At 41.9% G+C, this 57,671-nt stretch carries 46 protein-coding genes (2 of these 46 cut by a window edge); 29 read left to right on the top strand and 17 right to left on the bottom strand.

Annotated elements, in window-relative coordinates:
- Positions 1-1,255, top strand: the 3' portion of a protein-coding gene (gene aceK / locus ID165_RS06100) for a bifunctional isocitrate dehydrogenase kinase/phosphatase (protein WP_192349481.1). 473 nt of this gene lie to the left of the window's left edge; the window shows 1,255 of its 1,728 coding nt (coding positions 474-1,728); the start codon falls outside the window, past its left edge; it ends in the stop codon at positions 1,253-1,255.
- A gap of 10 nt (positions 1,256-1,265) precedes the next feature.
- Here aceK and ID165_RS06095 read toward each other — a convergent pair whose 3' ends face one another.
- The 3 genes from ID165_RS06095 to ID165_RS06085 form a co-directional block, all read right to left on the bottom strand.
- On the bottom strand, positions 1,266-2,033 hold the full coding sequence (locus ID165_RS06095) for a TIGR02757 family protein (RefSeq protein WP_192349480.1): 768 nt from the start codon (positions 2,031-2,033) through the stop codon (positions 1,266-1,268).
- A complete protein-coding gene (locus tag ID165_RS06090; RefSeq protein WP_192349479.1) occupies positions 2,033-2,587 on the bottom strand; it encodes a hypothetical protein in 555 nt (184 codons plus the stop codon). The genes ID165_RS06095 and ID165_RS06090 overlap by 1 nt, the downstream gene beginning before the upstream one ends.
- Before the next feature lie 135 nt (positions 2,588-2,722).
- Positions 2,723-3,892 carry a LysM peptidoglycan-binding domain-containing protein gene (locus tag ID165_RS06085; protein ID WP_192349478.1) on the bottom strand — a complete coding sequence of 390 codons (1,170 nt, stop codon included), beginning with the start codon at positions 3,890-3,892 and terminating at the stop codon, positions 2,723-2,725.
- A gap of 250 nt (positions 3,893-4,142) precedes the next feature.
- Between ID165_RS06085 and ID165_RS06080 the strand changes: the two genes are divergently transcribed.
- The 8 genes from ID165_RS06080 (at position 4,143) to ID165_RS06045 (ending at position 12,337) form a co-directional block, all read left to right on the top strand.
- Positions 4,143-5,498, top strand: coding sequence for a nodulation protein NfeD (locus tag ID165_RS06080; protein ID WP_192349477.1), 1,356 nt, complete (start codon positions 4,143-4,145; stop codon positions 5,496-5,498).
- 22 nt (positions 5,499-5,520) lie between these two features.
- Complete coding sequence (locus ID165_RS06075; protein ID WP_192349476.1) at positions 5,521-5,895, top strand: cyanoglobin; 375 nt, start codon at positions 5,521-5,523, stop codon at positions 5,893-5,895.
- Complete coding sequence (locus tag ID165_RS06070) at positions 5,888-6,619, top strand: 1-acyl-sn-glycerol-3-phosphate acyltransferase (protein ID WP_192349475.1); 732 nt, start codon at positions 5,888-5,890, stop codon at positions 6,617-6,619. Before ID165_RS06075 ends, ID165_RS06070 begins: the two co-directional genes overlap by 8 nt.
- A gap of 130 nt (positions 6,620-6,749) precedes the next feature.
- Complete coding sequence (gene gatC / locus ID165_RS06065) at positions 6,750-7,037, top strand: Asp-tRNA(Asn)/Glu-tRNA(Gln) amidotransferase subunit GatC (RefSeq protein WP_192349474.1); 288 nt, start codon at positions 6,750-6,752, stop codon at positions 7,035-7,037.
- A 17-nt stretch (positions 7,038-7,054) separates the two neighbouring features.
- Positions 7,055-9,826 carry a M48 family metallopeptidase gene (locus tag ID165_RS06060; RefSeq protein ID WP_192349473.1) on the top strand — a complete coding sequence of 924 codons (2,772 nt, stop codon included), beginning with the start codon at positions 7,055-7,057 and terminating at the stop codon, positions 9,824-9,826.
- 76 nt (positions 9,827-9,902) lie between these two features.
- Positions 9,903-10,619: an ABC transporter ATP-binding protein gene (locus ID165_RS06055; protein ID WP_304503154.1), complete on the top strand. Its 717-nt coding sequence runs from the start codon at positions 9,903-9,905 to the stop codon at positions 10,617-10,619.
- 61 nt (positions 10,620-10,680) lie between these two features.
- A complete protein-coding gene (locus ID165_RS06050; protein ID WP_192351334.1) occupies positions 10,681-11,229 on the top strand; it encodes a cob(I)yrinic acid a,c-diamide adenosyltransferase in 549 nt (182 codons plus the stop codon).
- A gap of 40 nt (positions 11,230-11,269) precedes the next feature.
- Positions 11,270-12,337, top strand: coding sequence for a branched-chain amino acid aminotransferase (locus tag ID165_RS06045; protein ID WP_192349472.1), 1,068 nt, complete (start codon positions 11,270-11,272; stop codon positions 12,335-12,337).
- 60 nt (positions 12,338-12,397) lie between these two features.
- Here the strand turns inward: ID165_RS06045 and ID165_RS06040 are convergent, their stop codons facing one another.
- Positions 12,398-12,784, bottom strand: coding sequence for a GreA/GreB family elongation factor (locus tag ID165_RS06040; protein ID WP_192349471.1), 387 nt, complete (start codon positions 12,782-12,784; stop codon positions 12,398-12,400).
- Positions 12,785-13,340: 556 nt separating this feature from the next.
- Here ID165_RS06040 and ID165_RS06035 point away from each other — a divergent pair.
- Positions 13,341-13,847, top strand: a complete 507-nt coding sequence (locus tag ID165_RS06035) for a hypothetical protein (protein ID WP_192349470.1) — start codon at positions 13,341-13,343, stop codon at positions 13,845-13,847.
- Positions 13,848-13,913: 66 nt separating this feature from the next.
- A protein-coding gene (prfB, locus tag ID165_RS06030) for a peptide chain release factor 2 (protein WP_192349469.1) occupies positions 13,914-15,015 on the top strand; the annotation gives its coding sequence in 2 pieces (ribosomal slippage) (positions 13,914-13,973 and positions 13,975-15,015; 1,101 coding nt in all).
- 643 nt (positions 15,016-15,658) lie between these two features.
- On the opposite strand, the gene ID165_RS06025 is transcribed toward prfB, so the two are convergent.
- The 5 genes from ID165_RS06025 to ID165_RS06005 all read right to left on the bottom strand — a co-directional run bounded on the left by ID165_RS06025 (position 15,659) and on the right by ID165_RS06005 (position 20,922).
- A complete protein-coding gene (locus ID165_RS06025) occupies positions 15,659-17,011 on the bottom strand; it encodes a M24 family metallopeptidase (RefSeq protein ID WP_192349468.1) in 1,353 nt (450 codons plus the stop codon).
- Between the two features lie 71 nt (positions 17,012-17,082).
- A complete protein-coding gene (locus tag ID165_RS06020) occupies positions 17,083-18,438 on the bottom strand; it encodes an MATE family efflux transporter (protein WP_192349467.1) in 1,356 nt (451 codons plus the stop codon).
- Position 18,439: 1 nt separating this feature from the next.
- Complete coding sequence (locus ID165_RS06015; RefSeq protein WP_192349466.1) at positions 18,440-18,982, bottom strand: NUDIX hydrolase; 543 nt, start codon at positions 18,980-18,982, stop codon at positions 18,440-18,442.
- A gap of 54 nt (positions 18,983-19,036) precedes the next feature.
- Entirely contained in the window at positions 19,037-19,519 is a 483-nt protein-coding gene (locus ID165_RS06010; protein WP_057936775.1) for an Lrp/AsnC family transcriptional regulator, read from the bottom strand.
- Positions 19,520-19,728: 209 nt separating this feature from the next.
- On the bottom strand, positions 19,729-20,922 hold the full coding sequence (locus ID165_RS06005; protein WP_192349465.1) for a tol-pal system protein YbgF: 1,194 nt from the start codon (positions 20,920-20,922) through the stop codon (positions 19,729-19,731).
- Positions 20,923-21,001: 79 nt separating this feature from the next.
- Here ID165_RS06005 and ID165_RS06000 point away from each other — a divergent pair, with 79 nt between their 5' ends.
- Positions 21,002-21,652: a sulfate ABC transporter permease gene (locus ID165_RS06000; RefSeq protein ID WP_192349464.1), complete on the top strand. Its 651-nt coding sequence runs from the start codon at positions 21,002-21,004 to the stop codon at positions 21,650-21,652.
- Positions 21,653-21,719: 67 nt separating this feature from the next.
- Here ID165_RS06000 and ID165_RS05995 read toward each other — a convergent pair whose 3' ends face one another.
- Entirely contained in the window at positions 21,720-23,243 is a 1,524-nt protein-coding gene (locus ID165_RS05995; protein ID WP_192349463.1) for a DUF4394 domain-containing protein, read from the bottom strand.
- 265 nt (positions 23,244-23,508) lie between these two features.
- Positions 23,509-24,315 (bottom strand): sulfite exporter TauE/SafE family protein, encoded by an 807-nt coding sequence (locus ID165_RS05990; protein WP_192349462.1) that lies wholly within the window; start codon positions 24,313-24,315, stop codon positions 23,509-23,511.
- A 214-nt stretch (positions 24,316-24,529) separates the two neighbouring features.
- On the opposite strand from ID165_RS05990, the gene ID165_RS05985 reads away from it, so the two are divergent.
- Positions 24,530-25,333 carry a universal stress protein gene (locus ID165_RS05985; protein ID WP_192349461.1) on the top strand — a complete coding sequence of 268 codons (804 nt, stop codon included), beginning with the start codon at positions 24,530-24,532 and terminating at the stop codon, positions 25,331-25,333.
- Here ID165_RS05985 and ID165_RS05980 read toward each other — a convergent pair whose 3' ends face one another.
- The 3 genes from ID165_RS05980 to ID165_RS05970 all read right to left on the bottom strand — a co-directional run bounded on the left by ID165_RS05980 (position 25,334) and on the right by ID165_RS05970 (position 35,907).
- Positions 25,334-25,990 (bottom strand): Crp/Fnr family transcriptional regulator, encoded by a 657-nt coding sequence (locus ID165_RS05980; RefSeq protein ID WP_192349460.1) that lies wholly within the window; start codon positions 25,988-25,990, stop codon positions 25,334-25,336.
- Between the two features lie 387 nt (positions 25,991-26,377).
- Complete coding sequence (locus tag ID165_RS05975) at positions 26,378-30,502, bottom strand: hypothetical protein (RefSeq protein WP_192349459.1); 4,125 nt, start codon at positions 30,500-30,502, stop codon at positions 26,378-26,380.
- A gap of 23 nt (positions 30,503-30,525) precedes the next feature.
- The gene (locus ID165_RS05970) at positions 30,526-35,907 is read right to left on the bottom strand and encodes a hypothetical protein (protein WP_192349458.1); all 5,382 of its coding nucleotides are present in this window, start codon (positions 35,905-35,907) and stop codon (positions 30,526-30,528) included.
- A gap of 260 nt (positions 35,908-36,167) precedes the next feature.
- Here ID165_RS05970 and ID165_RS05965 point away from each other — a divergent pair, with 260 nt between their 5' ends.
- The 8 genes from ID165_RS05965 to ID165_RS05925 all read left to right on the top strand — a co-directional run bounded on the left by ID165_RS05965 (position 36,168) and on the right by ID165_RS05925 (position 44,028).
- Positions 36,168-36,800, top strand: coding sequence for a hypothetical protein (locus ID165_RS05965; RefSeq protein WP_192349457.1), 633 nt, complete (start codon positions 36,168-36,170; stop codon positions 36,798-36,800).
- Positions 36,801-36,901: 101 nt separating this feature from the next.
- Complete coding sequence (locus tag ID165_RS05960) at positions 36,902-37,129, top strand: FeoA family protein (RefSeq protein WP_192349456.1); 228 nt, start codon at positions 36,902-36,904, stop codon at positions 37,127-37,129.
- A 4-nt stretch (positions 37,130-37,133) separates the two neighbouring features.
- Positions 37,134-39,263: a ferrous iron transport protein B gene (feoB, locus tag ID165_RS05955; protein ID WP_192349455.1), complete on the top strand. Its 2,130-nt coding sequence runs from the start codon at positions 37,134-37,136 to the stop codon at positions 39,261-39,263.
- A gap of 168 nt (positions 39,264-39,431) precedes the next feature.
- Complete coding sequence (locus ID165_RS05945) at positions 39,432-40,904, top strand: lipopolysaccharide biosynthesis protein (RefSeq protein WP_192349453.1); 1,473 nt, start codon at positions 39,432-39,434, stop codon at positions 40,902-40,904.
- Between the two features lie 580 nt (positions 40,905-41,484).
- On the top strand, positions 41,485-42,405 hold the full coding sequence (locus tag ID165_RS05940) for a universal stress protein (RefSeq protein WP_192349452.1): 921 nt from the start codon (positions 41,485-41,487) through the stop codon (positions 42,403-42,405).
- 103 nt (positions 42,406-42,508) lie between these two features.
- Positions 42,509-43,057 carry an RNA polymerase sigma factor gene (locus tag ID165_RS05935; protein ID WP_192349451.1) on the top strand — a complete coding sequence of 183 codons (549 nt, stop codon included), beginning with the start codon at positions 42,509-42,511 and terminating at the stop codon, positions 43,055-43,057.
- 34 nt (positions 43,058-43,091) lie between these two features.
- Entirely contained in the window at positions 43,092-43,451 is a 360-nt protein-coding gene (locus ID165_RS05930; protein WP_192349450.1) for a hypothetical protein, read from the top strand.
- A gap of 133 nt (positions 43,452-43,584) precedes the next feature.
- A complete protein-coding gene (locus ID165_RS05925; RefSeq protein ID WP_192349449.1) occupies positions 43,585-44,028 on the top strand; it encodes a hypothetical protein in 444 nt (147 codons plus the stop codon).
- A 24-nt stretch (positions 44,029-44,052) separates the two neighbouring features.
- Here the strand turns inward: ID165_RS05925 and mscL are convergent, their stop codons facing one another.
- A complete protein-coding gene (gene mscL / locus ID165_RS05920) occupies positions 44,053-44,475 on the bottom strand; it encodes a large-conductance mechanosensitive channel protein MscL (RefSeq protein WP_192349448.1) in 423 nt (140 codons plus the stop codon).
- A gap of 187 nt (positions 44,476-44,662) precedes the next feature.
- Here mscL and ID165_RS05915 point away from each other — a divergent pair, with 187 nt between their 5' ends.
- The 4 genes from ID165_RS05915 to ID165_RS05900 all read left to right on the top strand — a co-directional run bounded on the left by ID165_RS05915 (position 44,663) and on the right by ID165_RS05900 (position 49,157).
- Positions 44,663-46,705: a S9 family peptidase gene (locus tag ID165_RS05915; RefSeq protein WP_192349447.1), complete on the top strand. Its 2,043-nt coding sequence runs from the start codon at positions 44,663-44,665 to the stop codon at positions 46,703-46,705.
- A gap of 93 nt (positions 46,706-46,798) precedes the next feature.
- A complete protein-coding gene (locus ID165_RS05910) occupies positions 46,799-47,170 on the top strand; it encodes a methylglyoxal synthase (RefSeq protein WP_192349446.1) in 372 nt (123 codons plus the stop codon).
- 1 nt (position 47,171) lies between these two features.
- The gene (gene pfkA / locus ID165_RS05905) at positions 47,172-48,158 is read left to right on the top strand and encodes a 6-phosphofructokinase (protein ID WP_192349445.1); all 987 of its coding nucleotides are present in this window, start codon (positions 47,172-47,174) and stop codon (positions 48,156-48,158) included.
- Positions 48,159-48,257: 99 nt separating this feature from the next.
- Positions 48,258-49,157, top strand: coding sequence for a hypothetical protein (locus tag ID165_RS05900; protein WP_192349444.1), 900 nt, complete (start codon positions 48,258-48,260; stop codon positions 49,155-49,157).
- A gap of 372 nt (positions 49,158-49,529) precedes the next feature.
- On the opposite strand, the gene fbaA is transcribed toward ID165_RS05900, so the two are convergent.
- Positions 49,530-50,591, bottom strand: a complete 1,062-nt coding sequence (gene fbaA / locus ID165_RS05895; RefSeq protein ID WP_192349443.1) for a class II fructose-bisphosphate aldolase — start codon at positions 50,589-50,591, stop codon at positions 49,530-49,532.
- A 370-nt stretch (positions 50,592-50,961) separates the two neighbouring features.
- On the opposite strand from fbaA, the gene ID165_RS05890 reads away from it, so the two are divergent.
- The 4 genes from ID165_RS05890 to ID165_RS05875 all read left to right on the top strand — a co-directional run bounded on the left by ID165_RS05890 (position 50,962) and on the right by ID165_RS05875 (position 57,038).
- Positions 50,962-51,993: a LacI family DNA-binding transcriptional regulator gene (locus ID165_RS05890; RefSeq protein WP_192349442.1), complete on the top strand. Its 1,032-nt coding sequence runs from the start codon at positions 50,962-50,964 to the stop codon at positions 51,991-51,993.
- 183 nt (positions 51,994-52,176) lie between these two features.
- Positions 52,177-54,618, top strand: coding sequence for a glycoside hydrolase family 31 protein (locus tag ID165_RS05885; protein ID WP_192349441.1), 2,442 nt, complete (start codon positions 52,177-52,179; stop codon positions 54,616-54,618).
- A gap of 36 nt (positions 54,619-54,654) precedes the next feature.
- Entirely contained in the window at positions 54,655-55,980 is a 1,326-nt protein-coding gene (locus tag ID165_RS05880; protein WP_225587005.1) for an MFS transporter, read from the top strand.
- Between the two features lie 185 nt (positions 55,981-56,165).
- Positions 56,166-57,038, top strand: coding sequence for an ABC transporter substrate-binding protein (locus tag ID165_RS05875; RefSeq protein WP_192349440.1), 873 nt, complete (start codon positions 56,166-56,168; stop codon positions 57,036-57,038).
- Here the strand turns inward: ID165_RS05875 and ID165_RS05870 are convergent.
- Positions 57,024-57,671, bottom strand: partial view of a tetratricopeptide repeat protein gene (locus ID165_RS05870; RefSeq protein WP_192349439.1) — the 3' end only. The gene runs 1,302 nt beyond the window's last position; 648 of the gene's 1,950 nt are visible here — the last part of the coding sequence; its start codon lies off the right edge, out of view — the gene reads right to left on this strand; the stop codon is at positions 57,024-57,026. The two genes, ID165_RS05875 and ID165_RS05870, sit on opposite strands and share 15 nt — an antisense overlap.

Here is a 57,671-nt window from a genome sequence, read left to right as displayed (position 1 = left end):
TTATGATTTCGGTGCTCCTTTTATGGACAAAGAACAAGATATCAAATTTCTGATAGCAGGCGTCCGAAAGGTGATTTTGACAAGATACCGAGTCGGTCCAGACACGAAAACCCAGATCTTAAAATCAGTTTTCTATAGGAATAAAGCGGCATATTTGATCGGAAGGACATTTTTAGGACATAAGTGGATGCCTTTTATCATCCCTGTCCTGCACGGAGAAAAAGGAGTATTTGTAGATACCCTGATTTTCGATCCCAATCTGATGAGCAGTATGTTCAGTTTTACGCGATCCTATTTTATGGTCGAAGCAGAAGTCCCCTCACAAGTAGTCGGCTTTCTCAACTCGGTCATACCTCACAAGAAAATCCATGAACTCTACAACGCCATAGGATTTAATAAACATGGAAAGACGCTTTTTTACAGAGATTTTCTTTATCACTTGGATGCCAGTGAAGATCAATTCGAAGTGGCCGCAGGAATAAAAGGGATGGTCATGACTGTATTCACTTTGCCGTCTTTGAACATTGTGTTCAAGATGATCAAGGATCACTTTGAGCCGCCAAAAACCATGACTAGACAAGAAGTAAGAGGGAAATATAAACTTGTGTCTCTTCATGACCGTGTGGGTAGAATGGCCGATACTCATGAATTTGAATACTTCAAAATTCCGATTGAGCGAATCAGCCCGTCCTTGATGATAGAACTGAGGAAAACAGTCAATTCCCTTTTGAACATCACCGATTCTCACCTAATTATCAAACATCTATATACAGAAAGGAGAATGGAGCCTTTAAATCTGTTTCTGGAACACTGTAGTACAGAAGAAGGAAGGAGGGCTACAGAAGATTATGGAAGAGCAATTCTCCAGCTGGCGCAGGCGAATATATTTCCGGGCGATATGATGACCAAGAACTTTGGTCTTACACGGCAAAAACGGGTGATTTTTTACGATTATGATGAAATTGAATTTTTGACAGATATGAATTTCCGCATCAAACCAAAAGCGGAAACGTACGAGCAGATTTATGCCCCTGAACCATGGTATTCTATTGCCAAAAACGATGTTTTCCCGGAAGATTTCAAGCGATGGATGATAGGCAGAAAGGATCTCAAGGATCATTTTCTTTCTTATCACCAAGATCTTTTTGATCCGGTTTGTTGGCAGGGAATCCAGCGAAGAATTACATCCGGCGAGCTAATCCACGCTTTCCCCTATCCCGATGAGATCAGGTTTCGGCCTCATGAAAAAATTTAAGGAGAATTAATCAGAACTTCTCTTCTACTCCCAAACCGAATAATGCAAAGTCATACTTGACTGGATCATCAGCATCGAATTCTCTGAGCTTTTGGGTCAATTCCACAGCTGCAAGCCAATCAGTCTGTTTTCTGGTAATCAGTCCCAACTTTCTTCCTACCCGATCCACATGCAGGTCACAGGGACATATCAGCTGTGAAGGTGAGATGTTCTTCCACAGTCCAAAATCAACGCCCTTATCATCTTCTCTAACCATCCATCGTAAATACATGTTGATGCGCTTGCAAGCAGCCTTTCGGATGGGTGTGGCGATATGCTTCCGTGTACGGGGTGGAGAATCCGGTAAAGAAAAGAAGAACTCCTGAAACTTCGTCAAAATAGATTCCATCGCCCCCACTTTCCCCGTTTGCCCGATGAGAAATGCCTCCTCAAGGGAACTGTGCTTTTTGTAAAACCAACTTAAAAAATGTACAAAATATAGTGTATCCACCTCATTGAAGGTTCTGTGCTTGAAGTTCAGGAAAGGTTTCAAATCATCCTCTTGATGATTCAGCAAAAAGTCGTGCGGCGAATTATCCATCATTTGAAATAATTCAACGCATTTATTAATAATAGTCTTACGCTGTCCCCATGCCAAAATAGCAGCAAAGAACCCCGAAATCTCTATATCTTCTTTTTTTGCAAACCGATGCGGAATAGATATGGGATCAAATGTAATAAAGCCGGGACGGTTATACTGATCAACCTTATCGTCTAAAAAGTTCTTAAGATTTTGCATCAAAGCGCAACTTTAACTTCCCCACCCTGCGTACCGTCAAACCATTTGAAGCAAAGCTCATTGTCAACTATCTCCGACACATGCCAGTCAAAGCATTTGATAGTGGTGAGTGTGCGAAGTGAATCTTCATCGGGGTTATAGAGACAAATATCAAAATCCGGCAAATCTTTAGATTCAGTGGCATTCCATTTTTCCAGAATAAAGCCCTCCTCAAGCACTCTTACTTTTTTGCCGAAAACGTAATCAGAGAGTACAGATGGCACACCATCTTTCCTCCTAAATTTAAAGCCAGACGGCCCAAAAACAATATGTTTGATCAATTTGGCTTCCAGCAAATCTCCCGAATAAGGTAAATCTTCCCATACCGATTCTTTCAAAATGACCTTTTTGCCTTCAGGGCGAAGTCTGTTCAGAAACCTGGACAGCAAAGAAAACACGTAGGTGATACCGATAAACAGCAGACCAAAACTTGCCAAAATCGGGTAAGAAACAATAAAAATCAGATTCCAAATGAACCGGAAAATGTGGTGGAATATGAGTTGGACTTTATTCATAGCTCGAATGCAAAATTAGCAGTGGCTCAGCGGAAACCAAAATTCGCTTCTAAAACCTCAAGATCAACATATAGGTTCATAACAAAAAAAGACCGCCATATCTGACAGTCTTTCAATATGTTCAAGGAACTAATATCAATACATGACCTCCACAGGAAATCTACCATTCACAGCTTTCAATTGATCAAAAGCAGCTTGAGAAAGCTTGATTACCAGTTTGCCGTTATCCCCTGTTTCCGGAAGCGTACCCACTACTCTAGCGAAAATCGTCACATCATTTTCTTCATTTTTCACGCGCATGATTGTACCTACAGGCGCAGTTCTATGTAGTACCAAGTATTTTTTGTGCCCACCGGTACCTTCGATCAGTTCAGCTTGGCCTGTTTCTTTAATATTCTTAAAGCTCCCCGATTTATTTGTGTCTGCAGGCTCCACCATCATTTCATCTGCACTCGAAACGATTTTTGGAGCTCCTATTACGGGAACTGTAGATTCCTCCATGGCACCACGTCCTACTTTGAGAGTTTGGCCTTGTCGAAGATTATTGGATGTCAAGGCATTCCATGTAATCAAATCTTCCACACGTGCTGAATATTGACTTGCAATGGAAAAAAGTGTCTCTCCGCTCTGAACAATATGTGATCTCCATTCACCCGGCACCATTGGCTTACTCGTTTCCGCAGCTGCCTTTGAATTTGACTGCTTAGCAGATTCAGCTTTTGAAACCGGCTCTGTGCTCTCTTTTGCTTTTGGAGCCTCCTCAGCTCTTTTGGCTGGCTTTTCCTTTTCTTTATTCCCTGATTTACCGCCTGATGTATGTGTAGCTACAGCTATTACCGGCTCAGGTTCTTTCGCTACAGCGACCGGAACAGCTGGCTCAATAATCAAGGACTGCCCAACACTTAGATCATTGCCTTTCAGACCATTGCCCTTCATCACACTTTCTACTGATACTCCGTATTTTTTGGAAATAGAAAAAAGCGTTTCTCCCGGAACTACATTATGCAATACAGAACCCGCAGGCAGCTCCGCTATCGACACATAAGGAACTTTGATAGTCTGACCGATTTTCAACCCTTGTTTTAACACAGGATTTGCTTCTATAATGTCACTCACAGGAGACTTATACCTGCGTGAAATACCGAAAAGAGTCTCTTTGGGATCAACTTCATGTAAAATAAAAGACTGCTCTCCTACGCGCTGGACTCCAACTGAATCGATAGAAACAAGCCCGGAAGCCATTGTCAATGAGGAAGAAAGAAAGAAAACAAGGAAGAACCAGAAAAACTGTGAGCTGTTGTTCATAGAATGTACTGAGTTGGGAGTAAACGAATTAGAAATACAAGATTAATTTCCATAGTCAAGAGGCACAAGAATTATGCTAGAAAAGAAAGGAAGTTACAGAGATCTTTTATTCCATGGGAAGATTCTAGCATAAATTCCCGAACCCGAGTTTGAGCAGCAAAAATACATAGGCTAACCCCGGCTATCTAAAGAAAAGAATCAGTTTTTACATGTATTTCGTATCTTTTATCATTCGAACCTGCTATCCCAAATGAAAATCTATTTCAGCACATTATTCATCTTCCTGTTATTTTCCGGTCAACTTGTTCTGGCACAAACTGATACCGTGGCTACGAAGAAAGTTTTCACTTTCAAAATCGATAAAGATATAGATCCTGCGATGACCCGCCGGGTAAAACTGGCATTGGAAAAAGCCGAACAAGATGAAGTTGATCTGATTATTATTGAAATGGACACCTATGGGGGAGCTGTAAATGACGCCGATGAAATCAGGACGATAATTCTCAATTCTACTACTCCTATATACGTCTTTATAAATAAAGATGCAGCATCTGCCGGCGCACTGATTTCCATTGCAACAGACAGCATTTATATGGCTCCGGGGGCTAGTATAGGTGCAGCGACGGTAGTCAATGGTGCTGATGGAGCCGCCGCTCCTGACAAGTATCAATCGTACATGCGCTCGATGATGAGAAGTACAGCCGAAGCCAAAGGAAGGGATCCTAAAATAGCTGAAGCAATGGTGGATGAAAAAATAGAGATTGAGGGTATATCTGAAGCCGGTTCTGTGATCACATTTTCTGTTTCAGAAGCTGTAAAATATGGGTTTTGCAATGGACAGTATGATTCCATTCAAGCTATTCTAATTGCGCAAAACCTTAAAGATGCCGAGATTATTGCATATGAACCGGATCAAGTAGAACAGATAATCGCATTCTTCTTAAATCCTGCGGTAAGTGGTTTTTTGATATTGATCATTATAGGAGGTTTGTATTTTGAATTACAAACTCCCGGGGTAGGATTCCCTATTCTCGCTTCACTAATCGCTACGCTGCTTTATTTTATCCCATACTATCTTAGCGGGCTTGCTGCTAACTGGGAAATCCTAGTCTTTTTTATAGGAGTGATTTTGTTGGCCGTAGAGCTATTTGTTATACCCGGATTTGGGATATTTGGAGTTCTGGGGATCATAGGAATTCTCACGGGCTTAGTTCTAGGCATGATCCCAAATCAAAATTTCAACTTTGACTTTGTGCCTGCCGCGGATCTCTTTACTGCGTTGTTGACTGTGATATTGGCTGCAATCGCCTCTGTTGGGTTAGTATTCTGGCTAACTCCAAAAGTCAATGAATGGGGAGCGTTCAAAACAATCACACTAGCTTCAACTCAGCAAAGAAGTGAAGGCTACACTTCATCTTTCTATGCAGATTCACTCAAAGGTAAAATCGGACTGGTACATTCACGACTCAGGCCAAGTGGAAAAATCGAAATAGATGGAGACATCTATGATGCCTATTCCAGAGGTGAATTTATTGATCAGGGAGAAAAAATCATTGTCATTTCCACTGAAGGAACTTCACTGAAAGTGAAAAAGTGGGAGGCTTGAAAGAATTTGGTAAGTTTGCGGCATGAATACCCCTCAGACGATATACGACTTGGTCGGCGAGGAGCGAATCCGCTTACTCACTACATTTTTCTATCAGGAAGTGGCAAAAAATGAGTCTCTCAAAAAACTATATCCTGACGATTTACAGCCTGCGGAAGAACGTTTGTTTCTTTTTTTGCTACAGGTATTCGGAGGACCGGAAATCTATTCTGAACAGCGGGGTCATCCACGATTGAGGATGCGGCATGCCAAGTGGAAAATAGATTCCGAGATGCGTGACCACTGGATGAACACAATGCTAACTGCTATGGACCGGCTTGATCTTGATATCAATATCTCTGGGGCTATGATGAGTTATTTTGTCAAAGCGGCAAACCACATGATCAACCATGAGTAAGCTTCTTTCAAGGCTATATTCCATCTATGCCTCATTAATCTTTGTGATTAGCTTTCTGCTTATTTTTCCATTCATATGGATTTGTATATGGATTCCGGGATGGAAAAAATATGGCCGAAAAATCAATCGATACTGGGCAAAAGCATATTTCGTCTGTATTTTCCTCCCGGTTAAAATTCAGGAAAGTGAAAAAATAGAAAAAGACAAACCCTATATTTATCTGGCAAATCATTTCAGTTACCTAGACATCGCAATGATGGGATTAATCCCCGGTGATGTGCTTTTCGTAGGCAAAGCCTCCATTCGTAAAGCCCCCCTGTTCGGTTATTACTTTAAAAATCTTCATATAGCAGTGGATCGGGACAGATTGAAAAGTCGTGCAGAAACGCTGAAACGCACAGATGAAGCGCTTAATTCGGGGAGTAGTGTAATCATTTTTCCTGAAGGAGGAATCTTTACCAAAAACCCTCCTGAGATGATTCCCTTTAAAAACGGGGCTTTTCGGCTGGCCAAGGACAAACAAATCCCGATTATCCCTGTCACTTTATCCTATAATCATCTAATTTTGCCTGACGACGGTAAGTTATTGCTTCGCTGGAGGCCGGCTAAGATGACCCTCCACGAGCCTTTACTTCCCGGGAAGTGGGACTCTGAAAATGCACTGAAAGAAAAATGCTTTCAAGTAATTCAGTCTCAACTAGACCAGGACAACTCAAACACATGAAATCGAGCCTGCCTGAGACAGACAGGCATGTCGAAAACGACATACACTGGGATGATTATAAAATCTACGAGATTCTCCCGAATCGAGTTCGGGACGGATATGTGGCCTTTAAAAAACAAATTATAAAGACATGAAAATAGATACCAATTCAATCAAAAAGATCGCTCATCTCGCAAGATTGGAATTTGATGAAAGCAGTGCTGAGAAAATGTCTAAAGACATGAGTCAAATCCTAGACTGGGTGGAGCAATTGAATGCTATTGATACTGAAAACGTAGCTCCACTTACTACCATGTCTTCCGAAGTGAATGTAATGCGTGAGGACAAAATAGGACATCAGCTAGACCATGATTCCGGGCTAAAAAATGCGCCGAAGAAGGACTTTGACTATTTCCGCGTACCTAAAGTAATGGAGTAACGCAGTTGAAAAACACATTGAACAACTCAGAACCCTTTAAAATTTTAGCTCTCCTATTTATTATTTCAGGAGTTTTTTTTGCGCTGTATTATCTGATTTTTGACCCTCAGCCCTATATCAATATAAAGGCAGGATCGTTTCTGGACACTATACCGATTCCATTTGACTGGGTTCAGATAGGTCCTATTTCTTTTCCTATCCAGATAGACAATTACCTCATTTTTCAGGAATTCAAAGCTCTGGGGACGGAATTCCATCGAAGGGAATCACTACTCTATGCCGTTATTGTATGGCTAGGAGTTGTTTCTGTTCTTACTCTACTCACCGAATTCAAGAAAGCGTACTTCATCGTTGGAGGTATAGCCTGGATTCTTCTTCTCACGTTTAGTAATTTCAATGGGCTAAATATAGGGGGGCCAAGTGCCAATTACCCCTTGATAATCCTATTGGCGGGAACATTGCTTCCCATGATCTGTTTTCATCTCTGGGGTCAACGAATTCAGGTAGTGATGAAATGGCTAATTTCCTCTGCTGCCACATTCACAGCTTTAGCACTACTTATCATACTCAGCCCAATTCAAGACCCGGAGATTTATCTTGCCGAACATTCGTTGACCATTGGTTTCGGACTTGCACTAGCCTGGGTATTTTGGAATGGGCACGGAATACTTTCCGGCATTTACATTTTACTTGCCAGAGCCAACCGAAACCTCAACCTGAACATCACTGTTCAAATCAGCCTGATAACCCTGATCTATCTTGTTACGCTTTTCTGCATTTTATTGGATTTGCAGGGAGAGTTAAACATTCCTTTCCCCATTTTCTCTCCCCTATTCCTACTTTTGCCTCTTGGGGTGTTCGGTTGGGTTTCGATTGGGGAAAAAGTAGAGCAAAGTGGTCAATTAGTTTCAAGTCCTACAGTCATTAAGGCTCTGCATTTAGTTGGATGGGGATTGGCAGTGTGGCTGGTCTGGAAACTGAAGCTATCGGGAAATCAACCCGCAGAAGAGTTTTTCAAGCATCTCCTTGTCTATTCTCAACTTGGCTTTTCCTTGTTTTTCTACGTCTACCTATTGGCAAATTTCATGTCCATCATGAATTCAGGCAAAGCTGTAGAAAAAATACTATACAAACCATACTCTCTTGTCTATTATCATATTAGACTGGGTGGATTAATTGTAATCCTAGTCATCACTACCTATACTGGCGGAATAGTCGGAGTACAGGCAAATGCCATGACGAGTAATATTCTTGCTGACTATTACTACCAAACTGACAAGAAGCTGGAAGCTAGCATCCTATATGAAAATGCATGGATGCGCTATCGCAAAAATCCCAAAGCCAAATTCCTTACAGCTAAACTATTGCTGGATCTCAAGCAGCCTACCTTGGCTAAGCGTCATTTAGAAGAAAGCTTTACAGAAGCTCCGCAAGTAGACAACATCTTACTCCTAAGTGATAGATTGCATGTGGAAAATGACATTTTTGGAGCTATCTACTATTTGGAAAACGGACTTTCACTTTTTCCAAACGAGCCCCATTTGGCCAATAATCTGAGCTTACTTTATATTAAAGTCAACAGGTCGGCTGAGGGATTGGATTTAATAAAAACTACCGAAAGCACAAGTCGGGTCTTGAAATCAAACCTTGTCGCTTTAAAAACCAAACTAGGCCAACCTGAAACCGCACCAACACATCCTTCAGATTTGATCTCTCAGATCAACGAGCTTTCTACATCCAATGCGCTAGGCAATCTCCCTTCAAAAGAACTGGTGCTATCCATAAGGAAAAAATTGCATACCGAAGACTCCCCTATGCTGATCAATGCGGGATGGAGGAATCTGATGTCTGAGATCAACAGAAGTATCCCGGATGCAGACTTGGAATTATTAGATAGCCTGGGGCAAAACCCCGAAATGGCAGAGTATCTAATGGATCTTCAGGAAACTGCCGTGATAAGAAATTTGTCAGCCGGCAGAATAGCTGAGACAGTAAAAAACCTAAATGGGTTGGCCTTTAGAAACCCAAATGATGCTGCTTATTACTTACAACTCTCCGGAAGTATTTTAGCTCAAAATCTGGATTTCCAAAAAGCAGCCAACGAATTTATAGCGGCGGAGGAAAAGGGATTTCAGGGATTTAGCACACATCACTGGAGTATTTTTGGACTTGCCGGAATGCCTGACAAGGCAGTAGAAATCCGGGTAAAATATCACGTTCAACTTCCTGAATATCTTTCCGATCAGAACACTGCAATATCTGAGTATTTGAAAATAATCAGTCAAATTCACCAAACTTCGCCTCTAAGTTTGGTGTCACAGTGGCGGGCATTTCCCGAAAATGCATTGAAAACGGACATCGCAATTCGCCTCATTGCTTACAAGTCCCATGGTCTGGTCAAAGAAGATTTACAGGAATTGGGAAAATTTATTTTTGATAAAATCGAGCCCGACCCAAAGCTTTCAACCTTTTTAAACAACCCGGATTTTAAGAACAAGAATTCGATAGACGCCTTTGTTTCTTGGATCAAAGCAAGCGAGGAGCTGACAGCAAACCCATACCTTAGCCCCCTGATTATAAGCGAAATAGAATCGAAAAATGACCCATTGGATCAATATGAAATTTTGAATTCTGCTACTGAATTCAATCAAGACCCTATCTTATGGATCAAGAAAATCAAAGCAGCAAGAGAAAGTGGGCTTGATACTTATGCCGCAGAATCCTTGGAACTTTTAAAGCAATGGATTAGTCCAGAAGAACTTACAAGCCTTCAAAACCCAAACTATTGAATTACATTAACGTTTTTTGTGTAAGCGGAAATTTATTTTCCACCCCAAAATAGTAACTTTAGCAAAACCCCCAGCCATGACGAAAATTATAGAAACCCACGAGATCAACAAAACCTACAGAATGGGCTCTGAAATTATTCAAGCTCTGAAATCTGTTTCCATTTCCGTAGACAAGGGAGAGTATGTTGCTTTTATGGGGCCATCAGGTTCGGGTAAATCTACCTTGATGAATATCATTGGCTGTCTGGACACCCCTACTTCAGGAAGTTATATATTAAACAACAAAGATGTTTCCGACATGACAGAGAATGAATTGGCGGAAATCAGAAATAAGGAAATCGGATTCGTTTTTCAGACTTTTAATCTTCTCCCAAGAGCAAGTTGCTTGGAAAACGTAGCGCTTCCATTGGTGTATGCAGGCATGAACAAGTCCGACAGAGAGGAAATTGCTTTTCAAGCATTGACAAACGTAGGACTTGGTGACAGAACAAAACACCGCCCAAACGAGCTCTCTGGAGGTCAGAGACAGCGTGTGGCTATAGCCAGAGCGTTGGTAAACACCCCGAGTATTATTCTTGCCGATGAACCTACAGGTAACTTGGATTCCAAGACCTCTTATGATATCATGGAGCTTTTTCACGAATTGCATTCAAAAGGCAACACCATAATCATGGTTACGCACGAAGATGACATCGCCCATTATGCCCACAGAGTCGTAAGATTACGCGACGGATTGGTTGAAACGGACACAATAAATCCGAATCCTACGCGTGGGATTACAATGCATGCTTAATCACACCTTATAATTTCAAATAGATTCTTATTTTTGCCCTAAGAGAATGAAGGGCAAAGAGATGAAAATCTATACCAAAACAGGCGATCAAGGAACCACATCATTGTTGGGGGGAACACGTATTCCCAAATCTGACTTGAGAATTGATGCTTATGGAACTGTAGATGAGCTCAACGCATACATCGGACTACTTCGTGATCAAGTTGTAAATGAAAAGAGAGCTGACTTTCTAAAGGAAATTCAGGATAGGTTATTTACTCTTGGCGCAGATCTGGCCACTGCTCCAGGCAAAGGCAAAGTAAAAAAACCGGATTTGCATCAAGCAGATATAGATATTTTGGAGCAGGAAATGGATCAAATGCAAGAATTGCTTCCCCCGCTCACAGCATTTATACTACCGGGTGGGCATCAATCCGTTTCATTTTGCCATCTTGCGCGTACAGTCTGCCGTCGTGCAGAGCGGATAGCAGTTGAACTGACATCTATGGAACCGGTTTCTGAATTAGTAATTCAATACCTAAACCGTCTATCCGACTTTCTTTTTGTACTTGGCCGAATGATGGCTTACGAACTTAAAGTGGATGAAATAACCTGGAATCCCAGAAAATAATAATTAGCTACCTGGCTCAGCCAGACTAAAGGCAAAACCAATGAAGACACAACTTGCCCTACCGATAACTAAAGTTCAGAGCTCTAGATTAGCGGAAACAGATTTTTCCAACCTAGTTTTTGGACGTACTGTCAGCGATCATATGTTTGTCGCAGATTACAAAAACGGTGAATGGACAGACCTTAGAATCGAGCCCTATGGACCGCTGAGCTTAAATCCTGCCAATGCTACATTGCATTATGGCCAGTCAATTTTTGAAGGAATGAAGGCTTACCGAAACGGGAATGGAAAGATTTTAGTCTTTCGGGCGGACGCAAACTGGAGACGGCTGAATGAATCTGCAGAACGCATGTGCATGCCTCAGCTTCCTGAAGAAATCTTCATGGAAGGTCTTTCTCAATTGATCGATCTGGACAGAGATTGGGTTCCCTCAGCAAAAGGAGCTTCACTTTACGTAAGGCCGTACATGTTTGCCACCGATGATTACATAGGTGTAAAACCTTCCGATACATACAAATTCATCATTTTCACCTGCCCTGTTGGCAATTATTACAACAAGCCTGTCAGTGTGAAAGTTGAAACTACATTCACACGGGCGACTGAAGGAGGAACCGGTGCTGCCAAAACCGCGGGCAACTATGCCGCATCGCTTTATCCGGCACTTCAAGCCCAAAAAGCAGGATATGACCAATTGCTCTGGACTGACGGTAAGTCTCATAGTAAAATAGAAGAAAGCGGTACTATGAACATCATGTTCAAAATCAATGGAAAGCTAATCACTGCTCCTACGAACACCGGAACAATATTGAAGGGGATCACCCGAAATTCGGTTATACAACTAGCAAAAGATTGGAATGAGCCACTGGAAGAAAGATTCCTTACCGTTGCTGAGCTTGAAACGGCACTGACAGACGGAACACTTGAAGAAGCGTTTGGTACAGGCACTGCGGCCACCATAGCCCATGTGCAGCGAATCAACGTGAATGGTAAAGACTACATGATGCCTGAGAAACCCCAAGATGCATTTTCGTACAGAGTGCTTGCTGAATTGGATGGAATAAAATACGGCCAAGTGGCCGATCCCCATAATTGGATCATTTCGATCTAAAAATCCTGTCTCATGTCTCATATGAAAAAAGGCTGTCTATTTTGAATAGACAGCCTTTTTTCATTCGGTATAAACTTGCGTATTGACACTGATAATTTTGAATTTTTTCAATCCTCCCGGCAAATCCCATTCTATTTCCATTCCTTCTCGAAAGCCAATAAGGGCAACTCCAAGCGGAGAGAGAACGGAAAGTTTCTTTTCCGACAGATTTCCAAATTCCGGTAAGGTTAATTGGAAATTTAATAACTTCCCGGATGCGACATCCTGCACTTCAAAGTGAGAGTTAATACGAATTACCTTTGGTTCAATTTTAGAATCAGACACTTTTTTGGCTAGTTCAATTTCCTTTGCTAGCATAGAAATCTCCTTTGTAATCAAATGGGATGGAGTATTGACAATCAATTCCTTGATTGTATTATAATCAGATTTTGTGAGAATTGGCTTCATGGTTTTAGAAATAAATAAGTGAACCCACGCAAATGACGCCCGGGGAAAATCAGTAAATTCGGAAATTTTGCCCTTCTTATGTAATAATGGTAATCACCGAGGGCTAAGAAATAAAGGCCTTATTCTTTTGGAAGAGCACACAACTATTCGTGCTTAAAGCTGATGCTCCAGAAAAAATCGACTGAGAAATATGGAATTGAGCTAGAAACAATTTTATCTAAACCTTATGGAAAGTGACCTTATGAGCGAAATGCTTACTTACCTGTATGTTGAAGTTTGTTTTACGTATCCCATCCAAGTTAGTTTAGATTTAAAGAACTTAAACCCCATTTTTCCGTGACAACTACAGTAATAGCCAGAATAACATAAGAAATTCCGTATTCTTTGAAAATTTAACACTTCAACGAAAAAATCCTTTCAGATTTGTTTTTAATTAGAGTAATGAAATCGAACTTGTCGAAGGTGACACACACTAAAATGATATTAGCCATGCTTCCTGCCGCAGGGATTTCCTGTCCTACGACAGGCAGGGTATGGGACCATAAAATATAAACACATGAGAATCCTTGTAACCCTTTTGCTGATTTTTAGTGTCCAACTCTCCTCTTTTGCCCAAGGAACTGATTTTGTTATTCTCAAGCGAGGAGCAAAACAAAAGTCCCAGATCCGCTATTACCCAGGAGAGGAAATAACCTATAAAAGCACAAAAATAAACTACTTCGTCACAGACATTATCCAAAATATTGACCAGAACTATATTTACCTAAGTGAAAACATTCTTTCTCCGGAGAGTATTACCGAGATAGATATTCGTGACAAAGACCGTAGAAATGGAACATTGAGAGCTCTGAATGTTTTGACTCTGGGTGCAGGTATTATATTTCTGGGTGCTGAATCCATCAATAGTATTTACCACGACAATGAATTCTCCATCAGTAGTGGAGTAGGCCTTGCTTCAGGTATTTTATTGGGAGCAGGAGTAGCTATGCTCCCTTTACGCTACAAAACGTTCAAAAACACCGGCAGAAATAAGATTCAACTTATACAGATGCGAATGGATTAATCGAGGAATATTGGCAAATACAGATATTTTTTCGGACTTTTGCACCTTAAATTTTAACTTAGACAGATGACTTCAGAACAACTGAAAGACTTGAAAGCCCGCACATCGGCTTTGAGGAGGTATCTTTGACTACGATCGTAAGAAAGCAGAAATAGAAGACCTAGAAGCCGTATCGGCCCAGCCTGATTTTTGGAACAACCCGGAAGAGGCAGAAAAAAGCATGAAGCAGATTCAAGCCCGTAAGGCTTGGACCGGTGCATTTGAATCTCTCAATAAAATCATAGAGGATCTCGACGTTTTATTTGAATTCTACAGCGCAGACGAGGTTTCTGAAGAAGAAATCAAAGCGGAATACATCAAAGCGGAAGCTGCGGTGCAAGAGCTGGAATTGAAGAAAATGCTTTCTTCAGAAGAGGATCAACTGAATGCAGTACTGGAAATCAATCCCGGAGCCGGAGGAACAGAAAGTAATGACTGGGCCTCGATCCTCATGAGAATGTATATCATGTGGGGTGAGAAAAATGGCTACAAAGTGAAGGAAGTGGACATGCAACCCGGTGAAGTAGCCGGTATCAAATCCTGTACATTGGAATTTGAAGGACCGCTGGCTTACGGATTTTTGAAATCCGAGACAGGAGTTCACCGCTTGGTAAGAATCTCCCCCTTTGATTCAGGAGGCAGGAGACATACCTCTTTTGCCTCAGTCTATGCCTATCCCGAAGTGGATGATTCCATTGAGATAGAAATCAACCCGGCAGATGTAGAATTGCATACATCCAGATCCGGAGGTGCCGGCGGTCAGAATGTAAACAAGGTGGAAACCAAAGTTCAATTGACACACAAGCCGACTGGAATCGTGGTAGTTTGCCAAATCGAACGCTCTCAGTTGGCCAATAGGGAAAAGGCTATGCAAATGCTGAAATCCCGTTTGTTTCAAATGGAGTTGGAAAAGAGAAATGCGGAAATCGCAAAGATCGAATCTTCCAAGATGCGTGTGGATTTTGGTTCCCAGATCCGAAATTATGTACTCCACCCGTATAAACTGGTAAAAGACAACCGTACCGGGCATGAAACATCCGACACCCAACATGTCTTGGACGGCGGGTTAAATGAGTTTATGAAAGCCTTCCTGCTGGCGCAAAGCGAAGAGCAGGCAAGCAAAGAGTAATACATGAAGCCGGGACTAAATCCCGGCTTTTTTTTAACCACAAAGACCGAGAAGAAAGCACAAAGTCTGATATCGGAGAAGCTGAACTACTTTCTTATTTTCTTCTCAAAGAACCACCTGTGTTAAAATAAAATAAATAACCCTGAATGGGGTCAAACTTTTCAAAAACCGCGGGTGAAACCCGTAGAAATAAAGAAAAATATACAATACTCCACTTCCCCGAAGGTGGCCGAACTCCTCAGCGGTCATGCTTCTCCAGAAGCTGGACGGGATTCATTTTTCTGTGTCATACACCACATGAGCTGAATAATTTTTTCTTTATGATCGTGAATAAGAAGTGGAAATAAATGAGTTTCGAAAGGGAATGCTGATCTTTTCAAAATTAAAATAATTCCCATCCCAGTTCGACAGCTTCGCCGTCATGGAATCGTCACATATTTGGTTACCCCCTGTTCCACCCATGGATCGGCAAATATCAGCCGCAAAAACTAACCTCAACGGGGTTGAAATTCATTTATTTATTCGTTACTATTGTTCCTCAAATCCCTTCTATATAAAGTAACCAATAATAGTCTACGGCTTCACCATCATCTAATCATGCGGTGCTTTTCACCAAAAAGGAAATCCGGATTTCAGAACTTATTTAATTTCCTAAATGCTTGTTTGCTCGGGGTATCGGAAAAATCTCTTTCTGACGACCATTGTAATACCTCACTTCCTTCCCATCAAACAATGCTCCTTCTTCCAGCATGATGCGCACATCTTTGTTCCATTCAGGAAGAAAAACCACAGCGTTCAACTCTATAGCATATCCGGTATTAGAGTGAAGCGGAAAGTCACCGGCACCCGGTGTATCTCCCTGATTATCCCACATTCCTACGGTAGGACCAGCAGAATGTCCGTAGAAACCAAGCGGGTGGGTGTAGATACTTCCCCGTATTGCTTCAGCATCCATTACTTTTCGGGAAGCCCGAAGAATTTCATTTCCGCTTTTGCCGGCTATAAAATTTGACGTCAAAATATCCTGAACCCTATTCCCTTGCCCAAACGCTTCGCGTAAATACGCCGGTACTTCCGTTTCTCCAGCTTTTAGCACATAGGCCATTTCTTGGGTATCGGTATTCAGTCTCAGGTAGGTGATGCCAAAATCCACATGCAGTAAATCTCCGGGCATAATCACCGAATCAGGGGACTTGGAAGCAAAATTTCTGTTTTGCTCAGTATTGGCGGGATCCGCACGCTGAATATCCACGGATGGATGAAACCAGGTATCCAATTTCAATGCTTTGATTTTCTCCCGGTACCACCAGACCACATCCTCGGTAGTAGTCACGCCAGGCGTGATCACTGCCTCAGAAAGTCCTTCTGATACGATGGCATGGGCAATTTCCTGAATGTGTTTGTAAGTAGCCATTTCAGGCGCTGTCCTTGTTTCCAACCAGCGTACTGCGAGTGTCTGTGCCGAAACAACCGTAGACCTCAGATTTTGAGGTAAATAGTCCAAGAAAACCTGATGCTCATTGGTAGTCAAACCGTCCGCATGTCCATAATCCTTGGCATAATTCAATCCTATTTTCTTTGGATTCTTTGATGAGATCAACTCCATCAACGCTTTCCATTGGTCAGGCTGTACATCAGGATCCCAGACTCTCTTGAAGGACCTACCCACGTCATACCTCGCCACAGCGTAGGTTTCCACCGGTGCGTCAGCCGAGGGCTGATACATCACCAGAATTGTCCTTCTCCTTGCTGCCATCCAGGTAGCCGGAAGCATAGTCCGAATCACAGGATCCTCGTTGTACTCCCTGGAAATCACCACCCACATATCTATTCCCGACTCTGCCATTAAGCCGGGGAGCAGGTTCTGAATGCGGTACTCAAGCCAGTTGTCAATTACGGCAGCTTGTTCCCGCTGTGTCAAGACAGCTATCTCCTGTCCAAAACATAAATTAGAAACAAGAATTACGTAGAATACGAGGAGTAGCTTTTTGATCATATTTAGAAAAGTTTATCCCTGAATATAAAACAAAAAGCAGAAACATTCAGCAGCCTTAGGACCGGGAATCCTTATACAGTGACAATCGGCTTATTTGCCCTAATCATCCGATTACTCAGCTTATGAAAGCGATAAAACAAAACCACAGCAGTAATACTCAAACCGATCAATAAGCCATACCAAATCCCCAGCTCCGCCATTCCCAGCTCAAAAGCCAAGAAATATCCAAGCGGAAGGCCAATTACCCAATAAGCCACAAGCGTAATAAATGTAGGGAATTTCACATCTTCCAACCCCCGTAAAACACCCAAACCCGCTACCTGAATACCATCCGACAGCTGAAACATACCTGCGATGATGAGCAATGAAGCAGATAAGGCAACCACATCTTCATTGTCAATATAGAGTGTAGGAAGATAGTATCGCATGACAACAAATATCAAACCTGTAATTGCCATGAATACCAGTACCATACCAAAAACCACCATTCCGGCCTCTCTCATGCCTTTAAAGTTACCCCGACCGATTTGGTTACTGACGCGAATCATTCCGGCCGTGCTGAGACCCGAAACCATCATATAGCTTACCGAGGCTAGGTTTATGGCGATTTGATGAGCAGCAAGCGCATTTACTCCTATCCACCCCATCATTATTGCCGCTGCGCTGAACGCACTCACTTCAAAAATGTATTGAAAACCTGTAGGGATACCGATTTTCAAGATTCTATTTAACAGTAAAAATCTCAGTTTGCCTATTCCCAGTTGCAAATTGAAGATTCTGTATCTTTTGGAGCGCATCACGTACAGTCCCATTAGGATAGGCATTAAGATCCTTGAGATCAATGTAGCCAATCCTGCACCATTCAACCCCATTTCAGAAACGCCCAAGTTTCCATAGATCAGTACCCAGTTAAGAAACACATTGACAAGATTGCAAAAGATGGTGACGTACATCGCCTGCTTTGTCTGTGAAACACCTTCTGCCAACTGCTTAAATGACTGGAAAATCATGAAAGGAAAAAGAGAAGCAGTAATTATGTAGAGGTAAGGAATGGTAAGAGTCACCACCTCTTGCGGTTGGTTCAAGAAGTGAAGTCCTTGAGATAAGCCGATTACCACCGCCGTCAGAATCAATGCGGTGGCAATGTTGATCCATAATCCATGCTGAAAAAGATGGCCAATCCTTTTGAATTTGCCCTTCCCTTCAGCCACTGAAACCAAAGGAGTAATTCCCATGGAAATCCCCATACCAAACATCAGTATCACGAAAAAAATACTGTTCCCCAAAGACGCAGCAGCCAGTGGCACTGCCCCTAGTCTGCCTACCATCATACTGTCAGCTACACCTACCAAAACCTGTCCGAGCTGGCTTAGCACCACAGGAAAAGCAAGGTTGAAGGTGATTTTAAAATGATCCTTGATTGTCATACTATAAATTTAGAATCCTTGCAGCCTTGAGAATTCCTGCAATGCTGATTCCGTCAGTGATTTCTCCATTCATCACCATTTCCACAACTGTGGAGAATGGCAATTTCTTTATTTTTAGTACTTCAGTTTCCTCAAACTCAGCTTCTCCCTGCGTAAGATCTTCGGCTAGGTACACATACCCCACTTCATCTGTCACGGAATTTGAGGTGTGAATTTTCATGATTTCTGTCCATTTCTCTGCTCTTAGACCGGTTTCTTCTTTCAATTCACGTTTGGCACTTTCCAATTTATCCTCCTCCAATGGTCCACCCCCCATGGGAATCTCCCACGCATACTCATCCAGGGTGTAACGAAACTGACCAATAAGCCAAGTGTTACCATCTTGGTCAATGGGAATAATGCCCATTGCTCTATTTTTAAAGTGCACTTTACCGTAAACACCTTCGTTGCCGGCGGGATTTAAGACCTCATGGTGCTCAACTTTAATCCAAGGGTTTTCATAAACCGGATTAATTTTTTTGGTTGTCCAGGGATTTTGTTCCATTTGTTCAAAAAAAAAGGGTGACTCACGCCACCCTTTAGAAATTATTGAGGCTGGTTAAGCCGGGATTGGCATTACTTTAGAATCCTTGAAAGTAGATAAAATAACCATGGATTGCATGGAATCTACTTCTTTGATTTCCGATACTTTTTCAAGCATCAAATTCTGGTATGAGGTAATATCTTTCGCAATGATTTTTAAAATAAAATCGCCTGTACCTGTAATGTGGTGGCACTCTATCACTTCAGGAATTATATTAATTTCACGCATGAAAGCATCAATATTGCCTTTATTATGACCGATTAAGCTTACCAACACAAAAGTACTGACACCCAGACCGATCTTTTCAGGATCCAGCTTTGCATGATAACTCTTTATAATTCCGGATTGCTCCAATTTCTTCACACGCTCCAACGTGGGAGCAGGAGAAAGTCCTATATCCTTTGACAATTGAGCATTTGTTATTTTGGCATTAGCCTGAAGGATTTCCAGAATCTTCCTGTCGATTTTATCGAATTTTATTCTTAAGCTATGATCCATGATCTCTTGCATTTACAAAATTTTATATGGTGCAAAGTTAATATAATTGATGATTGTTTTAAACCATTCATCAGAATTTTACAGAGGAAATTCGAAATTTTCTTAATAATTCTTACCCATTGCACAAACAATTCTTCCAAAAAGCCTTGCCTCCCACATGAAATTCAAATTATCTCCTGTTATTAATTAATGCAACGCCGCTTTTTCAGTTAAAGTTTATTCTTTTTGATAAATTCTCTTGCTTCTTGATGAGCAGAGTGTTTACGCTTGGCATACTTCTTCACTTCCTTGAAATACTTTTTGGCCAACGTCTTGTTTTTCTCATCTGTCGCCATCTTTCCCAGCTGCAGTAAAGAATGCAAGTAATATCCGCTTTCTTGGGACTCAGATTCCTCTCCGAAGGACAGGGTTTTAAGGTAATATTTCTTGGCTTCATCCCGATTTCCAACACGCTCATTGAACTGGGCAATATAAAAAGCAGCATATCTCCCACTGTTAGATTCATAGCCCGGCATTTTTGAATCTATCCGATCAAGAATTTCCTTTGATTGCTCCACAGATTCAGTCCATCTTCCCACTGCGTAGAGATGCCTTGCATATGATCTATGGAAATATGGATTATTTGGAAATTTACCATGCAAATAATCCGAAATCTGAAGTGCTTTAAATGGTTCTTTCTCTTCTGACGCATATAATCTGAATAAAAAATACTGGGCTTCCACCCGCGTGTAGAATGCATTATTTGCCACCTGTTCCAGTTGCTGTAAGCCCAGCTTTTTATTCCCCTTCGGGAAAAGTGCCATGACAGGCCTTAGCAATGGGTAATTCTCCGGAATCCACTCTGAGAAATAATTGAAAAGCGCATCCCCCAAGAGCAATTCAGGATTAAATTCCTCCTCACCTCTGCTCAAATTCATATATTTAAGGGCATTTCTTCCCGCAAAAGCAGCCTTTGTCCAGCTCTTCCTTTCAGAGTATAGTCGAGACTGAAAACCATATCCGCCCGCCAAAAAGAAAGCAGCCTCCTTATTCGTCTCGTCTTCCTTAAACATTACCTCTGCTTTTGCAATAGCCCTGTCGAGGTATTTAACAAAAGTCGCATCATATCTCTCATTGGCCACATCTACTTCTATCCTCCACCAATAACCCAGTGCCACCAAGAATTCAGGCAATGGATGATCCGGATATTGAAGGGCAAGTACGGCAAAGTCACGTTCAGCAGCAGGAAAATCAAAATTGTACATGCTATTGATAGACTTGGTAATCCTGAATTGGAGTCCTCTATCCAGCAATAAGTATTTGGAAGGCACATAGATCATAGAATCTGCTTCCGTTTCCTGCGCTTGGGCAAAACTAAGCCCTACAACATACACACTAAGAATCATTGCGATTCGTATCAACATATATTTCTTCCTTTTTAGATTCCAAAATTAGAGGTATTCCCAAACAAAATTTTAGATTTGAATAAGATTCATCTTAATAATGGCTAAAACTTTAACTCCAGAAGCACAACGTCTAAAAGAACTAATTGATTTCGACAAGCGCATATATTTTTTAGTTTTGGTGTTTTTGTTTTTATTGATCAGATACCTTACCAATACGCTTATTCTTGAAGCAATTCCGGATTACAATAATTTGGAAGCACGTGGTGATTTTATGATTTTCCACATTTTCAATGCTTTAAACTATCTCTGGACACCCTTTGCCTTACTTTGGAAATTTACCGTAATCTCCTTTCTCTTTTGGCTTGGCGCATTCCTTATCGGCTACAAAGTGCCTTACAAAGAACTTTGGCAGTTTGCACTTATTGCCGAAATGGTATTTATATTTCCCGAATTGATACGGCTGCTGGTTTACATAGCCCCGCGGACAGGAGTTACCTATATTGAAATCAATGAATACAGGGCTCTTTCACTATTGGCTTTATTGGGACCCAAAAACATCACCCCACAGTTTCACTACGCTTTGGCCAGTATCAATATCTTCGAAATAATTTACGGAATTGTATGGTTATATGGGTTTCATATGATTAGTAGAAGACCATTTGGAGAATGTACCCTCGTAGTTTTTGTCAGTTACTATATTCCCTTGGCCATTTGGCTTGGTTGGTATGTCATGGTGTATAGAAATTAGCCCCTAGAAATAAAAAAAGGGATCAGATAAAATCCTGACCCCTTCAAAGATTCTCTATATTTCCGGATTAAAACCCTAACCCTAATGCCATAGAAGTAGGAGTAAAATTAATATCAGATATCTTGGATGCGGCTCCTGTCATTAAATTTACTGAATAAACCCCCGATGTCCCACCTACTGTAAATACACCATAGGCCATATCGGACATTCCGCCGATATCAAATCCGTTATCGTCTGTCAAGTCAATACCAAGAGATCCAATTTCTACCAGAACTCCGTCATTTGGAGGTGAAACCTGATATAACATATCGTTCTGCGCATCCACCACAAAAAGTGCTGTAGAAGTAGTGCCTGCGTAGTTTTCAGAATAAGCAGCCCCACTTGCCATTGGTGAACCCGGATTGAGACTTCCGTCTACCGCCACTACAGTTCCCATGTCAGGATGAAGTCTTAAATTTTGACCCTGCTCAGTGATCAATCTAATCCTATCTACAGTAGGATTGAAATCAAATCCTACATAAGAACCCATTACCCCAGGCGTCAGCGGTTCGCCTATAGCGGTAACAGCTCCGCTTGAAGGATTCACGCTATATAAGCGGCTCATATTGGAAACGGCAAGTAACTGGCCATTTACAGGACGAAAATCAAGGCCTACGACCATCTCCCCAGCCTCTAATCCTGTCATATCAACAGCTATAGGACTAGGGTCAGTAGGGTCAAAACGATACAATTTATTATCCGAATCAGTTGCATAAGCTACCGGATTTGTCTTAAAGGCCAAGCTCACTACAGGCTGCGAAAAGGTACCCACCCATATAGCTTTTCCGGAATCCAGATCAATAGTATAAAGCCTAGACTCATCATCTTTTCTATTGATTGCCAAAGCCACAGAATTATCCGGGTTGATGTCCATATCTCCCAGACCTTCAAAATCCACTCCCAAATCACCCACTTCTTCTAATCCACCATCGTTTGGAGGAACCTGCTTATATAACTTGTCTTGCTCAAAATCTATGTCAAATAAAGTGGTCGACGTAGTACCTGAAAAACTATTGGAATATGCCACTGCACCAATACGTGGATTCATGCCTCCATTGATAGCCCCATCAGTTGCCACTACTGTGCCCAGCTCAGGATGTAATCGAAGATTCTGACCGGACTCGGTGACTAGCCTTATTCTGTCCACGGTAGGATTGAAATCCAGTGAAGGATTCGCCCCCTGAGTAGCCGGAGTAAACGCTTCAGAACCTAAAGCAGTAGCTACACCGGAATTTTCATTGATATGATATAATCTACTCATTGAACTAAGCGCATAAAGCTGACCTGTCGCAGGACGATAATCAATCGAAATGATCATTTCACCTGAACCGAGACCGGTAATATCCATGGAGGCGGAGGGTGAATTTAAGTTTTGCGCTTCGTACATCAGAATTTTGTTATCTGAGGTTAAAGCAGTAAAACTCACTTCCGGGGCCGCTCCCGGCATATCGATAATAGGATTCGTGTCATCATCTTTCTCATCACACGAAATGAAAACCAGTGAAAAGATCATACTGGCTAGAAGTACGGGGAATTTGTTTGTTATTTTCATTATTGGTTGAATAGTTGATTCTCCGCATTTACGAAGTCAGTTACTCAACCGGATTCCCTTTTCAATAAAAAACATTCCAATTTTCTGTTTTTCTGCCAGGATTGAGACAAAACATAAAATTTGTGGACTCTATGGTTTAGGCTACTTCTGTCTTTCCTGTCTGCCATTAAAAATATGAACACTCCACTACCGGCATCATTGGGAATACATGTATAAAAAACAGAATCAATACGGCAGAAATTGGAAGCAGTTTTTGCCCTAGCCGTTAAATCAAAGTCAGCTCTTTGCCAATAATGTAGAATGCCATCAACAGTACAAACCAACCAAATCCTTTTTTGAGCAATTTTTCATTTATTTTTTTGGACAAAGAACTTCCAATAAATATCCCAACAATTGATAGTCCTGTGAAAACCAAAAGCATTTTCCAATCAATCTCCTGGTTAGCTACATCCCCCAAGAAACCGATCAGGGATTTGGCAGCAATAATCAACAACGAGGTTCCAACAGCCATTTTCATAGGTAGCTTAGCAAGAAGCACAAGTGCCGGAATAATCAAAAAGCCCCCACCCGCTCCGACTAAACCTGTTACTAAGCCCACCACTATTCCTTCTATCGCAATTAAAGGGACGTTGAATTGTACAATAGTGTCGTCTTCGGAACTATTTTTGCCATTTCCTCTGATCATGGAGTAAGATGCTGCCAGCATCACTACAGCAAAAAACACCATAATGCCTATACTTTTGGTGATCACAAGATCTCCCAATACAAGCAAGGGATCCGGTAGAACCGGTACAATGAATTTCCGGGTAAGGAAAACAGTAAGGAAAGATGGAATTGCAAACACCAAAGCTGTTCGGTAATCAACTAACTGACTCTTCATATAAGTAAAAGAACCAACCAAAGATGTACTCCCGACCACAAAAAGCGAATAGGCGGTTGCCAAAACCGGATCAATCCCCAAAATGTAAACTAACACCGGAACCGTCAAAATAGAGCCTCCACCTCCTATAAGCCCCAAACTAATCCCGATGATTACCGCCGCCGCATATCCTACAAGTACTAAGATCTCCATAATATAATTCTCAAATTGATCCTACAAAAGTACCCGTCACAATTAGCCAATGAAGTGACAAATGTTACACTTATTGTTTTAAGGTAAAATCGCCATAGGTTATTTTCACACTTAAATGATGACTACAAATTCAACGTTTACTAGGGTCATGAAAAAAGAATAGTTAATTTATTCGGATACAATTGTCTATATTAATGTTTTTAAGCCCGATACAATGAAAATAATTCTTCCAATCGATTTTTCAGGTAACGCTATCAATGCCTTGGATTTCGCCATAGCCCTCACCGGAAAAAAAGAGGGCGAAATAATCTTAGTCCACGTAATAGAAGCTGTTTTTGATTTTGCATCAAAGGCGGCTGTAGCATTGGAAAATATGCATCGGGATGCTGAAACATTGATGCAGTCAACCTTGGAAAAATACCGGCATTCCAATCAAAAATTTACTACCGTTATCAAAGAGGGAACGGCATCTACTTCAATTACGCAGTTAGCACTACAAATGGAGGCCACTCTCATAGTGATGGGAACACAAGGTGCAAGCGGTATCAAAGTAGGCCTGATTGGCAGTACAACAATCAACGTGATCAAGGAATCATCTATCCCGGTATTGGTGATCCCTACCGAATCAAGTGCTCCGTGTATAAAAAAAATAGCTTTGGCATTAGAGTTTGCCAGTCACGAAGAAAAATTCATCGATTGGGTCATCGATATGAGTAGAAGATGGGAACGGGGACTGGAATTTGTTCACGTACAGGCAGCCAACGACTTCGAGGAAGATCGCGGCATCAAAAAATTAGAGGACTTCATAACTTCACATCACCCCGGTTTACCAGTGAAAATCCACACTTTTTACGCTCCGACTCCCGTAGAAGGATTGGATCAGTTTTTGGAAGAAAATGAAAATGTAATACTGGTCATGTGTCATAGGCACAAAAATCTCTGGGAGCAAATTCTTAGCCGTAGTCAAACAATAGAAATGGTATTCCATTCTAAAGTCCCCCTACTTATAATGACTTGATTATTTGCTTATCAATTCTTCAAAATCATCCCGGATATAAATTACATTTCTTCCAAGCTCTATCCATTTCTTTTTCTCCAATTGCTTTAGAAGTCGTGATACAACTTCTCGGGAAGTTGTGAGTTCATTTGCAATTTCCTGATGCGTGGTAGAAAGCTCATTCGTTTTATGCTGCTTCATCTTGGTAACAATGTACTGCATCAGCCGCTCATCCATTCGTTTGAAAGCCACTGCATCCAACGCAACCAGCATTTCCTGAAACCGGCTCTGATAGGTAGTTGCCACAAAATCCTTCCATTGCTTAAACTCATCAGAAAAATGATCAATAACTGCAATGGGTATACCTATAAGTATGGTATCTTCTTCCACAACTGCCTTAATCTCACTTGGCTTGGAAGAGGAGCAGCAAGTTAAAGACAGTGCGCAGGTCTCGCCCGCATCTAGATAATACAGAAACAATTCCCTTCCTTCATCATCCATTCTGGATATTTTGATTGATCCACTGAGTACAATGGGAACCATTTTGATAAACTGTCCCGGCTCCATCAATACCTTTCCTGCTTTCAAGTTCATGATTTGACCTTGAGTCAGAAGCTGTTCCAATAAGGCAGGATCTGTAAAATTAGGTAATGCTTCCTTTAGTTCTTCTATAGTCATGTGCTGTTAAAGAAATGCTAAATCTAAGCATCAATCGCATTAAAAAGAGTGATTTTTATCACATTCATGAAACCTTGTGTGATTTTAGAATTTGATTCCCGATTTGAACAGAAAAAGATTGCTTCGATATACCTAATTAAAAGTCTGTCACTTCCGGGCAAATTCCTTTTGCGAGCCATCGTATACCCAAAGCAATCCTGAAAAAACCAGCTTTGCCTGTAAACTGAAATCAGCTTATACTTAGATAAATTTGGAGCTGCCGTAAACTCGAAAACACTAAGCTGCGCCCTATGTGAAAAACTCTGTGTCCACTGTGGTTAGATACTTAATTTTCTGGAAAAATGCCTCCGAGTGATGGAGGCATTTTCAAAGTTAACCCTAAACTATTTACACACATGTAGGACAGCAGACAAATGGAACTTTGGTAAGTGGAGAGGTTCGCAAAATCCTAAAATGTCCCAATGCTTTACTCAGTGGACGAATCTCAGACATCAAATTCATTTCCGCTCTTTTTGCCAGTAAGCCTTCAGCTATTCTTTCTGACGCTCCGGGCACAGAAGCAGTTCTAACCTCCGATACATGGTCATGAATATTGGTAATATTACCAAACACTTCTACCACCAACACACTAAGCGGACTATCTTCGGGTAGTCCGTAAGATTTTAATTTCTCTGCAATATCCTCAGAAGTCACTACCGCCGTTGCTACAGGTTGCTCATCTTTAATGCTCGCAATAATACTCCCTTTTTGCAAAGCAGTAGCATTTAATTTGATACTTCCCGTAGTATAATCTCCGATAGTAGGTTTGAAATACACCTGCTGAGTCAACTCATTTATTTCCTTCAGACGTTTCGGTTCTGTATTTACCCTTACTCCTATTTTCATCTCGATCTCCCCCAGCAAAATATTCCTATGGTCTCTTCCATCGGCTTGGAAAACCTGGGCATATACCATGGTCCAAAGACTTGTTCTGGGAGGTTTAGCTGTTACATTTTTCCCGTTATGAACTGCTTTTGCAAAAGACGCACTCACGTACAAATGGTTCTCATTTCTATTGAGAGTGCAAAGCAAAGTGGGAGCCGGATGTTGAATCCCGGTCACTCTCAACGGTCTTCCGAATCTTCCTTGGGCGGTGGACCATAGATTATCTTCCCGATCAGGCCAATGGCCATGCCCCACTCTAAATTCATAGGTGAAGAAACCAAACATCTCAGCACTTTCCGCATGATAACCCGGCGGTATAGGCATCATATAATGACGATCACTATCTGTAGCTTGGATCATAGGCTGCATAGCTCGCATTCCGGCTTTATCATCACTTTGACCCGGAATGATCTGCCGGGTAATTTCAGAATCCAAACTAATCGGGGCTTCCTCCGGAGGAAGAAGCTGCTCACCGGCATTGCTTGCAATCAACTGATCAGGGGCATTCCCAAGCATCCTACAATAATAAGTATCATCAGGGTTCTCCACCGGCTGATCAAACTCCACCCATAAATACCGCTTTCTAGCCTCTGATGAGCTATAATCGTCCGTTCTCTCATAAGGCGAAAAAGCTATCCCCACACTGACTAACTTGGGTATCTGTACAGGAGGCAGTACTGTAGGAAGTGTTAACCGTTCAGTTTCAACAGTTGCAGCCGAGGCATGTCCCGCTTTGGTTTTAGGTTTTATTTTATATTCCGCCCACAGTTCATCAGGAAATCTCAAATCCCCATTATTCTGCTTCAGTTCATTTTTTGGGTCAAGCGCATCTATATACACTATCCTTGTGTAATTTCTGTTGACCCGATCAAAACGATCCGCCTGCAAAGCTTCGAATGATACTGTATGCTTTAACCCTATATCGCCTAAATAGGTGTTTTTTCTGCTTTCTGTGTTTTTATCCTTCCTAAACTTAAATTCTCTTTCGATCACAAACGCAACATCCTGTAAAGTATCCCATGTCCAATCCCGGTTTACTTTATAGCTCAATGTAGCAAGCCAGTGATTGTACAGGTCAGCTTTGGTGGCAAAAGTGATAGAACTTCCATCCGGCGCCAGGGTATGTCTGATCCTGGAGTTGCAACCTATAGCAACCCGCTCTCCTTTTGGAGCCACAAGGGCGAGCCCTTTGGCTTCCAGTCCAAGGGCATTTGCAAGACGCTCCACTACACCTGACTGTTGCTCTTCAGAAACCCTTTGCAGTAGTGATGAAAAGATATTTTTCTTGATGGTCGGAACACTGTCAGGCTTTAGAAACAATGCCTGAACCGGCTGAATTGCCTCAAAAGGCTGTAATAAATCCAATTCAGCAGCCGGTTCTTTATAGAGCATAAACTGCTGTACTTTGCCAAACCGGCTATCTTTATCCTCATTAGCGTCAATAAAACCAAAGTAGCCTTCAGGTGCCCCGGCAGAAGTCGCTTCTGCACGCAATGAAATTCTAATGTGCCTTCCTGTAGGCACGACCAATTCCTCCATCCCATGGATAGCATCTATGAGTAAATCCTCATTTAAAAATGGATTAGCAGGCTCTCCAAGATTCAAAACAGGAACATCAATAAACTCAATTGGAACATTCAAAACCCCATCAAAATCCGAAGGAAACAGCCTTGACGTCTCATACAAAGTGATAAAGCTGTCTCTGCCACTTTGACTCAGCTGTGTATCCATCCGAAGTGACTTCACCTCCACTCTTATCTTGACTTGATGCACATCAGGATCAGGCAAAGCAGGCTTTAGCCCATCTGTCTGAAAGGTCAATTCCTTCAACAACTTGATTGGATCCTGACCTATACTTTGGTATTTATTGGTAAATACCACGGCGGGATATTCCAGCAAAGGCCTCTGAATAACAAAAACTGGATTTGCATCAAACGTTGTTTCTTCATCATTTACCGCATTGAAATAAGTTCGAAGATTGCCCCTAATCTCAAGTGGTTTTTCAATACGAAGCATCCCCGGATTCACATACCGTTTGAATGAAACACTGGTTTCAGGACTTGGTGCTGCATTCAAAGGAACATCATTCAAATTGGGGCCACCGCCGGAAATATCCGTCATCCGAATTCTAAACTCATAAGAATTTCCATATCGGAGTTTGGTGTTCAGAGGAGAAGGGATCAGAGCTTTATTTTGAGAGACTTTTTTATCCTGCAGCTCATTTTGTTGTCCGCCGTTTTCCTGGTGGTTCCTGTAAATCTCCAGTGCATCCTGATCTTCAGTTACCAGGCTTTTACCTATCCAATGCGCATAATACATCGGCAACCAATAATGGTCACTTTGCGGACCACTGATCTTATTCGGATAGACCTGATAAGGAAGTTCGGTACTGCCGGAATCCAGTTGGCCGGCAAACATATTTTCAGATTCATTGATCTCGATGCTATTGAGACTTTCCCATTGACTTCCTTCTGCTACCTGTCGGACATCGATATGATATCCCATCACCCCTAAGGGAGCATCTGTCCTCTTCAATGAACCCGGATCGGAAGGATTCTCAATCATCTGTCTCAGGCACCACACCAGTATTTGCTCATCATCCCAGCCCAAACGGATTCCCGCGTCCGATTGAGGAGGCAGTTCATCCTGGCTCTCTTCCAATAAATTCCCGCTTACCGGCTGATTGGCATGCACTATTTTGGCAAATCCATCATTGTAGGTTTGTGCCTCCATAAACAACTCATCCCATGGACCCAAAGGAACCGGCTCGTCCGGATCAGAAACTTTCTTATACAACACGGGAAATAAGACAGGCGCAAAAACAGGCCTTGGTGTACCCTTGCTCAATGATGGAATCTTGGCGGCATATCTCTTAACCAATGGTCCATCCGAGTTTTCCAACAAAACAGCTTGAGCTAGTGCGTAAGGATCATTTGTAATATCCGCATATAGATAACCGCCCTCTTCAAACCAACCGGCTTCTACTTCCAATTGAACTTCGTAGATCATCCCACAAGCCTTAGCCAGTAGAGGCTGCCTCAAAATGTTTGCAAAAACTTTGCCCCAGCTCATCTTGGTTCGTGGCTGGTAGTTAATGGTAGGTATTTTTTCACGGACTGCACATTGATAGCCGTCATCCGTAATTGCATTTGGATGTCTGGGTTGTGTGAAATTAAATCTTTCACGATAAGAAACCGGCAGGTATTTTTTGATACTCTTTTCTACGGGAACCGGATCAGGCAGCTTATCCGAATCGTCAGTAATCGGAAGAGGCATAGCATCTGCGACCTTCTTAATTATGACAGCTTTATCCGCAGCGGGTTTTACTGTCGCAACTCTTACAATGGGTATTCTATTGGCAGCTGTCGCATTACTCAGAGGGAAATCGTCAGTGCCTCTAATGATAGAAAAACTAAATTCAGGCTGGAAATCCGCAAACCCCGGCACATTTGCGGGGTTTGGTAAGCCAGTAGCCCAATCCGAAAATGGATTTGTATTCCGCGGTACAACCACAATGTTCACTGTAAGGACATTTCCATCGAAACGTTGAGGAAAAGTCATTAGGGAAATTAATCTTCTTGGTTCCATAATTTAATTGTTGAGGTAAAAAATTAAGCTATCTGACGGCTTTCTTGCCAAGTCTCTTCGAAGCTGATATTGATAATAAAACAGATACTGATATCCAATCCGAAAGTCACGGATGCTGTGCAATCCGTTCTTTCCGGACTCGATATTCTCTTCACAGTACCGCTTGCTTCTATGTAAATCGTAACACTGACAATTCCACCCAGCAGGTTGGCGTGCCCTTTGAACAACATGAAAGCAGTGATCTCAATGGTATTGGCGTCTGCATACATTTGGCATCCGACCAGATAAGTCACGCTGACATTACCTACTACAGGCAAGCCTACAGAGATATTCGCTCCGAAACCAAATTTCAACATCAGACTAGGGCCTATTTTAGTATCACAGGCTATTTTGACTTCTACAGATCCCACTGCATATATTGTAGCTGCACCTACAGTCACACACATGACTTCCAACCCTCCGTTGAATTGGACAAATCCACCCGCTGTCGGAAGCAGCTGGGAAGGATCATTGGTTACCTTCAGTGCAGCATTGAAATACACGCCCAATGCAAGTCCTGCCTCCAATCTCAACGGACATTGAGGAGAGTTATAAACAGAATCCTCTGGTGGGAAGCGGATAAGTGGGATTTCCTTGGTGGCCTCAAACTTATACTCCCAAATCTCCCCTGCATTGCTCATGGCTATTTGAAGACCTTTCCTCATCACTGCTCCGTAATCCCCCGTACTGAGTGCGGCCAGCATCTGCAGCAATTCAATTACCGGCTGCAAGGCATCACTGAATTCTACTTCAGGAAGAGGTATTCCATCCAGCGGCCCGGGACTGTCCTTGTCACCGGCATAACCTGACTCTTTCCCTTTTGCAGCGTCAAAGTTTCCTTTTATCGTCATAAGGCGCTCAAACGAACCCAAATCAACCACCATGGCGACGTTGTTGACTTTACTTTTCCAGGTGTCGGCCAAATCTGTCGCGAAGGAATCCACATCAAAGTTGAGTTTGGAATCCACGTATTGTTTGGAACCGTTTTTCTTTTGCTCAGCTTTATATTCGATGTAGATTTTCAGGGCATCCATATTCACCAGATACAGCGGGTCAAAATTTGGAATATCAAATGCCAGTGCCTTATTCAGAGCACTATTTGCCTCACCGGAAAGCAGTTTGAATCCCTTGTCCACCAGTTGACCGGCTTCCATCTTAGACGTAATCTCCATCAGCTCCAAGACCTTCTTGCCACCGTCGGTAGCTGCATTTTCTATAAATGCCGAAACACTGTTACCGTCTTTATCTATTCCGTTTAACAATGGAATGGCTTTTCCGAAGTTGGAATAGGCATCCCCTACATTTGGAAATATGCTGCTTCCGTTCATCAGTTTATAAGCATCCGAAAAAATCGGCGGAGTCTTACTCAACAGTTTACCAATTCCCTTTTTGAAGCTGGGAGTTAAAAAAAGGGCTTTTTGCGTGGAAGTACTCTGTAGGAATCCATAATTGACCGTATCTACTGCCGGATTCCTGAGAATCTCCAATGGATGAGCCAAACGGATAAGGTTGTTGTTTACATCAGATGCGCTGACTACTACTTCTTTTTGCCATTTACCAATACGGATCAACGGTATGGGAATATGCGGTGGAAGCGGGGTAACCTCGCCGGAACCCGTTTCGTGCTGTACCATACTCCAGCTACCGTCTTTTGGAAGAAGGACAGATCCACGGGTAGCCGCCACAAAAATCGGTGCAGTCGCAGGATTACCTGGTTTGTCAGAATGTGAGATGTCGAATCGGTTGATCTGCATCATCTGGCCCGAGCCCCCCACATCCATCACACAATTGATATCTCCTCCCATCAAGCCCCCCTGGCTATCCAACAGCCCCTTGAGCTGAACCGGGGTCAAAGGAATCCCCGGAGGCGACAACTGAACATAGCCTAAAACCTTCTTGGCAGGAGTCCTTCCATTCTTATGTCCTTTCACCAAGTTTTCGACAGCCACATCAGCATCAAAATAAACCGCAGCACATTTAACTTCCTGATTAAATTGCGCCCCATTGTTTATTTCTTTTTCTCCTTTGACATTCATAAAGGCTTTGCCCGTCGGGATCACGTTATTGGTCACATAATCTGCTACCGAACCGTCTTCTTTGATATTGGTGATATTAAACAAGCCCCTTAAAGTCCCCGGATGCAACTCATACCTGGCATCCTCCACCAGGTTTCCCGGATTAGTATCGTCAATGAATTTTGCCCTAAAATCAAAAATCCCATCCGACTCCGGTTGCCATCCGCTATCTGTCCTATAGACAAATCCGGAACTGGTTCTGAAAATAGTAATGGTTCGCACCACACGGATTCCCCAAGGATAAATCAAACTTTTCACCTGAATCACCTCATGCCCTGTTCTGCCCAGCATGATGTCAAATCTGGCTTGGCTTGTCTGTGCTATCGCAGCAGAAGGACTAAGCCAGTTGCTGAATGTGCTCGCTCCATATCCAGTAAAATCAATCTTGCTTACGGGCACTCCTCTCCCTGTGATTTGAGTAGGATTACCTTGATTTACAAAAAATTCCCCATTAAAAATCTCCGTAACACTCTGCCCCAAAGTACTTGCGCCTGTCTCATTTCCGCTTAGTCCCAACACATTTGCCAGCTGTACAGTAAATCCGGCAAACATCGGTAAATCATTCTTCTTGGGTTCATCCGGAAAATTCTTTCCGAAGTTTCCTGCAGTCGCCCGGATTTGAATTCCCCCTTCCATTTCATTTGGAAATTTCGGGCTTACTTGATCAAGCTGGGGTTTAATGGTTTCACCACTATTCGTATGTGAAAGCTCTGCTAAAGCTTTAAGGCCAAAAGGCAGTGTAAATAAAGCTGCTATCGGAGTTTGTTTTTGTTTGTATTTCTCCAATATAAAGTCAACAAGCGGTTTGGGAGATAGAGCAATTCTTTCTTGATGATTGTTTACAAACCTTGTAGGTCCGCCATCATTAGGATAATAATTATGAAACAGCGGTGGATCCCCGGGTTTATTTTGACCGGGAGCTGTCAAATTAAGGACAGGTTCCCAAGCTACTTGAGGCATCATAAATAACCGAGTCATTGCACCCTGGGCAATGACTTTCATTCCCTCTACCGAAATAAACTGATTATCCGTTTGGGAAATGCTTGCCTCAGACTCATTGACGGCTCTAACTGTACCCGTAGTCACACGATGCCCCTGCGACAAGCCTAGACTTACTCCAAGTTGATTGGCATTAGAACTTACATCCAATAAGGCAAAGTAATCATTTTCATAAGGTGTGGTAAAATGCTGAAGTTGATCTTCATATGGAGGAAGAGAATTCTTTCGTCCAGTAGTGGCAGCAGTAGTGGATTTTAGGGTTTCCATCCTTACTTCAGAGGATGTCAACTGATTAACAGCCATATGGCTTGGCGAAACTGCTACATCTGCTGCTCCCGGGGCGGAGAAACTAGTATTACCCGGTCCAAAGTAAAAATCAACCCGAACTTTATCTTCTTTTTCCTTCACCGGCTCTTGGGATATCCGGCATATCAGCCAACTTTGAATTGCCTCAATACCTCTGCCTTTATTTCCAAATTCCTTGCTTAAAACCCCCAAATTAGCAACATAGGGATCGGGAAGTGTGGGCATATAGCTCAGCATTCCAAATACCAGAAAAGCTTGGCTTTTGGCAATTCTACTCCAATCCGCATTACATTCTCCAAAAACCAGTGCACCATTCACGGGGGACAGCGTAAAAAGCGCATTTTCAAGCGCTATCGCAATACTTTTGAAATTTGGCACTTTATCAAAAGGTAATTTATTGTCCCATAGAATGTTATCATCCAGTATATAAATTAAATTCATATCATCGGAACCGGCCATTACGAGTGCTGAATTCTTTGTTTTTACAGAAACCGGAAGTCCATTGACCTGCAGTGGTCTATCTACTTTTATTTGGGTATTTGCCAAAGCCACGAGCATTTCTGTACCCTCCGCCAGAGAATTGTACATAAACATGGCTGACTTATTCAGTGCTATAGAAACAGACGTTCCATACGCATTCAAATCATCCTTCCAATGATCTATTTCCTGGAAAGCACCTTCACCGTCTGAGATCAAATCCGTAATACCAATTCTCCCATTCTCAACAAGAACCAGAGGCTTTTCTAATTTTAAGTTCTTTCCCTGAAGTCCTTTCCATCTGAATTTCAATCCAGCCTTCAATTCCTGCACCATCCCCCCAGACCCGGCTACTTCTAAGGGAGCCTGTATATCCAGGTCCGCAGCGGGAATTGCCCACCACGAATTACTGACAGGAGCAGATTCCTGGATCTCAACCATGGGACTCAGCTGCTTGTTAGAAGCAAATTCCGAAACGGAACAGGAATATGGAATCAGCAGTCTGGACAACTGCGTACTATAGGTAGGCACCTTATTGGCATGGGAAAAGGCTGCCGGTTGACCATAGACAGACCACTGAGCAGGGCCACTTTCCGAAATTTGAGCTTTAGAGGCGCCTGAAAATGAAAATTTCAAGCTACCGGGATTCTGCACCTTAGCATTGAAGGCATCTTTCCCATGTTTCTTTTTAGCATCTATCGCCTCGGGGGTCTGATCCACATCCAGTTGCACTTGGACAGTGGTATTGGCCGCCAAAACAAGTTTCTGTCCCTGTAAGACAGGATTTGCGCTCAATTGGATCTTCCCGTCTCTAACTTTCAGCCCCACATACCTGGTACTTGGAGCATTGGAAGCAAGCATATCCACCCTGACATAAAAACTACCTGCTGCCACATCGTAAACCTTAGAAACCTCCACAGGAGGTGCATTCACAGGTTTAATCTTTTGGTCGAGAAAAGAGGCTTTAAATAGAAGAACGGGGAGGTTGCTGTTTTGCTGATAAATACCAATCAGCTTTGTAATCCTATAAAAATCAATGAAAATGATCCTCCCATCAGTTTTGACCAAAGGCCCGATTGATTTTTCTACTTTGGCACCGGCCGCCCAAGCAGGTACACTGGCACGAATCTGAGTACTCCTCACAGGCACTTCACGGACAAATGCTTTTAACCCCGATTCTTCCTCTTTGGCAGATATTTTCTCAATACGCTTAAGAGTTTCTTTATCAATATTTTTACTGATTTTAGGATCAATAGATTCTTTAACACTGACCTTTTCGGCTTCTTTGCGGATCAGCTCTATCTTTCCCTTGGGGATTCGGTCCTGAAAGAATATTTCGGATCGTTCAAAACTGAATGATTCAGGTTTAATCTGGGATGCATCTTGGATCAGCAGTGACTTTGCCAAGAGAGGCAGTCCTTCCTCCCACTGTTTTTTCTCTGCTGCACTGTCTGCATTCAGATGTCCGAAGATACTGGACAATAAAGATTCTAGTTCATCCTTTTCCATGGTAAAAAGTGTTTAGATGTGAAAGCTCCTTACTTCAAAAACTGTCAACCTTGGCTACAAATAAAAATCAACACAAAACAATTCTTGGTTAAAAAGGGCACTGTGAAGCTAGAAAAATAATCAGCCAAATACCAACGTAAGACACTGAAATAGTAATAATTACAAATTTTATTTTAGTAAAATTTGCCAATTTTAGCATCGTATTTCTTAGATTCAACAGCAGAGCGAAATTAAACCTATCACATCAACTAAGTATACGTATGAAAACTTTTCTTAGGAAAACGATCACTACACTCTCGTTACTTTCACTTTTGACATTGCTCCCAATTGGCTGCGATATGTTTTGCAACGATTCCTGTGACTGTTCCTCGCCACCCGCATTAAAAAATTTCACAATTCTATCTTTTGAAGCATCTACTTTGGGTCAGAATGGAAACGAGGTTAATCCTTTGGAATTTCTGCCATATGACGAAGTCCTCAAGGAAATAAGAATAAAGGAAACCCAAACATCTGCTGCAAACGATCAACTATTGAACTTCAGTGCTATTCCGGGCGTCGCTTATGCCTGTGATCCAATACCTCCAAAATCCGTCACTCGCATTGAAAGTATTCAATTGATAAATAACGAGATATTAATCCTAGACGACGGAGAGGTTATAGAAATTGGAGATGATCTAACTACTAGGTTTGGAATTAATAACCACTCTGCAGAAGTACCCTATACAATTGCTGAATTTTTTAGTGAAAAAAGAGCTCTGTATATAGATGACTATTTTCAGCTAAACTGGAGCTCTGCACCCCACAAAGAGCTAAGACTCGACTTTAGCATCTTAATTATTATGGAAGATGGTCAGGAATATAGTCTGAATCATGAGAAGCTATCCATTAAATAAGCTTCCTAATTCAAAACATGACAAAAATCTTCTCTGTTTTTCTTTAGATTCATTCCAAATAATTCTATTTTTGCGCACGGTCAAATGACCGGTACAAGAATATGATAATTACAGCTGATACAATTCCGCACACCCGGGCGGCGATAATTCAAGAGATTTCAGATTCCCCTTTGAAAATCAATTTGATGGAGCTCGGTTTTCTTCCTGGAAAAACCATCATCCTACAACATACAGCACCTCTGGGAGGCCCTATGGCTTTCAAACTAGAGGAAACTATTCTTGCTTTACGAAAATCTGAGGCTTCTCTGATCGAAGTCCAATTGCTCTGAATTCATGCCTGAGTCCCAAACTCCTTCCCTAGTCAAATCGCCAAGAGTAGCCATCATTGGAAACCCGAATGTTGGTAAATCAACCATTTTTAACCAACTCACCGGATTAAGCCAAAAAATCGGCAATTACCCGGGAGTCACTGTGGACAAAAAAATAGGCTGGATGCACTATCAGGGGAGCAGTTATGAAATAATTGACCTTCCGGGTACCTACAGTTTATATCCCAATTCTGAAGACGAGATCATCGCGCACCGGGTGTTGAACCAGATAAGTGAAGAGGATAAACCTGAGTTTGTCTTAATGGTAATTGACTCTTGCCAACTTTCCCGAGGTCTATTTTTAGCTACCCAGCTATTGGATTTGGGTCTAAATCTCGCTTTGGTGCTAAATATGGCCGACATCGCGGCAAGAAAAAATATTGCGATCAAAAGCTTCGAAATATTCAAAGCCCTTGGCGTTCCAATTTTGAGCACTGATGCCCGTGGAGAAAAGGGACTAGAACAAATCCGTGAATTAATCCATCAGCAAAATTTCAGTAAGAAATCAACCTTCCTTAACATTGAAGAAGTAGTTCCCACCGAATTGCTATCCGAAGTCAAAGATAAGTTTGGCCTATCAAATCCCTATCAGGCTTATCAAATGCTGCGATTTGGGGCTAAGGACAAAACATATTCTGAGAGTGATAGGAACTGGTTAAAAAGCAAACTTGCCGAAAGTAAATTTGATCTGGAGGCTGCTCAGCTGGAAGAGACTAAAATACGCTATCGAAAAATCACCGAAATAGTAGAAAAGACTGTTGTCAAAACTTCAGTTGATTCGCCGAAAGCAAGTATCGACAAGATTCTGCTTCACCCGATATTTGGGTATCTGATTTTTGGAGCTATTCTCCTGCTTATTTTCCAAGCGATTTTCGCATGGGCATCGGTTCCGATGGATATGATCGACGGCTTTTTTGCAGAGCTGTCAGGCTGGGTTTCCGGTCTATTGCCCGAAGGTCCACTGTCGAGCTTGATCACCGAAGGAATTATACCCGGCATCGGAGGAGTGGTGATCTTTATCCCCCAAATCGCCATGCTTTTTGGGTTCTTGGCTATTCTGGAAGACACAGGATATATGTCCAGGGTAGTATTTCTGATGGATCGCTGGATGCGCCCGTTTGGCCTTCATGGCAAGAGTATAGTGCCTCTAGTTTCCGGTGTGGCCTGTGCTATTCCTGGTGTGATGGCTGCCAGAAACATTGGAAATTGGAAGGAAAAAATAATCACCATTATGGTGACTCCACTGATGAGCTGCTCTGCACGTCTACCTGTATATATTATTCTCATTGGCCTGGTGGTGCCTGATGAGTTTATTTTCGGTATTTTCAATCTTCAGGCTGTTGCCTTACTCGGGCTTTATCTATTGGGTGTAGTCGGAGTGTTTTTCACCGCGCTTCTACTGAAATACATCTTAAAGACCGAAGAGAAAAGCTTCTTGATGGTGGAGCTCCCTACCTATCGTGCTCCACGTTGGTTAGACGTTTTGCTGACGATGTACAACAAGTCCAAGACCTTTGTTTTTGAAGCCGGAAAAGTCATTCTTGCCATATCAGTCGTTTTATGGGTATTGGCTTCCTACGGCCCTCCTGAGCGCATGGATGCTATCAGAGCAGAAAGCGAAGAAAAACTTGCCCAAGCTACAGCCGAAGAAATTCCCGTGATCGAAAATGAAACCTCTTCCCTTTTGCTTGAAAACTCTTTCATTGGAATAATGGGAAGAGCTATAGAGCCTGTGATAAAACCGCTTGGATATGATTGGAAAATCGGAATCGCCCTGATCACTTCCTTTGCAGCTCGTGAAGTGTTTGTCTCTACTATTGCCACCATCTACAGCATAGGTGCAGATACAGAGGATGAACTTACCATCCGGGAAAAACTCAATCAGCAGATTAATCCGGACACCGGAGAAAAAGTATATAATAAAGCTACTGCCTTCTCGCTTATGGTGTTCTATGCCTTTGCTATGCAGTGCATGAGTACACTTGCGGTGGTGTATAGGGAAACCAAAGGTTGGAAATGGCCGTTGATTCAAACTGTGTATATGACGGCGTTGGCGTATTTCTCTGCGCTTCTCGTCTATCAAATTCTATCGTAATATGTGGCAGGAAATCTTAGTTGGCATTATAGTTTTAGCAGCCTTGGGGTATTTGGTGAAAAAATATTTCTTCAAATCCAAAACCCAAACGGGCTGTGACAAATGCGCTAAACCCTGAGTTTTGCTCAAACAATAGTTTATAGGTAGTTTTTTGATACTTTTAAGCATATGGGCAAAGTAGCCAAACAGAGTATTCAAACTGCCATTTTTTCCTATCTGGGAGTTGTCATAGGCTATGTCAACGTGCTTTGGCTTTATCCCTATGCGTTAGATGCATCCCAACTGGGTACTTTTCGAACGATACAGGATCTGGGATTGCTCTTTGTTCCTTTCGCACAATTGGGCGTAGGACATGGTATCACCCGATTTTTCCCCCAACTCAACTCCAACAAATCGGCATTCCTAAGCTATGGCATTGCATTTTCGTTGGTAGGTTTTGTCCTTGTCAGCACGATCTTTCTCGGATTCAAAAATCAAATCATCAGCCTATTTGCAGTAAATTCTCCCGAAGTGATTGACTTTTTCGGCATAGTTCTTCTGATTACTTTATTCTCTCTGCTGAGTAGTATACTCGATGCATACAGCCGCTCATTTCTAAAAGTCGGAGTGCCTACCCTCGTTCGGGAAGTTTTTTTACGTTTACTCACAGGACTTTTAGTTGGATCGTATTTACTCAAATGGATTACTTTTCCACAAGTAATGCAAGGATTGGTCGCAGTGTATGGATTTGCACTATTAGGTGTTTTGGTCTATTTGCTGTGGTTGGGAGTTTTGAAATTAGATTTCCGCTGGAACACGTTCCCAAAAGGTTTTCGTACATCTTTCATCCAATTTAGTCTAATTACCTTTTTGGCTACAGCAGCATCCACTTTGATAATGAAAATAGACAGTATCATGGTGAGCTCCATGATTAGTCTGGAGGCAAATGCGATTTACACGATTGCATTCAGTATGGCACTGGTAATAGAATTGCCCAGAAGGGCAATCTCCCAGGTGGTGATGCCTGTCATCGCCGATCATTTTGCGCAAGGCAACCACAATGAAATCAATACCCTCTACAAACAGGTTTCAAATCGTCAGCTCTACATCTGCTTACTGCTTTTCATAGGAATTTGGGCCAATTTGGATGCTTTATACTATTTTATCCCCAACAGTGAATTTTACGGGACAGGCAAGTATGTAGTTATTTTGATTGGGCTTGGTAAACTCTTTGATGTGGTCTTCTCCGTAAATGGAGAAATTCTAATTTTCTCCAAACATTACCGCTTCAATCTTATTGCCACAATCGGTATGAGTGTTTTGATTATTGGATTGAACTACCTTCTTATTCCTCTATACGGTATAGAAGGAGCGGCGATGGCTTCAGTAGCTGTGATGCTGATGTTCAATCTGGTGAAGTACTTATTCCTAAAAATAAAACTGGGTTTCGAACCGTTTTCTATAGAAACAATGAAGATAATCTTCGTGGGGTGTATTGCCTTCGTCCCGGGTTATTTCGATTATTTTTCTCTTTCTCCTATTCCTGATATTATAGTAACTAGCACACTGGTACTGGGGACATACCTGTTTTTCTCAAGAGTGTTGGGCGTGGGTACTGAAGAATGGGAATGGGTGAAAAAGAGGGTAATACGTTCTGAGTAACACCCTCAAAGTTTAACAGGCGGAGAGCATTAAGATTATACAAGAAGCAGTGGGCAGGTAAGCTGCAAGAAAATTAACTGTGGGCTCTGCGAGAATCACTATGCCCACACGGCTAAAAAAACTAAAAAATCCGGGTCTTAGAGTGTTGCAAACCTCCTATAAGACAAGATTTGAGCTGCCTGTTAACCGCAAACTTCCACTGTTATCCTGACTCTTGCGAATCGAGGCCCCGATTTATATCGGGGTGAGGCCTGTTTTTGGGAAGGGCTTCACTCGGTAAAATTGATAATTGTGAAGTTTGAACATGTCAGCGACCCGGACAGTACAAATATACGATTTATTACATGACAGGTTGGCAAAATTGGCAGATGATTCCGATAATGTATGGTGAAGAAATTAAAAAAACGTGGGCTTCAGCTGCTTATATCAGAATAATATTTAAGAAAAATCATTAATTTAACCAAGAGCACAAAGCAATCAAACGGCAAAACAGACTTACTCGAAATTTTATTTCATCCACCCCCTAAAGTTTTACTCGATTTTACTCGTAAATTTGCATTCCTAAAACCATTGACGCTTTATGTATTTGATTAAAAAAATGGTCGTTTGCCTAGATCAGACATCCCTGGATCAAACCTTGATTCAACATGCAGCATTTATTGCTCAGGTCAACCAAACCAAAAAAATCTACTTCGTAAATGTGATAAAGAACCTCAGCATTCCCAAAGAGGTTCTTGAGGAGTTTCCGAATTTGGTGGAAAACATGGTTAATGAAAGACAGGAAGCCATGGAATCAATGGTCAAAGAGCACTTCAAAAATCCTAAAGGCATATCTTTGAATTATATCGTAAAGGAAGGCTCTCTCTCCAAGAAAATTTTAAAGCTTGCCGAAGAAAAATCTGCCGATATGATTCTGATTGGTAGAAAAGTCCACCTTCCGGGCACAGGCGTAGCATCGAGCAGATTAGCCAGACGTGCCAGCTGCTCCTTACTCATAGTACCGGAAGGTTCTGCCACCAAAATGCAACGTTTACTGGTTCCGAGTGATTTTTCTGATTATTCCAAAGATGCCTTGGAAGAGGCTATTATGATTGCTGAAAAGCACGGAGGACTCGAAATCGTCTGTCAAAATGTGTTCACTGTTCCCTCCGGATATCATTATACAGGAAAAACCTACGAAGAATTCACCCAGATCATGCGTATGCACGCAGAGATCAATTACAAAAAATTCATCCGGAAAATAGACACCAAAGGTCATAAAATCATCCCCGTCTACACCCAGGACGTCAATGATGACCCCGTTGAGGAAATCGTGGCAAAGGCAAAAGAAATCGATGCCGATGGGATTATAATAGGAGCAAAGGGGCGTACAGCTGCCACCGCTCTATTCATAGGAAGTATGGCAGAGCGATTGATTCAATACAACGACAGCATTCCGCTTATGGTAACTCGGCCAAAAGGAAAAAATGCAGGAATTCTGGATTATATTCTAGAGATCTAGCTATAAATTGTTTTTCATTTTTTTAAGCCTGGAAATCAATGCTTAGTGAGTTTATATTCCTAGTCTAATAAACCCTTTTTCCTAAATTGGGTCTAAAAGGCTAATGAAGAAAGACGGTGACCAGAAAATCATCCAACTCATCCAAAATCCCAAAACTAGGGACATGGGTTTCAGGCAGCTAATTCTGGCTTACCAAAAGCGGGTGTATCATGTAATTAGAAGAATGGTTTTGATTCATGAAGATGCCGATGACATCACCCAAAACACGTTTATCAAAGCCCATCATTACATTGACAAGTTTCAAGGTAAATCCAGCCTTTTCACCTGGCTGTATCGAATTGCTACAAATGAGTCACTTAGCTTTCTACAGAAGAAAAAAAAGCGATTCTTCTTCTCTATTGAAGATCATCAGGAGAAAATGGAATCCTATATAGACCAACCGGGCAATATGGATGGAGACGAAATTCAACGCCTGCTGCAAAAGGCCTTACTATCCCTGCCAGACAAGCAAAGACTCGTATTCCACCTAAAATATCAGGAAGATCTTACCTATGAGGAAATATCCGAAATCACGGGAACCAGCATCGGTGCCCTCAAGGCAAGTTATCATCATGCCGTGAAAAAAATCGAGCTTTCCTTAGCTAAAGAATAAACTATTAGCCACAAATCCAGTCTAAACTTATACCATGCAAAAACTTCCAAAAATCAAGGATTTCAAGGCTCCGGACGATTACTTTAACGATCTCCCGGATGCCGTTATGGATAGAATCAACATTCCACGGTCTTCCAACTGGATGAAGTACGCTGCCGCCTCTGCTATTCTTGTAGTAAGCCTGGCAGTATGGCAGTTCAATATTCAGGATTCGCAATTTGAAACACTAGCCATGGATGAAGAGGTTAATTTCTATATAGAAAGCCAATATTGGACTGCTGAGGATGTACTGAGTATGGTAGATAATCCTGAAGAAATATTGGATCAGATTATAGAAGAGGAAATGATGTACGAGGTAGACGTGGTGGATGATAATGATCAATATTGGTATTAAGCATATGAAATCGAGCCTTGCTCTAACTGTAAATCAGTGAGATGAGTATCCGTCAAGCTACCTGTCTGACGGTAGCCAAGTCCTGAATCAGGTTCGGGACAGATTAGGGCCTTCAAAATCAAATTACAATCCGATGAAAAAACACACATTATTATTAGCACTAATATTTTTCTTGATGATAGGGACTACCCAAGCCCAACGTACAGGAGAGAAATATGATCGTGAGAAATTAGAAGCCGCAAGAGTCGCTTTTATCACAACAAGATTGGATCTAACTCCTGAACAGGCCCAGAAATTCTGGCCCCTTTTCAATGGTTTCAATGATTTGAGAGAGAGAAATCTGAAAGAAATGTTTGATTTGGGAAGAATAATGGACGATCAATTATCCGAAGAAGACGCCAAATCGAGAATTGCGCGGAAATTTGAACTTCAAAGGAAAATGATCGTGGATGAAGAGAAGTTTGTCAAAGACCTATCCGGAGTATTAACCTATAATCAAATTATCCGGTTGAATGGATTGTCGAGGGAATTTGCAAGACATATTTATCAAAGGCGAAGAGAAGATGGCAAAAAGTAAAAAAGCGGCTCTAAGCCGCTTTTTTTATAATTTGTCTTTTTTCAAAAGGTCTCTAATTTCTTCAAGTAGCACTTCCGATTTCGGTGGCGCAGGTGGAGGAGTAGGCTTTACTTCCTCCTTCTTCTTCAGACTATTGATCCCCTTAACTGCTAGAAAAATCACTATTGCAATAATTAAGAAATCGACTACATTTTGTATAAAAATACCATAAGTCAATAACACAGGCCCTAGTTCTTCACCGGCTGGCCCGACACTGTTTTCCTTTAAAACCAATGCTAGATCAGTAAACTCTACACCTCCAAGCAAAACCCCAATTGGTGGCATTACGATGTCTTTCACAAAAGATGCTACAATCTTACCAAAAGCTCCGCCGATGATTACCGCTACGGCCAGATCGATCACATTGCCTTTGACAGCAAACTCTTTAAACTCTTTTAGAAATCCCATAGAAATTTGGTTAATGGTTGAATTATTTACTGAATATTTCGAAAAATTTATTTCTATCCAAGAGCAGAAGAGATTTCCACAATATTTTAATTGATAAAAACCACTTATAAACACCTAATTTCTCTCAACTAAGAGAACTCTACTCCCATTTTTTTCCTTAACATTGCAACCTTAACTATTCTAGAAAATGCAGGCACCACAAGCCAAAAAGATAGCTCAGCTCTTAGAAGCACATGGTCATCAGCGCACTGACAATTATTATTGGATGCGCGAGCGGGAAAACCCGGAAGTCATAGAATACCTAAATGCGGAGAACGAATACCTCAAAGCAAGCCTAAAGTCCACGGAAGAATTTCAGGAGAAATTATTCCAAGAAATGAAAGGGCGTATCAAAGAAGACGACGAAAGTGTTCCTTACCTGAAATCAGGATATTACTGGTACATCAAATACAAGACGGGGGGAGAATATCCCTTGTATTGTCGCAAGAAAGGTAGTCTGAATGCTACCGAGGAGATCTTTCTTGATGTCAATTTACTTGCTGAAGGCAAAGCTTATTATCAGGTAGGCGGCACAGCGGCTTCTTCTGATCTGAAGGTTCTGGCCTTTGCGGTCGATGAAGTAGGGCGCAGAATCTATGAAATCCACTTCAAGAACCTCGAAACGGGTGAGATTCTCACAGACCACATTTCTGCTATCACTGGAAACTTTGCATGGGCTGAAGATAACAGAACGCTTTTCTACTCCAAACAAGACCCTGAGACTCTTCGCTCCTATCAGATCTATTCGCATCAATTGGGCACTTCTACAGAAGATGATATCCTGATCTATGAGGAAAAGGATGAAGAATTCTCCTGTGTGGTACACAAAACCAAATCTGAAAAATATATACTAATACATTCCGAAAGCACGATTTCTTCTGAAATGCGCTTTTTGGATGCTACCAATCCTACCGGAGAATTCACATTGCTTCAGGCTAGAATTCCGCATTTGGAATATGCAGCTGACCATTATGAGGATCATTTTTGGATCAGGACAAATCATGAGGCGCAGAATTTCAAACTTGTCAAGGCTCCTATCGGCAGTCCTTCACTTGAAAATTGGGAGGATGTGATCCCTCATCGTGAATCGGTTTTATTGGAGGACTTTGATATTTTCTCATATTTCTTGGTAACACAGGAGAGATCAAACGGTCTATGTAAAATCAACATCACACCTTGGGACGGAACAGCGGGACACTCCTTGGAGTTTGACGATGAGACCTACACTGCTTGGATCAGCACCAATCCGGAATTTGACACACAGATCCTTCGTTTTGGCTACAATTCACTCGTAACGCCTCCAAGTACCTTCGATTACCACATGGTAACTAAGGAGAAGACGTTGCTGAAGCAACAAGAAATCATAGGCGGCTATGATGCTTCATCATATACTTCCGCCAGAATCTGGGCAAAAGCTACAGATGGAGTCATGGTTCCTATTTCTTTGGTATACAAAATCGATAAATTCACCCCTGACGGCTCCAACCCTTTACTACTCTATTCTTATGGATCTTACGGCTACAGCATGGATGCCTATTTTTCCAGTAGCCGATTGAGCTTATTGGATAGAGGATTTGTATTTGCAATAGCACACATCCGTGGCGGGGAAGATTTGGGACGTGGCTGGTATGAGGATGGAAAAATGCTAAAAAAGCGAAACACCTTCACCGATTACATCGCTTGTGCAGAGCATTTGATCGCAGAGAGCTATACTTCACAGGAGCATCTGTACGCCATGGGAGGAAGTGCAGGAGGATTGCTGATGGGTGCGGTGATGAATTTACGCCCTGATTTGTTCAATGGACTGATTGCAGCAGTACCTTTTGTGGATGTGGTAACTACCATGCTGGACGAAAGTATTCCGTTGACTACAGGTGAATTTCAAGAATGGGGCAATCCCAAGGATAAGGAATATTACGACTACATGCTTTCTTACTCCCCTTATGATAATGTGGAAACTAAGGACTACCCGAATCTACTCATCACTTCCGGTCTACATGATAGCCAAGTGCAGTATTGGGAACCTACCAAGTGGGTGGCGAAACTCAGGGAATTGAAAACAGACTCTAAACTCTTATTCCTACACACCAATATGGAAGCAGGACATGGAGGTGCTTCAGGTAGATTCAACTCGCTAAAAGAGTTGGCACTTGAATACACTTTTCTGTTCTATTTGGAAAAAATGATTTGAACTGAACATTAAGAAGCCTTTAAATAACCAATGCTAAGCCGTCAGGGAAAGAATTTTTCCTAACTTTGGCACGAACCTATTACACTATAGTTAATGAAAATTGCTCTTATAGCCCATGATGGAAAAAAAGCCGACATGGTTCATTTTTTAAGTGGATTCCGTGAAAGACTGCATCAGGCAGACGTGGAATTGGTGGCTACCGGCACCACAGGATCTCATATAGAAAAAGCAGGATTTGTTGTTCAAAAGTTACTCTCAGGACCATTTGGGGGTGATGCTCAGATTGCAGCTATGGCTGCTCAGAAAGAACTGGCGATGGTTGTTTTCTTCAGAGATCCACTTGACAAGCATCCGCACGAACCGGATGTGCAAATGCTTATGCGAATTTGTGATGTACACAATATCCCATTGGCAACCAATCCGGCCTCTGCCGAATTAATGTTTAAAGCCTTCACTCAAACCTAAAATGGAACCTAAAACCATTAAAAAAATCGGTGTTTTGACTTCTGGAGGTGACTCCCCGGGGATGAATGCCGCAATCCGAGCCGTAGTAAGAGCCGGATTGTATTACGACTTAGAAATGTATGGAATCTACCGCGGCTACGAAGGTATGATCCAAAATGATATCAAAAAGCTGGATTCCAAGCATATCACACATGTACTGGAACGCGGCGGAACTTTCCTGAAGTCTGCCAGAAGCGCTGAATTCCGTACTCCTGAAGGGCGTCAAACCGCCTACAACAACCTAAAATCCCATGGAATAGATGCCTTGGTCGTTATAGGGGGTGATGGATCACTTACAGGAGCCCACTTGTTCTATAAGGAATTTGGAATCCCGGCTATTGGACTACCCGGTACGATAGACAACGATCTTTCAGGTACAGATTCCACCATAGGTTTTGATACAGCATGTAATACTGCCATCGAGGCAATTGACAAGATTCGTGATACTGCCACCTCACACGACAGGCTTTTCTTTGTGGAAGTTATGGGAAGAGATGCAGGATTTATTGCAATCAATGCTGGAATCGGAAGTGCTGCGGCGGCTATTTTAATTCCGGAGAAAAAAATGCCGATTGAGCACTTGGTAGACAAGTTGAGAATCAGAACCAAAGCCAAAAAAGCATCAAATATAGTGATCGTGGCGGAAGGCGGAAAAAGCGGTGGGGCAAATGAAATCGCTTCTCTAGTTAAAAAGCACCTCCCCTACTATGACATCAAAGTTACTATTCTTGGCCACTTACAGCGCGGCGGATCCCCTAGCTCATATGACCGTCTACTCGCCTCCAAACTTGGTGTAGCGGCTGTAGAAGGGCTTCTTCAGGGCAAATATGACGTGATGGCGGGTTTGATAAACAACAAAGTAGTTTATACTCCTATCAAAAAAGCAATTGTCGATGATAAATCGGTGGATGAGGATGATTTCCGTGTAGCGAAGATTTTGTCTACTTAATTACCCTCAACTATTAGAAAAATCACAGTCCAAGCTCATCAGCTTGGACTTTTTGCGTTATTTTGGATTTTTGTTCAGTTCCAATCTTATAACTACCTCATGAAGAACTATTTTCTTATCGCGCTATTTTTATTTCTTTCATCCATTCTAGTGGCGCAAACCCCAAAGACTTATTTAAATGCTGCCGGAGATAAACATCTGGCCGGGGAATTTGAGCTAGAAATCCTAAAATCTGATAGCTCTTATCAAACTTGGTATGTTGAGAATGAACGTTTATTTAACCTTTCCGGGAAAAATACAGATTGGAAAAATGCATTTGAAAATTCAGAAGTTGAAATATTTCTCGGGACTTGGTGTGGGGACAGCAAACGTTGGGTACCGCAATTTGTTAAACTTTGGAATGAACTGGGGCTAGAGGAGAGCCAGTTAAAATTCACTGCACTTTATGATGGGCAAGAATTTTATAAACAAGGGCCAAACGGAGAGGAAAAAGGAAAATTAATTCATCGGGTACCAACTTTCATTTTCACAAAAGAGGGAAAAGAGTTCTCTAGGATTGTCGAGTTCCCAGTCAATGACCTGGAGACAGATTTAGCGCAAATTGGGTTAGGCTATGCATCTGAACCTAATTACAGGGCTGCCACATACCTTCTTGAATTATTTGAGTCAGAACCAATGGATTCGGTTTATAGAAATGTACAAACTCACTTCAACAATGTTTACAGGTTGGTTGGGAAAGAAAAAGAATTAAATACGCTAGGCTATGTATTTAAATATTCCGGTCGAATGCCAGAGGCATTACTGACATTTGAGATCAACTCGGTAATATTCCCTTACTCTCCAAATGTGCTTCATAGCTATGGAGAAGCCCTTATGGATGATAACCAGAAAGATCGGGCTATCCAACTGTTTAAACGTGTCATAGAACTGGAACCGGACAATGAAACAGCAGCCAGTCAATTGAAACAATTGCAAGATGAGATCGAGCAAAGCAAATAACTAATCCGGGATAGACGTTACAGCTTATAAAGATTCGTTAGCTGGCATCCGTCTTCGACTCCAGGCTAAGTTTGTTTCAATTCCGTAGGTTTAAAAAATTATGTGTATCCGCTTAATTGAACGTATGTACTTTGAATTAATGCTAGAAGTTCAAATTTGGCAATTTCCCCTTTCTAAAAGGGGGCTAGGGGGATTTTATTAGGCCAGCACCAGATATAATTCTAGTACGTGCATTCATGCGAATACACATATAAAAAATACTATAATTTTCAAAGTCACTGTCACCAACTGCGGTCGACCTTATTGTCCATAACTGAAAAAGCCACCCTTAGCAGGTGGCTTTTTTGAATTCTCAACTTAGAATAGAAGAAATTAATTTCTGTTTACCGCATTAAGCATGTCAAATGCAAGCTCAAGACGCTTCACGAAATTCTCTTCACCTTTACGCAACCAATTTCTTGGATCGTAATATTTTTTATTAGGACTATCAGCACCGTCCGGATTACCCAGTTGAGTCTGAAGATAAGCCTCATTCTTTTTGTAGTTATTCAAGATACCTTCCCAGAATGCCCACTGCATATCTGTATCGATATTCATCTTGATAGAGCCGTAGCTATTAGCTTCTCTGATCTCCTCTACTGTAGATCCGGATCCACCATGGAATACAAAGTTCAGCGGCTTACCTGTCAAGCCATGCTTTTCTTTGATGAAATCCTGAGAGTTTTTCAGGATGATTGGCTTCAAGCTAACGTTGCCTGGCTTATATACACCATGTACATTACCGAAAGCAGCAGCTATAGTAAACAGATCACCGACTTCTTTCAAGTGCTCGTATGCATAAGCTACTTCCTCAGGCTGAGTATAAAGCTTAGAAGAATCAATATCAGTGTTATCCACACCATCTTCTTCTCCGCCTGTTACTCCCAATTCGATTTCGATAGCCATCTCAAGCTTTTCGAATTCTTTGAAGTAGTTACAAGAAATCTCTACATTTTCTTCCAAAGGCTCTTCAGAAAGATCCAACATATGGGAGCTATACAAAGGTCTTTTATGCGTAGCATAATAAGCCTTACCTGCGTCCAAAAGTCCGTCAATCCACGGTAACAATTTCTTAGCTGCGTGATCTGTGTGTAGAATAACCGGCACACCATACGCTTCAGCCATCAAATGCACGTGGTGCGCACCTGAGATACCGCCTGCGATGCTTGCCTGCTGCTTATCGTTTGCCAGAGATTTTCCTGCAAAAAACTGTGCTCCGCCATTAGAGAACTGAATGATCACGGGAGAATTCAGTTTTTTGGCAGTCTCAAGTACTGCATTCACCGAATTGGTGTTGATCACATTTACCGCAGGCATTGCGAACTCATTCTCTTTAGCGTAAGCATAAAGATCTCGAAGTTCTTCACCGTATTTTACTCCAGGTTTAAATTTCATGTGTTATTAGGTTTGTTTATTTCAATTTTATACGTCAATAAAGGCTCCGCCTCTCTAACGTAGGCTCCAAAGATATAAATCCCTTCCTTATAATTCCCCACATCCAATTCTAAAATATCCTTCTTAAAAGTATTTATCCGTGTGCAATCGATTCCAAAACAGTAGATTTAGAAAAATTGAATGAATTGAAAAATTTTTTGAGTTTAGCTAAGCAAGTAATGCGATTTCCCATCCTTATAAAACTTGCAGAAAGAGAAATGCCTGGAAAATTCATTTCCCTGGCATTTACTTGATTTTCCTCAAAAATCTATAGCTTGGAGGCCAGTCTAGGTTAATAACTACTTTACTTTTTATACTTACTTATTCACATATGAAACTAGGTCAAGCTACAATAAAAGATATCGCACGCGAGTTGAATCTTTCGGTTTCCACTATCTCCAGAGCACTGAAAGATTACCCCGGGATTAATAGTGAGACGAAGCGAAAAGTAAAAGAAGTTGCCGAAAGATTGAACTACCGTCCAAATGCCATTGCCTTATCGCTTCGCAAAAGCAGGTCATTTACCATAGGAGTAATCATCCCTGAAGTAGTTCATTTTTTCTTCTCCACAGTGATTAGCGGCATAGAGGAAATCGCCAATTCCAGAGGGTATAATGTCATTCTTTCCCAGTCCAATGAAAAATTAAGCAGGGAGATATCGAGCATAGAAACCATGCTTTCTAACCAAATCGATGGGGTTTTGGTGAGTTATTCTAAGGAGACAAAGGATTTCGATCACTTTACAAAGGTACTGGATCAGGGATTCCCTATCGTGTTTTTTGACCGTGCACCCGCTATTCCGAATGCGATTAATGTCATGGTGGATGATTACCGGGGGGCATACGATGCTACGGCACATCTGATCAGTCAAGGCTACAAGAATATCGTACACCTAGCTGGACCAAAAACCCTTAAAATAAGCATAGACAGGGAAAATGGATATAAAGCTGCATTGCAGAAAAATGGGATCTCCGTCAATCCCGCACACATTGTTTCATGTCCCTTGGGAACCTTAGAAGAAGGCAGGGATATGGTTGCAGGCTTGCTGGATTCTCTTCCGGAGCGGCCCGACGCATTTTTTTCCTGCAATGACATTGGAGCTGTCGGAGCAATGATGGCCTGTCGGGATGCAGGTTTGAAAATCCCATTGGAAGTTGGGATTGTTGGCTTCTCAGATTGGCAGTTCTGCGCCATGCTCGACCCGCAGCTTTCATCTGTATCACAGCCGGGATTTACGATGGGAGCTAAAGCCACGGAGATCTTGCTTGACATCATCGAGAAAAAGCTTGATCCCAAAACTATGGAGCAAACCTTGATTTTGGAGACAAAACTGATGGAAAGGGATTCTTCAAAAAGATTTTAGAAAAAAGTAAAACTTTTTTCTACCGAAAGTTGCAAACGTTTGAATAGGGCTGATTTTCGATCCAAGGCATATCTTGCTTTTTCCTGTTGTCGATTTATTGGCTTCCTGCCAATTCCAAAGTTTTTATGATCCGGTTTTGGTTCTAAATTAGTTGCGCTTCTAACCATTAAGAGCAATTGATACATGCCCCACAATCTGCAAGAACCATCTCTCCAACACCTATCTTCTTCACGATATCTCTCTCTGGGGAAAATAGAAAATTGGGCAAAAAATGAAAGTGGCTTTGTCGCTTACAGCAAAATAGCCCAAGTCAGATTAAGTGTGGTCCGGGATGGAATTATCAGGGTTCAAGCGTCACGGAATTCTACCTTTGATCCCAATCCCTACTCAGTCATAGCCCTGCCTAAAACGGTTGAGTTTACACTTGAAGAAAAAGAAACTTCAATCCACCTCAAAACTTCAAAGATTCATTTGCAATTTGACTTCCAGAATGGAATATGTTCATTTTATGATACAAGTGGCACACTGCTCAATAAGGATGATTCATTGGGGATTTCCTGGATAGGTACAGAAGTCACTTGCTACAAGGAGCTTCGGTCCAATGAGAAGTTTATTGGTCTTGGGGAAAAGACAGGAAATCTCAACAGAGCGGGACGGGCATACACCAATTGGAATACAGATTACTTCGGCTATGGGATCAGTGATGATCCTCTGTATGCGAGTATTCCATTTTACATAGGAATAAAGGAGGGGAAAGCCTACGGAATCTACCTTGACAACACCCATAAAAGCGTTTTCAACTTTGGAGCCTCCACAGATCGATTTATGTACTTCAATGCGGAAGATGGGGACATGGACTATTACTTTATCCACCAGCCTACTGTCGCCGGAATAATCAGCAGCTATACAGAACTGACAGGAACAATGGAAATGCCTCCCAAATGGGCTCTAGGCTACCAGCAGTGCCGGTATTCATATTATCCGGACAAGGAAGTACTTACCTTAGCCAATACGTTCCGGGATAAAGAAATGCCTGCCGATGTAATCTACTTGGATATTCACCATATGGAGCATTATAAGGTATTTACTTTTGACGGGGAGAAATTTCCAGATGCTAAGGGTCTCATCTCGAAGCTTAAGAAAAAAGGATTTAGAGTGGTGGTCATCTTAGATCCGGGAATAAAAACAGAGGCAGGATATATTCCTTACGATGAAGGGAAATCACAGGGATTATTTGTCAGCTATCCGGACGGAAAAGAATACATAGCACAAGTCTGGCCTGGCCCTTGCGCTTTTCCTGACTTCACCAATCCCAAAACCCGGGCATGGTGGATGGAGAAAATGGTTTTTTACACAGAAGCCGGGGTAGACGGATTCTGGACAGATATGAACGAACCTGCTTCTTGGGGTCAGTTTACCCCAAATTTGATCGAGTTTGAGTATGAAGGGAATACAGCTTCACACCGAAAAGCCCGGAATATTTATGGGATGCAGATGGCGAAAAGCACACAGGAAGGCTCTTCCGCCAACCTTCCCAATCAGCGTCCATTTGTATTGACAAGATCGGGATTTGCGGGTGTTCAGCGCTATGCGGCCATCTGGACCGGGGACAATGTCTCCACTGAAGAGCATATGATCGCAGGAGTCCGGTTAGTCAATAGTCTTGGATTAAGCGGAATCCCATTTTCCGGCTATGATCTCGGAGGGTTTGCCGGAGAAGCTACCAAATCACTTTATGCCCGATGGATGAGTATTGGCACATTCTCACCACTCTTTCGTGCCCATTCCATGATCAACAGCAATGATGCCGAACCTTGGGCTTTTGGCGAAGAAGTGGAAGAGATCTCCAGAACTTATATGAAGTTGAGATACAACTTGCTCCCTACACTTTACAGCAAATTTCGGCAAAGCAGCCATACCGGGCTACCCATAGCTGCTAGCTTGGCTGTAGATTATTCCGCAGATCCATTGGTTTACCTTCCTGCATACCAAAATCAATACCTATTCTGCGACACTTTTATGATAGCTCCTGTAGAAAGCTATAAGGAAATCACTAAGGTGTATTTGCCAAAAGGAGATTGGTATTACTTTTTCACTGACCAAACTTATAATGGAAATCAGGTTATTTACCAAGATTGTCCTTTGAATAATCTACCCGTTTTCGTCAAGGCAGGAAGTATACTGGCTCTACAAAACGACATAGCCCATACAGGGGCAATAAATGACGGGATTCTTAGAATCCACCTGTATGGAGGCAATCAGGGCAGTGAATACATCCACTATGAAGATGACGGGGAAAGTCTGGATTATAAGTCGGGAAAGTATCTGGAGCGTGTATTCAGATACTCCCCGAATGAATCAAAATTAACCATCAGCGAAACGAAGGGGAATTACCCCTGTCAGTTTAAAACATTCAGAATATACCTTCACGGCTTCTCGACCGACCGTGCTATTCTGAACAAAAAAACAATTAGCGTGTATAAAGAAAGTTTTGCGTTTTTGGATAAATTGAGTGACTTTGATCCTCTGCCGGATATGCGCTTTCCACATTTATCCATTCCCAATTTGAAATACATGGATATAAAAATCGAATCACATAAAGTTGAAATCTGTGATTTAGATTAACCAGAAAATCGAGCTACTATTCCTTAAATCACCCAAATGACCAACTTTAAAAAGAAGTTAGATTTCCGGCAAATCTGGAACATGAGTTTTGGCATGCTGGGAATTCAATTTGGCTTTGCGCTACAGGGAGGATTTATGTCCAGAATCTTTCAGACACTGGGTGCTGACAAAGACGCTTTTCCCATGCTTTGGATAGCTGCTCCTCTGACGGGACTATTGATTCAGCCTATAGTAGGGTACATGAGTGACCGCACCTGGCACAATCGATTTGGGAGAAGAAAGCCTTTCTTTTTTGTTGGGGCCTTGCTGAGTTCTATTGCGCTGTTTTTCACCCCCTATTCATCTACACTTTGGATGGCTGCGGGAGCCTTATGGATTCTTGATGCCTCAATCAATATCAGCATGGAGCCTTTTCGCGCTTTGGTGGCTGATAAACTTCCTGATTCCCAACGTTCCTATGGCTTTGTGGTGCAGACGCTGATTATAGGCACAGGCACTTGGGTCGCGTCGAATCTACCATGGATAATAACTCGGCTGGGTGTACCGAATACGGCTCCTGAAGGTATAGTCCCTGATTCGGTGAAATATGCTTTTGCCATTGGAGCTTTCGTCCTATTCTCGTCTATTCTATACACCATTATAAAAACCAAAGAATATCCACCCGAAGACATAGCTGGTTTTAAACATCAGAAAGCTAACAGTCAGGGATTGTTAAAGGGGGTAAAAGAAATTTTAAGAAGTATTTCAGATATGCCCGTAGTCATGAAGCAGCTCGGAGTAGTTCAATTTTTTTCTTGGTTTGCTTTCTTCACCATGTGGAGTTTTGCTACACCTGCGATTACTGAGCACATATTTAGAGCTACTGACACCAGTTCGGCCGCTTACAATAACGCTGCTGACAGTGTGGGAAATTATTTAGGAACCTATGGATTAGTGTCCATGTTTGCGGCACTGATCTTATCAGTGTTCACCAGTAAATACAGAATCAACCGAAAACTTCTTCATCTCACAAGCCTAGTGGCAGGAGGAGCAGGATTTATCTTAATATATTTCATTACAGAACCATGGATGCTTCATATCTGCTTTGGATTAGTCGGAATCGCCTGGGCAAGTATGCTATCTATGCCTTATGCCATGCTTTCCAGTTCGGTAAATCCGCAAAAAATGGGGATTTACATGGGGATTTTTAATATGTTCATCGTTATTCCCCAGATCATTGCGGCAGCGGGTGGGGTCAATTTCCTCTATAAATTACTTTTCGGTGAGGCTGTAATCAACACCATGCTCTTGGCCGGAACACTCTTGATTCTAGCAGGTCTAAGCAATCTGCTGATTACAGACCGAAAAGCTGCCCATGACTAATTCCAGAGGATTTCTTTGAATGGAAATTCTATTTGATTTTCGGTTCTTACCTTTACACTAACTGAAATCCAGACCAATGATACCGAGCGTGACGAAAAACATCGCGCAGTAGGTTACTTATTCTTGCAAGATTTCAATGCCTGCCCCGACTGGTCGGGGCAGGCATTGAAACAAATTATAAACACATGAAAACCCTTCGAATCACCGGCGTTCCTGAACATTTCAATTTCCCCTGGAGAAAAGTTGTAGAAGCACAACCTTTCGAAAAAGAAAGAATTGTCCTTCAATGGACGGATGAATCCAGAGGTTCCGGCCAGATGAACAAGGATTTGAGAGAAGACAACACGGATATCGCCATTGTCCTTACCGAGAGCTTTCTGAAAGATTTTGAAGCCGGAAATCCAGCTAAAATGATTGGTTTCCATGTAAAATCTCCTCTTAACTGGGGAATTCATATTTCAGGTGATTCTCCTATCAATTCAGTGGATGAAATAAAAGAACCTTCCTTTCTAATCAGCAGACCGGGATCCGGATCACAACTGATGAGCTATGTACTGGCCAAGCGGGAAGGCTGGAATTCTGATACGCTGGAATTTAAGACAGTAAACAACTTGCCTGGGGCTCTGGAAGTGATGAATGCGCGTAATCCTGAAATGTTTCTCTGGGAAAAGTACACTACCAAACCTTGGGTGGATTCTAAGAAAATGAAGCGGATCGGGGAAGTCCCAAGTCCCTGGCCCTGTTTTGCCATGATTGCTACAAATAAGGCATTGGCAGAATTTGGGGAGGTAATATTTCAGTTAAGAGACCTAGTCTATCAGGCTTCTAAAGAACTTCAATCAAGCGATTCTGCGATTGATGAAATTTCCGAAAACTACGGATTGGATGCTCCTGATGTGGAAGAATGGTTTGCACAGACAACATGGGCTGTTGACGCGAAAATCTCAAGGACTCAATTGATGAATTCCATGAAAACCATGAAAGAGTTGGGAATAATCTCTGAAGAGATTCCCTTAGAGAATTTCCTTACCTCCCAGCAGCTTTTAATTACCGTCTAAGACTTTACTTATAGGAATTTTGATAGACACTTTCGTGCCTTCCCCTTCTTTGCTTTTAATATGTAAATCGCCTCCATTCATCCGGGTGAATTCCTTGCAAATCTGAAGTCCCAGTCCGGATCCCTTTTCTTTTTTAGTACCTAAAGTAGAATTGGATATAACGTATTCCCTGGAAAGCACGGCATCGATCTGCTCTTCCTTCATACCAACCCCTTGATCTTTGACACTCCATACAATCAGACCATTGTCTATTTTAGCTGAAAGCTGAATCACGTCTCCGGGTTTGGAAAATTTCACTGCGTTATTTAAAATATTTCTGATCACCACCTCTATCAAATCCCGATCCGCATAAATCTCTAAGTCAGCAAGTAAGGATGAATCGTCGATTTTCAGTGATTTCTCCAATAACTGAGGTTTGATCAGCTTTAATGTGGAACTTACCAGTTCTGATAGATTAAAATTCACTCTGCAAAGCTTGAACCCTTCCATCTGAGCCATAGACCATTTCAATGTATTATTTAGTGTAAAATACACCGAATCTACGTCCTTCTTTAAACTGTGTATCAGTTCATCAAATTCTTCCTGGTCTAGATGCCCGGAAATCAATAAGTCTACAATAGACTTTACCTGCCC

This window comes from Algoriphagus sp. Y33 (assembly GCF_014838715.1).
GTDB lineage: Bacteria > Bacteroidota > Bacteroidia > Cytophagales > Cyclobacteriaceae > Algoriphagus.
This window is presented reverse-complemented; position numbering and strand designations above follow the sequence as displayed.

What these genes read in the sequence shown, in the direction of transcription:
- ID165_RS05890 (WP_192349442.1), top strand. Translation starts at nt 50,962, where the DNA reads ATGAAACTAGGTCAAGCTACAATAAAAGATATCGCACGCGAGTTGAAT.
- ID165_RS06055 (WP_304503154.1), top strand. Translation starts at nt 9,903, where the DNA reads ATGACGAAAATTATAGAAACCCACGAGATCAACAAAACCTACAGAATG.
- ID165_RS06005 (WP_192349465.1), bottom strand. Translation starts at nt 20,922, where the DNA reads ATGTTGATACGAATCGCAATGATTCTTAGTGTGTATGTTGTAGGGCTT.
- feoB (WP_192349455.1), top strand. Translation starts at nt 37,134, where the DNA reads ATGCCTGAGTCCCAAACTCCTTCCCTAGTCAAATCGCCAAGAGTAGCC.
- ID165_RS05900 (WP_192349444.1), top strand. Translation starts at nt 48,258, where the DNA reads ATGAAGAACTATTTTCTTATCGCGCTATTTTTATTTCTTTCATCCATT.
- ID165_RS05995 (WP_192349463.1), bottom strand. Translation starts at nt 23,243, where the DNA reads ATGAAAATAACAAACAAATTCCCCGTACTTCTAGCCAGTATGATCTTT.
- fbaA (WP_192349443.1), bottom strand. Translation starts at nt 50,591, where the DNA reads ATGAAATTTAAACCTGGAGTAAAATACGGTGAAGAACTTCGAGATCTT.
- ID165_RS05925 (WP_192349449.1), top strand. Translation starts at nt 43,585, where the DNA reads ATGAAAAAACACACATTATTATTAGCACTAATATTTTTCTTGATGATA.
- ID165_RS05985 (WP_192349461.1), top strand. Translation starts at nt 24,530, where the DNA reads ATGAAAATAATTCTTCCAATCGATTTTTCAGGTAACGCTATCAATGCC.
- ID165_RS05980 (WP_192349460.1), bottom strand. Translation starts at nt 25,990, where the DNA reads ATGACTATAGAAGAACTAAAGGAAGCATTACCTAATTTTACAGATCCT.
- ID165_RS06010 (WP_057936775.1), bottom strand. Translation starts at nt 19,519, where the DNA reads ATGGATCATAGCTTAAGAATAAAATTCGATAAAATCGACAGGAAGATT.
- ID165_RS06070 (WP_192349475.1), top strand. Translation starts at nt 5,888, where the DNA reads ATGAGTAAGCTTCTTTCAAGGCTATATTCCATCTATGCCTCATTAATC.
- ID165_RS05885 (WP_192349441.1), top strand. Translation starts at nt 52,177, where the DNA reads ATGCCCCACAATCTGCAAGAACCATCTCTCCAACACCTATCTTCTTCA.
- ID165_RS05960 (WP_192349456.1), top strand. Translation starts at nt 36,902, where the DNA reads ATGATAATTACAGCTGATACAATTCCGCACACCCGGGCGGCGATAATT.
- ID165_RS06045 (WP_192349472.1), top strand. Translation starts at nt 11,270, where the DNA reads ATGAAGACACAACTTGCCCTACCGATAACTAAAGTTCAGAGCTCTAGA.
- ID165_RS06040 (WP_192349471.1), bottom strand. Translation starts at nt 12,784, where the DNA reads ATGAAGCCAATTCTCACAAAATCTGATTATAATACAATCAAGGAATTG.
- ID165_RS06000 (WP_192349464.1), top strand. Translation starts at nt 21,002, where the DNA reads ATGGCTAAAACTTTAACTCCAGAAGCACAACGTCTAAAAGAACTAATT.
- ID165_RS05910 (WP_192349446.1), top strand. Translation starts at nt 46,799, where the DNA reads ATGAAAATTGCTCTTATAGCCCATGATGGAAAAAAAGCCGACATGGTT.
- ID165_RS05880 (WP_225587005.1), top strand. Translation starts at nt 54,655, where the DNA reads ATGACCAACTTTAAAAAGAAGTTAGATTTCCGGCAAATCTGGAACATG.
- ID165_RS05945 (WP_192349453.1), top strand. Translation starts at nt 39,432, where the DNA reads ATGGGCAAAGTAGCCAAACAGAGTATTCAAACTGCCATTTTTTCCTAT.
- ID165_RS06090 (WP_192349479.1), bottom strand. Translation starts at nt 2,587, where the DNA reads ATGAATAAAGTCCAACTCATATTCCACCACATTTTCCGGTTCATTTGG.
- mscL (WP_192349448.1), bottom strand. Translation starts at nt 44,475, where the DNA reads ATGGGATTTCTAAAAGAGTTTAAAGAGTTTGCTGTCAAAGGCAATGTG.
- ID165_RS06080 (WP_192349477.1), top strand. Translation starts at nt 4,143, where the DNA reads ATGAAAATCTATTTCAGCACATTATTCATCTTCCTGTTATTTTCCGGT.
- ID165_RS05930 (WP_192349450.1), top strand. Translation starts at nt 43,092, where the DNA reads ATGCAAAAACTTCCAAAAATCAAGGATTTCAAGGCTCCGGACGATTAC.
- ID165_RS05975 (WP_192349459.1), bottom strand. Translation starts at nt 30,502, where the DNA reads ATGGAACCAAGAAGATTAATTTCCCTAATGACTTTTCCTCAACGTTTC.
- ID165_RS05915 (WP_192349447.1), top strand. Translation starts at nt 44,663, where the DNA reads ATGCAGGCACCACAAGCCAAAAAGATAGCTCAGCTCTTAGAAGCACAT.
- ID165_RS06020 (WP_192349467.1), bottom strand. Translation starts at nt 18,438, where the DNA reads ATGACAATCAAGGATCATTTTAAAATCACCTTCAACCTTGCTTTTCCT.
- ID165_RS05940 (WP_192349452.1), top strand. Translation starts at nt 41,485, where the DNA reads ATGTATTTGATTAAAAAAATGGTCGTTTGCCTAGATCAGACATCCCTG.
- ID165_RS06015 (WP_192349466.1), bottom strand. Translation starts at nt 18,982, where the DNA reads ATGGAACAAAATCCCTGGACAACCAAAAAAATTAATCCGGTTTATGAA.
- ID165_RS05970 (WP_192349458.1), bottom strand. Translation starts at nt 35,907, where the DNA reads ATGGAAAAGGATGAACTAGAATCTTTATTGTCCAGTATCTTCGGACAT.
- ID165_RS05965 (WP_192349457.1), top strand. Translation starts at nt 36,168, where the DNA reads ATGAAAACTTTTCTTAGGAAAACGATCACTACACTCTCGTTACTTTCA.
- ID165_RS06085 (WP_192349478.1), bottom strand. Translation starts at nt 3,892, where the DNA reads ATGAACAACAGCTCACAGTTTTTCTGGTTCTTCCTTGTTTTCTTTCTT.
- ID165_RS06035 (WP_192349470.1), top strand. Translation starts at nt 13,341, where the DNA reads ATGAGAATCCTTGTAACCCTTTTGCTGATTTTTAGTGTCCAACTCTCC.
- pfkA (WP_192349445.1), top strand. Translation starts at nt 47,172, where the DNA reads ATGGAACCTAAAACCATTAAAAAAATCGGTGTTTTGACTTCTGGAGGT.
- ID165_RS05990 (WP_192349462.1), bottom strand. Translation starts at nt 24,315, where the DNA reads ATGGAGATCTTAGTACTTGTAGGATATGCGGCGGCGGTAATCATCGGG.
- ID165_RS06050 (WP_192351334.1), top strand. Translation starts at nt 10,681, where the DNA reads ATGAAAATCTATACCAAAACAGGCGATCAAGGAACCACATCATTGTTG.
- ID165_RS05875 (WP_192349440.1), top strand. Translation starts at nt 56,166, where the DNA reads ATGAAAACCCTTCGAATCACCGGCGTTCCTGAACATTTCAATTTCCCC.
- ID165_RS05935 (WP_192349451.1), top strand. Translation starts at nt 42,509, where the DNA reads ATGAAGAAAGACGGTGACCAGAAAATCATCCAACTCATCCAAAATCCC.
- ID165_RS06075 (WP_192349476.1), top strand. Translation starts at nt 5,521, where the DNA reads ATGAATACCCCTCAGACGATATACGACTTGGTCGGCGAGGAGCGAATC.
- ID165_RS06095 (WP_192349480.1), bottom strand. Translation starts at nt 2,033, where the DNA reads ATGCAAAATCTTAAGAACTTTTTAGACGATAAGGTTGATCAGTATAAC.
- ID165_RS06025 (WP_192349468.1), bottom strand. Translation starts at nt 17,011, where the DNA reads ATGATCAAAAAGCTACTCCTCGTATTCTACGTAATTCTTGTTTCTAAT.
- gatC (WP_192349474.1), top strand. Translation starts at nt 6,750, where the DNA reads ATGAAAATAGATACCAATTCAATCAAAAAGATCGCTCATCTCGCAAGA.